Consider the following 41,558-nt stretch of genomic DNA (forward strand, 5'->3'; position numbering starts at 1 on the left):
CCGGATGGTCGGACATTTTATCTTTCTCCTGGGGCGCCAATCAGCCAAACAACATGAACGTCGGTGGCGGTGGCGGTGCCGGTAAAGTGTATTTTAACGATCTGCACGTGAATGCGCTGATCGACAAAGCGACGCCGAGCCTGATGAAATACTGTGCCAACGGTGAGCACATCCCAACCATTACATTGTCTGTTTGCAAGGCCGGTGGGACTCAGGTTGAGTACACCCAAATCGTTCTGACTCAGGTTTTGGTGACCGCAGTGCAATATATCGGTGCCCACACTGATGACACCGTCGGCATCAACTATTCATTCCAGGCCGCGTCGGTCAAGAGCGAATACTGGGTGCAGCTGGATACCGGTGGTCAGGGTGCTTCTACCGAATTCACTTGGGATATCAAACAGAACACCGGTTCTTAATCGCCTATCTTTTTGTAAAAACTTAACAAATCCCCTCTTTTTGGAGGGGATAGTTCCGCCTCAGGTGAACTCATTCAGGTTGCGACTATGCGATTTACCCTCGTAAAAAGTAAAAATGGCGTTCAGCCCCCCCAGACCAGCTGCGACTTCGCCCCGCCGGGTGGCACTATTGGCCGCAGTGAGGATAATAATTTCACCTTGCCAGATGAAAACCGCGCAATTTCACGGTTGCAGGCGCTGGTCCATATTTCTGCCGAGGGCGAATGCCGCCTGACCAATCGCGGCAATGTGATCAACGTTGAGTTCAATGGCATTCCACTGGAGCGCGGTCGTCAGGTTGAATTGCAGGATGGCGATCGGCTGGGTATCGGTGACTATCTGATTGAAGTGTCATCCCTGGCTCAAAGCGCACCAAAAACGGACGCGGCGCTGATGTCAAAATCGTTGAAAGCCGTGCCAGCCAGCTCTCGGCTCAGCCCGGCAGCCGCGATTCCCGGTGAAATATGGGACAGCCTTGCCGATGAATTTTCCACTGATAACCGTGCGCAAACCCAGGCTCAGGCCGCTGCCGATGTGCAAAAAGCTAAAAATAATCCGCTGACCGAGTTGCAGACCCAGGAATTGAATCCTGTTGATCCTATCCTGCAAATCGAAAACCCTGCCGAGCTGCACCAGCTCAATAAACGCGAGACTGACCCGACGCGCTTATTCACAGCCGACAGCCCGTTTGAGCAGGAACACATTCTTAAGAATCCGACGCCGAGCGCGCTTTTGGCACAGGAATCATCGTTAAAAAGGCCCGACTCGGCGCAGCAGGAACTGGATCCGCTGGCACTGTTTGGCGGTGCAGCAACCTCGTCCGATGGCAATGACCTGTTCGGCCTGATGGTCGATAGCGGCCAGCCTCTAACGCCGCCGGAGCATTTTCAGAGTATTGAGCCGCAGGCCGAACCGCCCAAACAGCCCTCTGTTCAGCACTCACAGCCGCTGCCGACAGAAGCTTTGACACGCCCCGATCCTCAGCCGCCATTGCCATCAGAGATGCGCCCTGAAATTCAGGCTCATCTTGCGCGACAGGCAGAGCAGGCAAGTCGTCAACGCTCTCCTGAGCCACAGCAGGCCTACGAGCCTCATTCAGCTCCTTTTACTGCCGAACAACCCTCGTCAGAAGCTCCCGTTAACCCAACGTTTGAGCCGGAAGAAAAACTTGCTCCGCAACCTTCGCTTTCAGCGGGCCGCATGGGTATCGATCCGGTTTCCTACCAGCGCCAACCGGCGCGGCAAAGTGATAACAGCCCGCACCTTGACGGCAACCTGTTGCAAGGCCTGCTGGAAGGCATCGGCCTGAGCGATATGCAAAATCAGCCGGATTTCGATGCAGAGAAGATGCGCCTGCTGGGTCAGGTTGTCAGCCTGTTTTCGCAAGGCACCGTCGCGCTGCTGTCTTCGCGCTCAATGCTGAAACGCGGGGTCAAAGCGGAGATGACGATGATCCTCGATGAAGCCAACAACCCGTTCAAACTGCTGCCTTCCGGGAAAACGGTACTGATGCAGATGTTTGGTACTCAGATGCCGGGTTTTATGCAGCCAGAACAGGCGGTGCGTGACGCGCTAATCGATTTGCAGGCCCACCAGCTCGGGATGATCGCCGGCATTCGCGCCATCATTGCTGCCATGTTGCAATCTTTCAATCCAGAACTGCTGGAAACTCAGGCGCGGGAGGCCGGACAGCTGCCGCGAATGGCGCTCTCCACCAAGCGCAAGGCTGCACTCTGGGACTATTTCATCAAGAACTATCAAAAGACGTCGGGAGAAATTGAGGATGATTTCCATACCCTGTTTGGCGAGGCTTTTCTGCATGCCTATGACGTTGAAGTTGAACAATACAAAGACCTGCAAACCAAACAGGGAAAATAATGAATATTACTTTTGCAACGACGTCTAATCAGGGAATTCGCGCCAGCAATCAGGACAGCATCGGGCAGATAGTGGGCAATCGCTCAGCCTGTTTTGTGGTGTGTGACGGCATTGCTGGCATTCCGGGCGGAGAAGTCGCCGCGCAAATCGCCAGCAACACTCTGCTCGAGAATTTCAACGGCGAAAACCATCTCGATGCCCAGCACATTGCGCAGCATATCAATCGTGCCAATCAGGCAATCCTGACCGGGCAGAAACAAAGTAGCGAACTGAAAAATATGGGCACCACCTTGGTCAGCCTGTTTGTCGATCGTGATTACAAACTGGCCTACTGGGCGCACGCCGGGGACAGCCGACTCTACGCTTTTCGCCGCGGCTATTTGATGCAGACCACTCGCGATCACAGCCTGGTACAGCAGATGAAAGATGCGGGTTATCAGACCCAGGGCGTTAACAGTAATCTGCTCTACTTCGCATTGGGGATGCACGAACAGCGCGAGGCCAGCTACAGCGACGTATTGCCACTGGAAGACGGTGACGTGTTTTTACTCTGTACCGACGGCTTTTGGCACGAGTTAAGTACTGACGATATGGAACAAACGTTGCGCATGGTCAATTCCCCCAATGAATGGCTGGTGCTGATGCTGGAAATCCTCAAACGCTCGGAGAAAAAAGATAACTTTTCTGCCATCGCGATTTGGGTCGGTAATCCGCAGGACACCACCCTGCTGCATTCGCTCGGCGACGCGCAAAGAATTTTGCTGGCTCCCAACAAGTAGCCGATTAACAGGTGAGAGACCTTATGAAAGCATGGATTTGGCCTTTGTGCCTGCTCACTCTGCCGGCACTGGCTCAGGCACAGGATTACCGTATTGCCTGGTCACCTGGCAGCAAACAGGCGGCGTATCTCGATGACGTAAAAAGTGCTCGTGCCAGCAGCTGGTGTGCGCCGACCTTGCCTTTGCGTATCGTCGCACAAAAGAAATTCAATGCCGATTCACTGGCAGAATTCCTTCCCGCCGTGGGTGCGTTAATGCATAAAGAGTGTAGCCAGTTGACCACTCTTAACTGGCAGGCGGTAGACAGTAAAGGGCAGCTACAGCAAAAAGGCACGGCAGTAAACAAAAACGGCTGGAAAGTCACCGCCGAACAAAGCGAGAGCGCGCAGCAGACCGCCACCGCAACAACGCCGTCACCCGCAACGTCTCTGCCCTCGCCCGAGGCGGCCGACACCGCACAGATCAGTAAATTCGAAACGCCCGACGCCTGCCATTTCAGAACCTTTTGGGGCCCTCAGTCGAGCGCGTTGTTCTTTCCCAGCGGGCAAAGCGGTCTGCATTGCGACCCGCAGGGATGGTTGAACGGTAGCGCCGAGAACCAGCCAGGCAACGGCGAAGCGCTAAATTATCTTAGCGGCTATCCGCTGCTGGGCCTGCCAGAAAATGCAGAAAAAACCGCACTCAGCGTGCTCAGCGCCAACAACCAGCGACTGATTCTGGCTAACGCCTCAGTGAAAGACAGCTGGCTAATCTTGCCCTATGACAGCAATGCACGCGCCTGGCGTTTTAAAGGAAAAATGGCGATTGAGGGCCAGCCGGGCAGTAAACAGCCCGCGCAGTTAAAAAATCTTAGCCAACAGTGGGGCCTGACCGGCAGCAACATCCCGCTAAATGCGGTTTTCATCGAGAAACTGCATCCTGAATGGCGCAATCCTGCCGCCGATACGCTGGCCAAAACCGACAACAAATAGCCAACCACACAGTGAGGCTCTGTATGACACTCCTTTCCGACATGCTGCGCAACGGCACACTGGCGCAGGCTATCGAAGCGCTACGCAGTGACATTGGCGTTCGTCCGGCAGATGCTGATCTGCGGGCATCGCTGGTGCAATTATTGTGTTTACGCGGTGACTGGCGCGGCGCACTGGCACAGCTCAAAGCCTGGAAAGTGCTGGCACCCATGGCGCTGCCGACGGTGACATTATTGAGTCAGGCGGTTGAAGGCGAACTGCAGCGTCAGCAGGTATTTAACCGCGAGGCGTCGCCAAGACTATTAAGTGATGACGCACCCTGGCTAAAGCTGATGGTGGAAGCCCTGCTCAACAACAATCTGGACGCCGATGAGAGTCGTTACCAGGCATTAGAGGCCGCGCCGCTAAATCCCGGCCAGCTGCGTCGTCAGCCGCGCCCCGGAGAAAGTGAAGCCGCTACGCTGGATTTTGCCTGGCTGACCGACGGGGACGATCGCCTCGGTCCGGTATGCGAAACGATTGTAAACGGTGTTTATCACTGGATTTCATTTAGCGCTATTGAACGAATTCAGTTTCAGCCGCCGGCCAGCGTCACTGATTTAGTATGGCGGCACTGTCTGGTCCAACTGCGTAACGGCAATGAACAGGTGTGCCAGTTGCCGGTCCGCTATCCGTTCGCCTTTTATGATGCCCTGAACACTCAAAGCGAAGAAGCACTGATGCTGGCACAAAAAACCGAATGGTCACAACCTGACGCCGCTCAGGACCTGTTTATCGGCCACGGCCAACGCGTTTGGCTAGACGACGATCGGGAATTTTCGCTACTGGAAATCGACTTATTGCAATTCAGCGAACCTGAATAATTTCTGATTTTACCTTAATCAGCCCTTCCCCTTCAGCCGGAGCCCACTTATGAAGCCCACTTCTTTGATGCCGGAAGGTGAAGACCTTTTCCGCACGGGCTATCAGGCGCGTGAAAATAATCCGCGCATGACCAGCCGTGACAAAGTGCAGCCCGGCCTGCTTGACCGATTGACCGACGACGAGCCGGAAAAGCGTGAGTTCAACCCGGCAAAAAACGTTATTACCCACAGCGAGCTGCGCCGACAGGTGTTGCGCGACTTACAGTGGCTGTTCAACTGTGTGAATAACGAAGAGCAACACGATCTCACCGCCTTTGCCGAGGTTCGTTCATCGGTGCTCAACTTTGGCGTATCTCCGCTGGCCGGTAAACGGATGTCGGATATCGAATGGAACGACGTGCAGCGCCGTTTGACGCAGGCAATTATCAATTTTGAGCCAAGAATTATCGCCCGCGACTTGCAGGTGAAATGTATTACCGACCCAAAATCGCTGGATACACACAATATTCTCTCGATCGAAATCAAGGGCAATCTGTGGTGCGTTCCCTGGCCGCTGGAATTCCTGTTTCGCACCGACATTGATTTAGAAATCGGGCACTTTGAACTTAAGGATCTCGGCTAATCATGAATCGCAAACTGCTTGAGTATTACAATCGCGAGCTTTCCTATCTGCGCGAAATGGGTGCCGAGTTTGCCGAACGCAATCCTAAAGTGGCTGGCAGGCTGGGCATGCACGGTATTGAAGTTGCCGACCCCTATGTAGAAAGATTAATGGAGGGATTTGCCTTCCTGACCTCGCGCGTACAGCTGAAAATGGACGCCGAGTTTCCACGCTTTTCCCAGCGCCTGCTGGAAATGATTTACCCCAATTATCTGGCCCCCACGCCTTCGATGGCGATCATTGAACTTCAGCCAGATAAAACCAAAGGCAACATTAACAGCGGATTTCTCATTCCTCGTGGCACGATGATTGAAAACCAGAGCATGAAACGCCGCGGCATTACCTGTAAATATCAGACGGCGCACGATGTCACGCTGCTGCCGCTGAAAATCAGCCAGGTGGAGCTGGGCGGTATTCCGGCCGATATTCCGCTGCCCTCGTCAGAGTTACAGAGTCGCGGCGCGGTGAGTGCCTTGCGTATCCGCGTCGAAAGCGAGGGCGACGTGCCGTTGAATCGCATGGCCTTCGACAAGCTGACCTTTCATCTCAGCGCGGCGGATGGTCCGGCGTTAGGTCTGCTGGAATTACTGATGCAGCACAGTGTCGGCGTGGTTTGCCAGACTTCGTCTCCCGACGGCAGCTATCGTTTATTGCCCGATAACGCGCTGCGTCAGGAAGGGTTTGACGCCGAGCAGGCGCTGTTGCCGGAAGATTTACGCAATTTCAGCGGGTATCGCCTGTTGCAGGAATATTTCGCCTTCCCGACTCGTTTTATGTTTTTCAGCATCGAAGGGATGAAACCGCTGATCGTAGAAAGTCGCGATAAACGCCAGTTCGATATTCTCATCCTGCTCGACAAGACACACAGCGAGCTGGAGCGTGTGGTTGATAACACACATTTATCCATGTTTTGCACTCCGGCGATTAACCTTTTCCCTCGCGTTGCCGAGCGCATCAACATCAGCGAAATGACCAACGAATATCATCTGGTTGTCGACAACGCCAGCCCGTTGGACTACGAGGTTTACTCGGTACAAAAGCTTTACGGCAGCGGTAAAGGGATGGAAAAAGAGCAGATCTTCCGCCCGTTCTGGAACACTTTCAGTGAGGATGAGCAAAACTACGGTGCCTATTTTTCCACCCGCCGCGAACAGCGCACGCTGTCGGAAAATGCCCGCAACTACGGCACGCGTACCGGTTATATCGGCTCAGAAGTGTTTATCTCGTTAATTGATGAACAGCAGTCACCGTGGTCGCCGGAACTGAAATATCTCCAGGCCGACGTGCTGTGTACCAACCGTGACCTGCCGCTGATTTTGATGCAGCAGGGGCAGGATGATTTTACCCTGCCGACCTCGGCACCCGTGCGCAAAGTCGTGATGCGTAAAGGCCCGACCGCGCCGCGCCCGGCATTGGCCGAAGGTGCTATCTCCTGGAAACTGATTAGCCAACTCCAGCTGGATTATCTCAGTCTGATGGATGTCGATGCAGCACAGGGCGCTGCGGCGCTGCGTCAACAGCTCGGCCTGTATGCCAATCTGGCCGAACCGGCTGTCGGCAAGCAGATTGAAGGTATTCGTCACTGTCGGCTGGAGTCGGTGTATCGCCGAGTACCGGAGCCGGGACCCATCGTGTTTGCTCGCGGGATTGCGATTAATCTCGAAGTCGACGAGCAGTCATTTTCCGGAATGAGCCCGTGGCTGCTCGGCAGTGTGCTGGAAAAGCTGTTCTCGCGCATGGTGTCAATCAACTCGTTTACCGAAATGACGCTGACCAGCCTGCAAAACGGTGAGATAGGCTATTGGCCGCCGCGCATGGGCCTGAGGACGCTGATATGAGTGAGACTCTCGCCGCGCCCGCACAATGGCGCGTGCTGGGCCGTTTGTCGGAGGATTTCTGGCAAAAACTGATGGCTTCGCCTTATCACTACGATCTGTTTCAACTGCTGCGACGGCTCGATGCTCAGGGCGGCCAGCGCTATCTACTGGGGCAGGCCCCTCATCCACACTATGAGCCGGTGCGCATCGGGCAACTGCCGTCGCTGGCCTTTGCGCCGTCAACCGTTGCCAGCGTCAAAATGCGTGCAGACTCATCGCTGCACGATATTTCGATTTACAGCTTTGGTCTGTTCGGCCCTAACGGCCCGCTGCCGCTACACATGACCGAATACGCACAGCAACGGGTCAGTCACTACGCCGACAGCAGCATGACGCAGTTTCTGGATATTTTTCATCACCGCCTGACGCTGCTGTTTTATCGCGCCTGGGCCGATGCGCAACCTACGGTTTCTCTGGATCGCGAAGACAACCGCCGCTTCAATCATTATCTGGCCAGCCTGACCGGTCGCGGTTTACCCGCTCAGCAGAACCGCGACAGCATCAGTGAACATGCACCCTTTGCGTTGGCCGGACACTTAACCCGCCAGCGTCGCACGCCGGAAGGTCTGGAAAAGGTGCTGGCTTTTTACTTCAACATCAAGGTCAGGGTGGTGCCCAACGTGCCGCAGTGGATGCACGTCGGCAGCAAAGAACAGGCCCGGCTGCGTGCCGGTCGTTCCATGCCGCGCCTGGGCCAGAGTATGTTTTTAGGCATCGCGGTGCGCGATATTCAGCACAAGTTTCGCATCGAGCTCGGCCCGCTCCGTCTTGAAGAGTATCAGCGTTTTCTTCCCGATCAGCCGTTTGCAACCCAGCTTCGCGATTGGGTGCGTCAGTATCTGGGCATCGAATTTGCCTGGGAGTTAAAGCTGGTATTGCGCAAGGAAGAGGTGTCGGGCGTCTGTATTGGTGGCCAGCAGCGGTTGGGTTACAGCAGCTGGCTGGGGCACCAGCCCGCCCCTGCAGATCGCGGCGAGCTGGTGTTTAGTCTGGATTTATAGCGCTTCTCCGGTGACAGGGAAGAAATGGAGTTGTTAATTTTCCGAGGAAAATCATGTCAGAAATCAGTCGTTCCGTCCTGTTTAACAAACTGAATGCGCCCCTGTTCTCCTCGCTCGAGAATGCCGCCGCCTTTTGCAAGCTGCGCGGTAATCCTTACGTTGAGCTGGCGCACTGGCTGCACCAGCTGATGCAGCTGCCGAACGGTGATTTGCAGGCCATTATTCGCCACTTTTCGCTGGATGAAGCCGCGCTGGCGCGTGATATTACCGCCGCGCTTGACCGCCTGCCGCGCGGCGCGAGCGCCATCTCCGACATCTCGGAACATATCGACAGCGCGGTAGAGCGCGCCTGGGTTTATAGTTCGTTAAAATTCGCAGCCGACAAGATCCGCAGCGGTGTCTTGCTGTTGGGAATTGTCAAAACCTTTAATTTACGCAGCGTGCTGACCTCTATTTCGCCACAGTTTCAGCGCCTTGGCGGCGATGAGCTGCTCAGCCAGTTCGAACTGATTTTCTCTGCCAGCGATGAGTCGAAACTGGCTCCGGCCACTCACCCTGTGGAAAACAGTTCCCCGGCGCTGGGCGCGGAAAAAACGCTGGAGAAGTACGGTCAGGATCTGACTCGCCAGGCGCGCGAGGGCAAAATCGATCCGGTCGCCGGTCGTGATGAAGAGATCCGCCAGATTGTCGATATTCTGATGCGTCGCCGTCAAAATAATCCGTTGTTAACCGGTGAGGCTGGAGTAGGTAAAACTGCCGTAGTCGAAGGATTGGCATTGCGTATCGCAGCCGGTGACGTGCCCCCGGCCCTTCGCGATGTGCAGCTCTGGTTGCTGGATATCGGCATGTTGCAAGCCGGTGCAGGAATGAAAGGTGAGTTTGAAGCACGATTGCAGGCGGTGATCAATGAGGTGCAGTCCAGCCCTACGCCTGTGGTGCTGTTTATCGACGAGATCCACCAGCTTATTGGTGCAGGCGGGCAACAGGGAACCGGTGATGCCGCCAATCTGCTCAAACCGGCACTGGCTCGTGGCCAACTGCGCACGGTTGGCGCGACCACCTGGGCAGAGTACAAGAAATACATCGAGAAAGATCCGGCGTTAACGCGCCGTTTTCAGGTGATTCAGGTAGCGGAGCCGAGTGAGGAAAAAGCGCGGCTGATGCTGCGTAATATCGCGGCCTCTCTCGAGGCACATCATCAGGTTTTGCTGTTGGATGAGGCAGTAGAAGCCGCCGTTCGGCTGTCGCACCGCTATATTCCCGCGCGCCAACTGCCGGACAAAGCCGTGGCGCTGCTCGATACCGCCTGCGCGCGCGTTGCGGTGAGTCAGCATAATCCGCCGCCACAGCTTGAAGACTGCCGCCACCGTATCGAGGCGCTGAAAATCGAGCAAGGCATAGTCGAGCGTGAAATCCGACTCGGTTTAGCTTCGCCGCAGCGGGCCGAAGCGCTGCAACAACAATTGATTGAACAGCAACAGCAGCAAGAACTGCTGGAAGCTCGCTGGCAGAATGAATTGAAATTAACCCGGCAGATTGGCGAAAAACGTAAACTATTGGGTGATGCCGAAACCATAAACGCTGATAGTCTGCGCGAAACGTTGCAGAGTCTTCAGCATCAGCTTCAGGTATTGCAAGGAGAGTCGCCGCTGATATATCCGGCGGTCGATGCCAACGTAGTGGCCGCCGTGGTGGCCGATTGGACCGGCATTCCACTGGGCAGAATGATCAAAGATGAAATCAACGCAGTATTGCAGCTCGCCGACACTCTTAACAAGCGCGTGGTAGGCCAGCAGCACGCCCTCGACGCCATCGCCCGCCGTATTCGCACTTCACGGGCGCAGTTGGACGATCCCAATAAGCCGGTCGGCGTGTTTCTACTCTGCGGCCCTTCCGGTGTGGGTAAAACCGAGAGCGCGCTGGCGCTGGCGGAAAGCCTGTACGGCGGCGAGCAAAACGTCATCACCATTAATATGAGCGAATTTCAGGAAGCGCACACCGTTTCGACTCTCAAGGGTGCGCCTCCGGGTTATATCGGCTATGGCGAAGGCGGCGTATTGACTGAAGCCGTGCGGCGTCGCCCTTACAGCGTGGTGCTGCTTGACGAGATCGAGAAGGCCCACCCGGACGTGCACGAAATCTTTTTCCAGGTGTTTGATAAAGGCTGGATGGAGGACGGCGAAGGTCGGCACATTGATTTTCGCAATACGGTGATCATCCTGACCTCTAACGTCGGCACCGAGCTGATTGAAGGCATGTGTGCCGACCCTTCCCTGCTGCCACAGCCCGAAGCGCTGATCGGCATGCTGCGCCAACCGCTGTTGCAGATTTTCCCGGCGGCGCTGCTGGGTCGCCTGATGGTAGTGCCATACTATCCGCTAAGCGACGACATGCTGGTCCGCATTGTTAATCTGCAACTTGCACGCGTGCAACGACGGCTGCTCGATAATCACGGCATCACTGCGCATTTCGCCGCAAGCGTTGCCGAACAGGTGGTACGCCGCTGTACCGAAACCGAGTCGGGAGGCAGAATGGTCGATGCGATTCTGACCCAAACCCTGCTTCCGCAAATCAGTCAGCTTTTGCTTTCTGCCAGCAGTGAGAACCAACGCTATCAGCAGCTAGAAGTGAGTTACCAGCAAAATGAATTTCAATATCAGTTCACAGCATAATCTCAGCATCGCGGAGTGGAATCATGTCGGGATCTAATAATAATAAAATTACGCTTGCAGCATTGCCCGTCGGATACCAATTTAACGAGTTTGAAATCAAAGAGGTGATTGGCGGCGGTGGCTTTGGCATCGTCTATCAGGTTTGGGATCATCAGCTGGAAAGGATGATTGCAATCAAAGAATATATGCCGGGGTCAATGGCTGTGCGCAATGAGGACATGACCCTCGGCCTGCGCAGCGAGCGATTCAGTAAAATTTTCCATGCCGGTTTGAACAGTTTTATTCAGGAAGCGCGGCTGCTGGCGAACTTTAATCACCCCTGCCTGCTGCACGTGCTGCGATTTTGGCAGAACAACGGCACGGCTTATATGGCGACCCTGTTGTATAGCGGCCAGACGCTGAAGGAATTGCAGCAAAAAACGCCGGAAATCATCGATGAGCAGTTTATTCGTCAACTGCTGCCGCCGCTGTTTAGCGCGTTGAAAACGCTGCACAATGCTGGTTACCTGCATCGCGATATCTCATTGGATAATATCCAGATTCAGGATAATGAGCTGCCAGTGTTACTGGATTTTGGCTCGGCGCGCAAAGAGATTGGCAACCTGTCAGATGAAACAGAAATCATGCTCAAACCGGGCTACGCGCCAATTGAACAATACACTGACGATGGTGATGGCGATCAGGGTCCCTGGACTGATATCTACGCGCTGGGAGCGGTGCTTTACACTCTGATTGTTGGGGAAGCGCCGCCAGTGAGCGTGGTGCGCAGTATTGAAGACACGCTGCAACCGCTGGCCCAGCGACAGTTGGAAGGTTATTCACTCAGCCTGTTATCGGCGATTGATCGCGCGTTGGCGTTGGCGCCCGCCGACCGACCGCAAACTGTCGATGAGCTCGCTACTTTGATGACGCTGCCGATTGCCACTACCCGTGACGTGTTGGATACCCTGCATCCGCAGCCGTTGGCAACCACAGACAGCAAAGAACAGGAGAGAATTGACAGGCCAGGCGTGGCACCCGTCGAGACTACGGGCGCAGCGAACGTAACGCCTGTTCCGCGCAGTTTGAACAAAAGACTTGTCCTGCCGCTGGGCGCGCTGGCAATCGTGCTGATAGTCGCGTTGTTGATTCATCATCATTCTGCCGCCGACCCGCAGGTAAAAAATGCAGCAGTAAATGAACAGCTCACTACCAATAAACCGTTGGAGCCTGCGACTCAGCCACCCGTGAGCGCCGCACCAAAGGCAGCGGTAACGGCCCCGGCTACGGTAGCGTCTTCCGAGACTGCGGCCCCGGCTGTCGATGCCCAAGCCAGCCAGGCATCAGCAACCGCCGCCAAGACTACAGACCCAACGCCGACGCCAGTTGATCACTCTCGGCAAAAAGCCTCGACTCCGGCGGCAGCGGTCGCCAACGTGTATCTGCAACTCACCGCTGGCGATGGACTAACGCTTGACGGCACCAGGCAGCAGGTGACACCCGATGCTCAGGGGCAGGTGAAGCTACAGCTTGCGGCTGGCGAACACCATCTGGTCGTTGAGCGTCAGGGCAAGCAGTATCCTCAGTCTCTGACTATCGACAAGCCCGGAGTCTGGTTTATTGCTGCGGTTCCCGCGACGTCGTAAAACCGCTATCGATTAACAGACTAACAAAAAGCCGAGTGCATTGATTTGCGCTCGGCTTTTTTATTTTAATTTCTGTAATAACGAATCAGCCTATGAGATTACAGAGTGCCGGTCAGATATTGGGCTTCGCCGAAGCCAAAACTCCAGTCGCCTTTGCTGTTGGTAATAAAACTTATAAACAAATCCTCGCCGCCGATACCACAATGTTTCTGGAATTCTTCAGCCAGAATCTTCATAAAATAGGTCTTTTGCTCTTCACTGCGCGGGCTGGTAAATACCCGCACTACCACCAGCTTGTCGGAGCGTGCAAAACCTAAACCGGTATCCTGGAATACCATATAGTGACTCTGATTTTCGTGAACAATCTGGTAGCGATCCCGCTCTGGGACTTCGAAAGCAGTCAATACGGCCCGGTGGGCGACATCCAAAAGTGTTTTAACCTCAGAAGCCGTGCGGCCCTTGATGATGTCAAACTGAAGTAATGGCATAAATTCCCCTGATTATTATTTGATAACAGCTCACAGGGTTACTCTGACATTTTATTGCCGGTTGAAAAAGCGCTATAGTTGAATTCATTATTCGCTATAGTGAACAATCAGCATGGCTAATCTTAAATCCGATGCTCTTTGGCATCATCTTTACTGGTTAACGGTGTTGGCCGAGCAAAAAAGTTTTACCCGTGCCGCAGAACGGCTTGAGGTAAGCAAGGCCGCATTTAGTCAAAAGATTAAAGAGCTTGAAACCGAGGTTGGGATTGCACTGGTATCGCGAACAACGCGTAGTGTCCGTCTGACCTCTGCGGGGGAAAAACTTGTGGCAGAATTGCAACAGCCATTCGCCGATATCCAGAAAAGCTTTTTTGCCATCCGAGATATGAAAGAATCGGTGCAGGGGTTAATTCGTATTACCGCGCCGGTCGCCTTCGCCAGACAGCAATTATTGCCCTGCCTTAATGAGTTCCTTAAAAGCTATCCCCAAGTTCGTATTCAGCTTGAGGTCGAGGACAGAATTGTGCCGATGGTAAACGAAGGATTTGATATTGCCATTCGCCATACTAATAATCTGCCTGAAACCAGTATTGCCCTGCCGCTATGCAGCACCAGAACTTTACTGGTCGCCTCCAAAGCCTATTTAGCCGCCCATGGCGTGCCCCGCCACCCTAACGACTTATCTGCGCACGACTGTCTTTATTATCCACGAGGTACTGAACTTCCACGCTGGATATTCGAGGAAATAGCCAACCCGATGAGTCAGCTTAAGGTCAATGTTAAAGGCCCTTTGGCGACCAATAACAGTGAGTCAATCCGTGATGCCGCTTTATCAGGAATGGGGATCGCTATGCTGCCGGACTTTAGCGCCAGAGTGGCTATTGAGGAAGGTCAATTAGAAGAGGTGCTGATGGACTGGCGAATAATAGAAGCGTTTGCCGATAAAATATGGATTTTGCGGCCTTATACTATTCATCCGCCACGCGCGGTGCTGGTATTTAGTCGGTGGCTACAGGGGCGTTTTGGCATTACAGAATAAAGGCCGCCTCTTGAGGCTCAGAGACGGCTTGGTAGCTTTTATATAAGCGCTTAAGGCAAGAATTTAATATCGGTTGGCGTGCCAATCTGCAACGTTACACCGGTCGGTGTCAAAGCCCCGCTATTGGCATCGCGATGCAACTCGACAATATTATTGGAGAAAACGTTAGCGACAAAAAGATACTGCCCGGTTTTGTCGAAAGCAAAGGCGCGCGGTTCAATACCACCGGCAGAAAAGCGATTGCTCACCGTTAATTTCCCGGTACTGGCATCGGCTTTATAGACCACGATTTCATTGGTCCTGCGGCGGTTGCCGACATAAAGGAATTTACCGTCCGGGCTAAACATAATACCCGCACCGCCTTTGTCATTTGGATCGGTGCTTTCAGTCAGGTTAGTCACCTGAATTTCAGTGAGCTTGTCGTTTTGAACCGCATAGACGTGCACCTGAGCTGACATCTCAGTGCTGGCATAGGCAAACTTGCCGTCGGCAGAGAAGGTCATGTGGCGTGGACCCTCACCCGGTTTGAAGTGCAGGTCATGCGAAGGCTCGGCGGTAAACGGTTCTTTTTTGTCGGCGTGATAGCTAAAGGCGTGAATGGTGTCTGCGCCCAAATCTGCCACAAACAGCATCTTACCGTCAGGAGTGATATTCACCGAGTGCGCATGGCCGCTGTCTTGCCTGTCGGCGACAACATGGGAGCCAGTATTGAATGGAACGTGCTGAATAGCTTTACCCAGCGAACCATCGCTATTAATAGGGAAAACACTAAATCCGGCATGATTCGGTGCTACAGAATAATTGGCGGCGAGCAGATATTTACCGTCATGGGTAATCGTCGCGTGGGTAGGCTGCTGGCCGAGGCTCTCGACCTGATTGATAATATGCAGCTTGCCATCTTTATCAACTTTCAACGCAGTAACAGAACCTGCATCATCTTCATTGGTGGTGTAAGCGAATTTGTCATCGTGGCTGTAAACAATCCATGATGGGTTGGAAATTTTAAGCACATCCAAAGGCAGCAGTGTGCCGTCTTTGTTTAAACGTACACTATAAATGCCCTGACTAGGGTAAATCGGTTTCTGCACCCCTTCGCCCTTGGTTTCACCCGTCCAACTCCCTATCAGCAGCGTTTGCTCAGGAAGATTCTTCGCTAGCGGAGCCATTGGAACACTTTCTGTGGCATAAGACATATTTGCACCTAGAAATAATGAGAATGTAGCAATTTTTAACGCCTGAACCAGTAAGGTACGTTTAAATTTTCTTTTTATCATAAAAACCTCAATAAATTGGCTGGTACAACTGCTGCTCTGACAACCCTTTCATTAACAGCAGTGCGATCTTTTCTGCCTAGAGTGGCACTGACAAAAGTCCAGTCTAAAACAGAGCTAACGCCTTCGTTACTCTGTATAAGCCGTTAACAAAAATTTTACAAGCAAACAACCTGATACGTTAAAGGACTGGCTTACAATTGGCCAAAATCTGCTTAAAAAATGTAAAAGTTGTCCAATGACGCAAAACCCTCAAAAGTTTCTCATAATGTGTAAGTGTGAGTTTGCATAATTCAATTTGTTATATTACGTTTAACGATGTAAAAACGGTGCAATTTTTAGCCGTCGATAAACTCACCACTCTTAGCGCTCAAAAAACAGGGGTTTTTATGAAAAAGTTGTTATTAACCGCAGTGTTACTGGCTACCTCTTATTCCGCAGTTTCGGCTGATATGATTTCTTCTGACGAAGCCAAACACTTCAAGCTGGTATCAGTTGGAAACATTTCGGTAAGCAGCTCAGGCGGCCAGATTAGTTCTCCAAGTGATTTACATGCTGCACTGTCCAAGCTGGCTGATGAGAAAGGCGCTAAGTATTACAGGATCATTTCGGCAAGAGAGCATGGCAACAATTTCGAAGCCGTGGCTAAAACCTATAAATAATGCCAAGTCATTGCTGAGCTTTCGCGCTCGGTAACACCGCCATTAGAAACCTATTCAGCCTGTGCGTTTTCTAACGCGCGGGCTTTTTATTCATTGAAAAGTATTCACGCCACAATATGTTAATACTCGTTAACATATCCCCTCTACAATCCCTGCTGTTGATCATCAAAACGTAACAAACAGAACTTTGCCTTGTTCGCCAAACTGATTATCAAACGATATTTTGCAATGTATTCAGGGGTAGTTATGAAGGAAGTACAGAGCTTAAGAGAAAATGTTGTTAATGAGCTGGTGCATTGGATAGAGGACAATCTTGAAGGCGATTTGAGTCTGGACAATATTTCAAAGCGCGTCGGTTATTCAAAATGGCATTTGCAAAGAGTATTCAAAAAATCAACCGGGACTGCTTTGGGAGAATATTGCCGCCGCCGCCGCTTGTCTAAAACGGCATTACTATTGCGCCTGACTAAAAAAGATATCTATGAAATTGCAATGCAATACGGTTTTGACTCTCAGCAAACTTTCACTCGCGCTTTTCGGCAAAATTTTAAACTGACACCCCACGCCTATAGAAGGGCGGAATATTTTGATATGTACGGCCTGTTACCGCCCTATTATTATACAGAACAAGAAAGTAGCGACTTAAGCATCATCAATCTTGAACCTTTGGCATTGACCGGTCATCCACATTTAACCCAATGCTCTGTCGAGAATGGGGAATGTTTTTCTCACGAGTTTCGCACAAAAACAATTACCAGCAGGCTGTCATCACTGGCAGTGGCACCCTCAAGATTCTATGGCCTGGTCGATTATACCCGCTTCAACGAGGTAGATTCTCATTACAAAGTGAGCTACACGGTGGCACTTGAGCGCGACATGAACCGCTCATTTGCTCTGGAGAGTGAAAAAATCAACATTGAGGCTGGTCGCTATGCTCGTTTTACTTTCAATGGCGATGTAAGTGGGTTCAGGGACTTCGTCTCTAAAATTTATCTCAAGGATTTGCCCGAGAAAAATTTATTGCGACGTAAGGGTTTTGATATCGAAATCCATACTCCTATCTTCGATAAAATCGATGTCGAGTATTTTAGCTGTCAATATTTAGTCCCCATCGAATAAACCTTAAGCAATTTAAGATCCGCACTTCATAATTAAAACTTATATTATATGGCCCCATCATATATTTGGGGCATACTTCTCACTTCAAAATCAAACCTCTTGTAATCTATAGGAATTTATTAGGCTATTTATTAAACGCTGATTAAAAGACGGTCTATAATTAATTATTCGCACAATAATAGTGAACAGTGTGGATTATTTGATTTACGTTCATTAGCAGATTAAGATTGTAATTAAATATTTCTAAAGTGAACTTATTCGAATGACCGACTCGGTTAATAAATAATCACTTTTATCTAAAAATGCCTCAATTGAATTCAAAAGTTTCCTCATCTTACATTTGAAAACATTTAAAGGCGAAAAACCTGCACGCATTTTCATTCCGCTCATAACCTTCTTCACACTTAATGCTTTCCCCCCAAACTTTGTCATGTTAAATATTTATCCGCGGTGCTACTGAATATTTCAAAAAAATAAAAACATTATGATTGGAGACAGGGAAAAATGCGTAATTTGAAGCGGCCAGTAATCTTGGGCGGAGTAATATTATCGGTGATTTCGGCGAGCGCTCATGCTGAAATAACCGTTTTGGATAAAAACACTACAAGTAACTCGCTGTTGGCTCCTCTTTCTATTCAAATTGGCGGTAGTATTCGTCCAGAATTTGAGTGGGAAAATACCGAGAACAAAACTCACGGCGCATCTAGCGGCCATGACGGCGGTACTCGTTTCCGCTTCAGCGGTGACTACGCGTTAGACAGCCATACATCCATTATTGGTATGTATGAGCTGGGCGTGAACATGTATCACGTACTGGGTATTGACTCTGGTTATACCAAAGGCACTGACGAGCTGAAAAAACGTAAGTTATATTACGGTTTCAAAGACGATCGCTACGGTACTTTCACCTTCGGTAAACAGTATGGCGTTTATTACGATATCGTCGGTTCAAAAAGTGACGTGTGGGACAACGATGGTCAGGCAGCTGGCGAAGGCGTAGGTCTTGCTGGTGACTTTGACGGCGGTAACCGCCCTTACGACACCTTTAAATACAAAAATACCTGGGGCAAGTTCACGGTTGAAGCGCATTACATGCTGCCGTATACCCAGACTGCTGCAACCAGCGACCTCGACTATCGTCGCCGCGGCGGCCAAGGCATCGGTGTTGATTATGCAATAACTCCGACCCTGACCTGGAGTGGCGTCTATACCAATACTCAAGCCACCGTCAAGCAAAGCCAGAATGCCAGTGAAAGCAAGTTGTATCATCAGCAAACTACCGCGACCGCTTTAACCTGGCAGCCAGGCAGCTGGTATTTGGTAGGTACAGCCAACTACTATGCCAACTATATTCCTAGCCACAAAGATAACGTGAACCAGAGTGATTTCTTCGCAGGCAGCGGCTATGGCCTGGAAGCGTTTGCGGGTTACACCTTTACCTTCAACAAGCCTTGGTTCAAGTCAATCCAGCCTTACGTTGCGGCGGATACGCTTAAGCTGAAAGGCGGCGAAGACTATGAGTCCAACCACATCTACCTGGGTACCGCGTTTGACTTCAACCATCGCATTTCCCTGTATGTTGAGCGCACTATTGCGACCTCACCAGGCGAAGATGACAAGACTTACGCTTCGTTCTACTACAACTTCTAATACCTTCCTCAGTATTTAAAGTCGTCAAGAATTTTAAAAACCGGTTCAGTGATGAGCCGGTTTTTTTATTATTGAATAAATATCGCCCAGCCTCACAAAACGAGAAGATAAGCCGGCTACATGATTGCGCCTGAGTGCATATCCACTATAAGTTACATTTTATAACGATATGTTACTAAGGATTAATAATAATGTTAAATAAATTCAAACTATCTGTCATTGCGATAACCGCCGTTTTTTCCACTCCTGTTCTGGCCGATTTCCCGCAAGGCTATCCCGCTGATTATCAAAAAATAGTGGACGGGGCAAAAAAAGAAGGCAAGGTCGTGGTGTATTCCACCACTGATACCAAAGCGGCAGGCCCGCTGATTCAAGGCTTTGAGGCGACTTACCCCGGCGTCAAAGTTGAATATAACGATATGAACAGCACCGAATTGTATAACCGCTATATCAGCGAACAGGCAGCCGGAGGCACCAGTGGTGACGTAGTGTGGAGTTCATCGATGGACACAGCTTTGAAGCTGGCTACCGATTACGCCGCTGAGTATGCCTCCCCCGAGCAAGGCCAATTGCCGAAATGGGCAGTATGGAAAAATAAAGCCTACGGCACCACCTATGAGCCGGTGGTATTTATCTATAACAAACGTCTTATCCCTGCCGCAGATGTCCCAGACTCGCATGAAGCACTGGCAAAACTCATTGCCAGCCAAACCGATAAATTCAAAAAGAAAGTCACTACCTACGATATCGAGAAATCCGGTCTTGGCTTTATGCTTTCAGTACAAGACTTCAAGGCCGATCCTGATTACTTCAAACGCCTGACTGATATCGCCAAAGGTGGCCTGACGGTGCAATCCTCCACCGGCACAATGATGGAAAGGGTCTCGTCGGGTGAAAACCTGATCGGTTTTAATATCCTTGGCTCCTACGCCGAAGCACGCGCCAAAACCGATCCGACACTGGGCATTTCGTATCCGAAAGATTATACGCTGGTGCTGTCACGGGTGAGTTTTATCACCAAAGACACCGCTAACAGCAACGCCGCCAAGCTGTGGCTCGACTATGTGCTGTCTGAAAAGGGCCAAAGCATTCTGGCAAATCAGGCCGATATTCCCTCTATCCGCAATGATATTGAAGGCAAAAATGATATTGACGGCATGACTAAAATGCTCGGCAACGCCCTGAAGCCGATTCCGGTAGACGAAACGCTGCTGGAATATTTGCAGCAGAAAAAGCGTCTGGACTATATCAAACAGTGGCGCGCCGCTGCGGCCAAATAGCCGTCGTTAAACTTCGATGCAATTCAGGGGATCCCGATGATCTGGCTCTGGTCAGTGATTCGGGTTAGTAAGAGTAGGCAAAGATGCTGCGGCGTCAAGAGCGAAGGGTTGAGTATGACTCGTTTTTCCCGGAAGTGGCAAAGCCTGCCGCGCGGCCTGGTGGTGGTGATCACAGCGCTGGCAATCTATGTACCGCTGGCGTTTATCGTGGTACAGAGTTTCCTTTCTGCGCCTTTTTTCTCACCTTCGAAAGAGTTTAGCCTGGAGTCGTTCGGCTTTATCTTTACCGATCCAGATTTCTATAAGGCATTAAAAAGCGGATTTATTCTGGCCTTTGGATTGGTGGTTATTGCCATCCCTCTTGGCGGCATCCTGGCCTTTTTAATGGTCAGAACCGACCTTCCGGGACGTCGTTTTATTGAACCGCTCATTCTGGTCCCGATTTTCGTCTCGCCGATGGTACTAGGATTCGGTTACGTGGTGGCTGCCGGACCCGTCGGCTTTTTCTCGCTGTGGGCCGAGTCGTTGTTCGGGTTTGTGCCGTGGAATATCTACTCCATGTCGAGCATCGTGGTGATCGCCGGTTTAACTCACGTGCCGCACGCTTATCTTTATATTTCCTCAGCCTTGCGCAGCGTGGGTTCTGACGTTGAAGAAGCAGCAAGGATCGCGGGCGCTTCCCCGCTTCAGGTAATGACGGCAGTCAGCCTGCCAATGGTGCGCCCGTCGATACTCTACGCCTGTGTGCTGCTGTTCTTCCTTGGGCTAGAGGTATTCGGGCTGATGCTGGTATTGGGCGATCCCGAAGGCAACCTGGTGCTTGCGACCTACCTCTATCAGCTGACCAACAAACTCGGTACCCCTTCGTATCACCTGATGGCCGCAGTAGCGGTGGTGCTTATCTGTATCACTATCCCACTGGTGATGCTGCAACGCCGCCTGATGCGCACCGCCAATCGTTTCGTCACCATGAAAGGTAAAGCCTCTCAGGCCCGTGCTTTACCGTTGGGCAAGTGGCGCTGGGTGGCTGGCGCGGTGGTCGTTCTGTGGCTAACCGTGACTATTGGTGTGCCTTTAGTCGGCGTAGTGCTGCGGGCGTTTATCTCCAACTGGGGCGTAGGCGTCTCGATTTGGGACGAAATGTCGCTCAACACTTTCCGCACAATCTGGCAGCAACCGAATCTGCTCAGAGCGATTGTCAACTCGATGGCGATAGGGGTGATCGGCGGCGCGCTGGCGGTGGTGTGCTATCTGTTCATCGGCATCGCGATGCACCGCAAACCCGACAGCGCAACGCGTTTCCTTGACTATAGCGTGCTGGTTCCTCGTGCCGTGCCGGGCTTATTGGCCGGTCTGGCCTTTTTATGGGTATTTCTGTTTCTGCCAATGTGGCTCGATCGTTCGCTCAAGGATGGACTGCTTTCTGCACTGCCGATGGCCGACTGGCTACGTGAGCACTTCATCGTTTGGCTAAGGTCACTGCGCAGCACTATTTTTAGCGTTTGGCTGGCCTATACCGTGGTATGGATGGCCTACGGCCTGCGACTTATCTCTTCAACCCTGCTGCAAGTCGCTCCTGAGCTGGAAGAGGCGGCACGCAGCACCGGTGCGTCTCGCGGCCAGATTACCCGCCATGTGACTATTCCCCTCTCCCGCTACGGCCTGATCGGCTCATGGCTGTTGATGTTCCTGATTTTCGAAAGAGAATATTCCACCGGGGTATATCTGCTGTCGCCGGGAACAGAAACCATCGGCTCGATGCTGGTTTCGCTGTGGGCGGCGGGCGCGATAGATATCGTCGCTGCGCTGTCGTTTATCAACATTCTGCTGGTGGTGGTCGGTCTGGGGATTGCCCTGCGCTTTGGAGTCAAATTACATGATTGAACTAACGGTAGATAACTTGCACTTAACCTATGGCGACAACCCGGTGCTTAAAGGGGTGTCGATGAATCTCAGGCGCGGCGAGGTCGTTTCCCTGCTGGGGCCTTCCGGCAGTGGAAAAACCACCCTGCTACGAGCGGTCGCCGGGTTGGAAAAGCCCACGCAGGGCAAAATAGTGATCGGCAAGAATACCGTTTATGACGGTACCTCGCGTTCGGAAATTCCTGCCGAGGAGCGCAATCTCGGGCTGGTGTTTCAATCCTATGCTTTGTGGCCGCATAAAACGGTGTTCGAAAATGTCGCCTATCCGCTTAAATTGCGTAAAACCTCTTCCTCAGAAACAAAGCAGCGAGTGCAAGACGTGCTCGACCAACTGGGGCTGGGGCATCTGGGTAATCGCCATCCGCATCAGCTTTCTGGTGGCCAGCAACAGCGCGTGGCAATTGGTCGTGCGCTGGTTTATAACCCGCCAGTTATCCTGTTGGACGAACCGTTATCCAACCTCGATGCCAAGCTTCGTGAAGAGGCGCGAGTTTTTCTGCGCGAACTGATTATCAAGCTGGGTCTGTCGGCGCTGATGGTAACTCACGATCAAAACGAGGCAATGGCTATTTCCGACCGCATCCTGTTGCTTAATAACGGAAAAATTGAGCAACAAGGCACGCCGCAGGAAATGTATGGCTCCCCTGCCACACTATTTACCGCCGAGTTTATGGGCAGCAACAATCGGCTGCATGGCAAGGTGACCGAAGTCAGAGACGGTCGGGCGCGAATTGAAGGCAAAGACTGGGTACTTTGGGGGCAGGCAGGCCAAGGTGTACAGGCCGGATCAGAAGGCACGGCGGTGATCCGCGTCGAACGCGTGAAAATAGCTGACGAACCAGAAGAAAATCAGCTCGAGCTGGCCTTGCTTACCAGCATGTATCTCGGCGATCGCTGGGAGTATCTGTTCCGCACTCAGGCTGATGATTTTGTGATCCGCGCCTATGGAAACGATGTCAGAGATGCCGCGCTTTGCCGCCTGTCGTTTCCCGCCAAGGACGTGTGGGTGTTCCCGAAAGCTTAAAAAACAAAGGCATAGTAAGCAGTTTGCTAGCTTATTATGCCTTAACATGTCTGTTCAGCCCTTCATCACGATAAGATAACGTTAAAGCACTTCAAGAACATTTAGGCTTAAAGCCAGCGCCAGATCACATTGTCATACAATGTGACAACTTGTTGAGCTATGCCTTCTTTCTTCTATTTCAAAGCACTGCTATAACTTTCAATAGAATTTACTCCATCCCACCTTCGTCTCAAATTCAGGGAAATGGTTATGACTTTGCGCTGCATTATTCTCGATGATTATCAAAATGTCGCCCTGACCCAGGCCGACTGGTCGATTCTAAAGCCAGCAGTGGAAATCACCGCGCTTCATAATCCAATTGTGCAGCAAGATCGCCTGGTCGAGTTGCTGGTCGACGCAGATATTTTAGTGATTATGCGCGAACGCACGCCAATCACCGCAGCATTGCTGAGCCGCCTGCCGAAGCTAAAATTGCTGGTGACTTCGGGAATGCGTAATGCTGCGGTGGATTTGCCAGCGGCGAAGGCGCAAGGCGTGACGGTGTGCGGCACGGGCAGCGGTTCAGATGCGCCGGTTGAGCTGACCTGGGCGCTGATTCTTGGTCTGGCGCGGCATCTTACTGTCGAAAATCGCTCAATTCGCAACAGTGGCCCGTGGCAGAGCACGCTGGGAATTGGGCTAAAGGGAAAAACACTCGGTCTGATCGGGCTGGGGAAGATTGGTCAGCGCATGGCGTTGATTGCTCAGGCTTTTGGGATGAAGGTTACCGCATGGAGCCAGAATCTCACCGCCGAGCGCGCGGCAGAATTTAACGTCGAGTTGGCTGAGTCAAAACAGGCACTATTGAACAACAGTGATTTTGTATCGCTGCATCTGGTGCTCAGCGATCGCAGTCGCGGCATTATCTCCGCACAGGATCTGGCGGCGATGAAATCCACAGCTTTCTTGATCAATACTTCACGTTCGGGGCTGGTGGATCAGGCCGCGTTAGTCGAGGCGCTAAACCATCGGCAGATTGCGGGGGCTGGTCTGGACGTGTTTGACAACGAGCCGCTGCCGGATAATCATCCTTATCGCCATCTGCCCAACGTATTGGCGACACCGCATTTGGGCTATGTAACCGACGACAATTACGGTATTTACTTTAATGAAGCGATTGAAGATATTCAGGCGTTTATCGCCGGCCAGCCGGTGCGGGAGCTTTAATTTATTTGCAGACGCCGGTTGCCCGTAACCCATTCAGTAAATCGAGTGCGCTGGCCGGGCAGAAAAACAGAATGTTTAGGGCGGAGATAACAGTTACTCGTTCCCTCTCCCCATTCATCAAAATTTTTTGAGCTCGATACAAATTTTATTCGCTTTTCATCACACTTTTTGTGGGTAAAAATTGCTGTACAAGCAGTTAATCGCTAACCCATGAGACTCTGATGAATTCTGCGCATCCTGAACGAAAACTGGCTTCCCGACTGGCCTCGGTTACCCCTTCTGTGACACTGGTTATTTCCCAGCTGGCGCGCCGTCTGGCCGCAGAAGGTCGCGATATCATCAACATGAGCTCCGGTGAGCTGGATTTTGATACCCCACAACATATTCAGGACGGCGCTGTTGTCGCAATGCAGGCCGGTCAGACCCGTTATACCGATGTCGGTGGCACCGCAGAGCTTAAAGCTGCAATTATCAAAAAGTTTAAACGTGATAATCAGCTCGACTATTCTGCCAAACAAATTATTGCCAGCACCGGTGCGAAACAGATCATCTTCAACGCCTTTTTAGCGACGTTGGACGCCGGTGATGAGGTTATCCTCAACGCGCCTTATTGGGTGTCTTATCCGGATATGATTCGCCTGACCGGTGCAGAACCCGTTGCGATAGTTCCAGCCGCCGACGAAGGCTTTAAACTCACCCCGGCCAGTCTTGCGGCAGCGTTGACCCCAAATACTCGTTGGCTATTGCTTAACTCGCCGGGCAATCCCAGCGGCGCGCTGTATTCGGCTGAAGAATTACAGGCGTTGGCCGCCGTATTGGCAGATTTCCCGCGCGTGCTGGTGATGTCCGATGACATTTACGAACACATTGTTTATGAAGGCCAGTTTGTTTCCTTCGCGACTGCGGTTCCAGCCATGGCTGACCGCACACTGACCATCAACGGCGTGTCCAAAACCTATGCCATGACCGGCTGGCGTCTTGGCTTCGCCAGTGGCCCCGAGTGGTTAATCAGCGCACTCGCAATGCTGCAATCTCAAAGCACCTCTTGCCCGAACGCCATCGCTCAAGCGGCAGCGATTGCTGCTTTGGAAGGCCCACAGAATTTACTGGCTGAATGGTGCGATCGTCTGCGCACTCGTCGCGACAGCGCTCTGGCTATCCTGCGCCAGTCGCCGGATCTTTGGGTTGAAACCCCGCCTTCGGCCTTCTACCTGTTTGTCGGCTGTGAAAAGCTGCTCGGGAAAACCACGCCCGCAGGCAAAACGCTGGGCAGTGACCTCGACGTCGCAGAATATTTCCTTGAACAAGCCGGCGTAGCCGTAGTTCCCGGCACCGCTTTTGGCATGGCGCCGTATTTTCGCCTGGCTTACAGCATTGCTGATGAAGACGTGGATCGCGCCTGTGAATTAATGGTTAAAGCCTGTGGGGAGCTGGTTTGATCCTCGAACTTGTCGAACCCGATCTGCAACTGGCCGCTGATTTATTCGACCAATTGCAGAAGATGAGCTTTGACGGCGTCGGCATAACTCGCGACACCTACGGCGCAGGCGAGCAGCGGGCGCACGATCTGCTGGCGCAGACCGCCGAAGCTCTAGGATTGCAAGTCAGCCGCGATGCTGCCCTTAACCTTTATATGACCCTGCCGGGCCGCAATACTTTTGCCCCGCAGGTGATCACCGGTTCGCACCTCGATTCAGTGCCGCGCGGCGGCAACTATGACGGCGCTGCGGGTGTATTGGCGGGTATTGCGGTTTTGGCAGGATGGGTCAAGGCGGGCTATCAACCAGAAATCAGTGTCACAGTCATGGCCGTTCGCGCCGAAGAAAGTGCCTGGTTTCCGCTTTCGTATTTAGGCAGTAAAGCAGCCTTTGGCCTGTTGAATGACGATTCGCTTGAGGTAAGGCGTTTCGATAACCAGCTAACGCTGAAACATCATCTCGCCGCATTGGGCGGTGACTGCAAAGGTTTGATTTCAGGCGTGCCGCATCTCTCGCCCGCAAATGTAAACTGTTTTATCGAATTGCACATTGAACAAGGCCCGATCCTTGAAAATGCCGGACAACCGTTAGGAATCGTCAGCGGTATTTGCGGTAGCCTGCGCTATCGTCAGGCCAGCGTCAGCGGGCATTATGCTCATTCGGGCGCTACGCCGCGCCTGCATCGGAAAGACGCCGTGCTGGCGGCTGCAGAATTGGTCACCGGGCTTTATCAGGACTGGATTGAATTAGAAGCACAAGGCCACCAGCTCACCGTCACTAACGGACAGCTGGCAACCGATGCATTACAGGCTGACTTTAGCAAAGTCAGCGGTGAAGTGAAATTCTGTGTCGATTTCCGTTCACGCAGCCTGGAAACGCTGGAACTGATCGACCAACGTCTTTCACACCGCATAACCACCATTGCCGCCTGTCACGGCGTGACTTTTACTCTCGGCGCACAAACGCGCAGCGCACCGGGCGTAATGGATGAAGCATTGCTCTCCCTGCTGCAAAGTGCAGCCGACGAGCAAAATATTCCAGCGATGTCACTGCAAAGCGGCGCTGGACATGATGCCGCGCTGTTCGCTGCACAGGGCGTGCCGAGCGCGATGCTGTTTGTCCGTAACGCCAACGGCAGTCACAATCCGCACGAAAGCATGGATCTAGACGATTTTGCCGCCGCCACGCGCGTACTTGGCGAAGCGCTAAAAATTCGCAGCGCCGGTGGCGGGCAATGAATGCCGGATCACTTGCCGCCGTTCTTCAAAACAACCGATTACAGCTGACTCAATCGACGAACGATACTTTCACGCACGTTGTCGATATGTTTTGCCGCTGCGGCGCGGGCTGCTTCTCCATCACCGCTGCGCAAGGCGGCGATAATTTCCAGATGCTCATGATGACCGCTAACAAAACGCTCAGGCACCTGACGAAGGTTAAACATCCGCGTTTTAAGGCGCAGACTTTCAATATATTGCATGAGCAACAGATTACCGCTGTACTGTGCCACGGCGGTATGCAGGCGGCTATCGACCTCCCAATCCTCTTGCGGACTCGGCGTTTCGTCGGCCAGCAGTTTGCGAATTCCTGCCTCGAGAGCATCTAGCTCAGCCAGCGGAACACGACCGGCTGCCAGACTGGCGGCTTCCGATTCCAGCGTGCGCCGAACGTGTAACGTTTCTACCAGCTCGCGAATTGAAAACTCTTTAACCACTGGCGTACGGCCCCCGGTGCGAATAATAAACCCTTCATTTTCTAATCGGTTAAGAGCATCGCGTACCGGCGTACGTGAAATATTCAGCAGCTCGGCCAGCCGTCTTTCCTGCAGCACAGTGTTGACCGGCAGTTCCCGGTTAATCAGCATATTCAGCAGCACTTCATAGGCTTTACTGCTGAGATTCTGCTCGCGCTCACCAATCAAATCAGACGTACTTTTGATGGAGTCCATGGTGTTATTTCACATTGACAAGACTGATAAAAAAGGCAGACACGGGTGCCTGCCCTACGTTAATTCACGCCCGTTTGCGCCCTGTCACCAGAGCGCTGAACCAGACTGTGTCACGCCATGGGTGATGACACAGTTTACTGAGGTAACGTGCGTACCGGATCTTTCGGTGCCGGATCGAAGCCCACGATTGGGGTCACGAGTTTAGCATAAGTGCCATCGGCCTTCATATCCGCCAGCGCCTTGTTCACTGCCGCCACCAGATTTGGTTTTCCTTTTTTGAAGGCGAAACCTTTCTGAATAACGCTAACGTAGTCAGGTGTTTGCGTCAGTGGCAGGTGCATGTCTTTAATCAGATAGGCGTTACCGATCGAGTCATTGATGACCCCATCGATGTTACCGTTCGCCAGGTCCTGAACCGCCGCAGTCACGTCGATATAATTTTTCAACGTTGCGCCGTGATCCACCGCCAACTGGGCATAAGTTGAAGAAACCTGTGCACCAATGCGTTTACCTTTCAAATCTTTAGCCGATTTGATGTCAGATTTCAGAGGAATAATGATACGACCGCCCGATTCAATCCAGCCATCCGAAAACACGATTGCTTTCTGACGCGCGGGGGTGATATCCATCGCGGCGCTGCTCATATCAAACTGATTGGCCTGCAAACCGACCAGAATCGAGTCCCACTTGGTGATAACCGGGGTGTATTCAAGATGCAGACGGCGCGCCACTTCTTTCATTACGCGGATCTCAAGGCCATCGAGCTGACCATTGGCGCTGCGCATGCTGAACGGGGGATCGGTACCTTCAGTGGCTACAGAAAGTTTGCCCGGAGTTAACAGCTCGAGCTGACCCGCGGTATCAGCTGCAGAAGCGAAGAAAGGCGTGGTCATCGCAGCGAGAACGGTGGCAATGCTTAGAAAATGCTTAATTTTCATGATGTCACTCTCAAGTAAGTTGGAGAAAATAAACCCTGTGTGTCGATAAAGCGTCTTCAAAACTCACGTTAAAAACCGCGCTTATGCCGCGCGTTCACTGGCCAGTAACGCCAACAGCTCGGCCATTACCGTCGCACCGAGCAAAGAGGTAATTTGCCCTGGTCCGTCGTACATCGGGCTGATTTCAGTTACGTCACAGCCCACCATGTTGATGCCCTTCAATGCGCGCAGCAGCTGCAAGGCTTCGCGCGAACTTGGCCCACCCGCCTCGGGAGTTTGCACACCCGGCGCGAATGCAGGATCGACGAAATCCATATCGAAGGTAATAAATGTTGGGCGACCGGCAGTGCGTTCGGCGATGCGCTGCGCCATCTCTTTGATACCCAAGTCAAACATCTGATCGGTGGTAAATACTTCGTAACCCAGGTCTATCGACTGAGTGATATCTGAGGTACGGAACAACGAGCCACGCAGCCCGACCTGAATAGAATGCGACGGGTCGACAATGTTTTCCTCAACCGCACGACGGAAAGGCGTACCTGCGCTGTAACGTTTATCGGCAAAGTATTTGTCCCAGGTATCGCTGTGCGAATCGAATTGCACCAGGGCGACGGGTCCGTGAACTTTAGCCACCGCGCGCAGCTCGGCCAGAGTAATCGAGTGATCACCGCCAATACCGCACGGCACGACGCCAGCGCTTGAAAGGGCATAAACCGCCTGCTCGATACGTTCCAGACACTCTTCTTCATAGCCCGGAACGACTGCCGCATCACCGGCATCGGCACAGCGCAAAGTGTCGAATACGTTGATATCATTACGGTATGGGTTGATTGGGCGCAGCATAATCGACATCGCCCTGACCGCATTTGGCCCAAAGCGTGCGCCGGTACGAAACGGCGCACCCGAATCGGATGGCAGACCAATAATCGCCGCATCGAGCTGGCTGAGATCGGTGGCCATCGGCAGGCGCATAAAGGTTGGCACGCCGCAAAAACGTGGAGTTTCCAGTGAATCAGTGGGTAAAACGCTCATTTAAAACCTCGTAATAATCAGCTAAAGCGGGCCTGACGACGTTCGAGCCAGTCAGAAAGCTCGGTCAACAGCGTGGTCAGCACCAGATAAATCAGCGCCGCGGCGATGTAGAACTGGAACGGGCGGAACGTCGCGGAAATAATGGTCTGGGCATACAGCGTGATATCAACCACGGTGATGGTTGACAGCAGCGAAGTGTTTTTCAGCGTCGAAATCGCCTCGTTGGTCAGCGGAGGCAGCACGATACGAAACACCTGCGGCAGCACGATACGGCGCATGATCTCGCCCTTGCTCATGCCCAGCGCCGAGGCTGATTCCACCTGGCTGCGCGGAATAGCTTTCAGGCCGGAGCGGATAATTTCGGCCACATAGGCGCCGCTGTTCATGGCCAGCGCCAGCACGCCCGCCACAAACGGCGACAGATGAATGCCAATTTGCGGGAAACCGAAATAGACCACGAACACCTGAATCAGCGCCGGCGTACCGCGAATAAACCAGATGTAAAAACGGCCCATGCCGCGAAACAGTTTGACCTTCGAGGTCTTGGCGCTTACCGCCATAAAGCCGAATACCCAGCTCAGTACGATGGTGCAAATGGTGATGAGCAAAACGGTCCACGAAGCCTCGAGGAATCCCATGCCATAGGTGTTGATGTCGTCCCAAAGTTGGTTCATGGCTGGATCCCCTGCTTACCTTTATTAGTAATCTGTGAAACATCTTCATGCAAAATACGGCTTAAGAACTGACGTAAGCGCGGGCTTTCCGGATTGTGTAGCACCTGATTGGGCGGACCGTCTTCGGCCATCACGCCCTGGTCGAAAAACACCACGCGAGAAGAAACATCTCGGGCGAAAGCAATCTCATGAGTCACCAGCAGCATGGTCATGCCATCATCGGCCAGCGAAGCCATTAGCGACAGCACTTCCCCTACCAGTTCAGGGTCCAGCGCCGACGTTACCTCATCAAACAACATCAGCTGTGGCTGCATTGCCAACGCGCGGGCAATCGCCACGCGTTGCTGCTGTCCGCCGGAAAGTTTCGCCGGATACTGAAAACGTTTTTCGTACAACCCAACGCGGCTAAGCAGGCTTTCGGCCAGTTCAATCGCCTGTTTGCGCGGCATTTTTTTTACCCGCAGAGGTGCTTCGATAACGTTTTCCAGCACCGTCATGTGCGGCCAGAGGTTATAGCTTTGGAACACCATGCCGATGCGGGCGCGCAGCAGTCGCAGCTGATCGTCCGTTGGCTGGGCGCGTGCCCCGTCGCGAAAATCAAACGCGAACTCGTCGAAATTCATAAAACCGCTTTGCGGCATTTCCATCACGTTAAGGCAGCGCAGGAAGGTACTTTTACCAGAACCACTGGCGCCGATAATCGACACCACTTCGCCTTTATGCACGTCGAGCGCAACATTTTTCAGCACGTGTAGATCGCCGTAGCTCTTGTTCAGCTCTTTAACCGTTAATAAAGGGGTAGATACTTCGCTCATTTGGCCTCCTCCGGCACGCTTTTCGCATTGTCGTATGAGACGCTCAAACCAATATCTGCCGGCTGACGAGATGCGCCATTAATCGGGGTGATGTCCTGCGGGCAGGCTGACAGCACGACATAGATATCCGCTTCGGCGCGCAGTTGTAATACGTCGCCCGCAACAGAACGCGGGGGTACGCGGTCTAGTTCACCGGCTTCGGTAATCGGCACATTCATAAAAAGATTCAACGAGGCGGGGGTAAACGGCAGTTTGATTGCCTTTTCTGCCAGCGCTTCATGGAAGTTATCGGTACAGCTGCGGTGATACTCACTACAGCCCAGCTCGCGATAAATGGCTGCATTGCACGGGCACAGCAAAGTATCGTGACGGCCCGGGGTGGTATCGCCGACCAGAGTAAACATCGCGCGGCGGTAAATACTCACTACCGGCATGCCCAACTGATAAAAAAGATTGCTGTTAATTGAACGAGTGTGCTCCATGGAGGAGTACTCAAAAGGGTCAGACTGCATCACAGCCCAAGCGTCAACAACTTGATTTCCCTGGAGATTGGTAATACTCAGCACCTGACCTTTCTGTAATGCTACAGCGGTCCCGCGCGTTGCATCCAATACAAAGTCAGACAGAGATGAGTCGTTTTTGGCGGTCATACAATTCCTCTCGCTATACAAAAAAACTGCTGCTATTTTCTTGGCATTCCTAATTGGAATTCCTTTGGTATACACAAGAAATGCAATTAAAATGCCAAGCGCACTTTATCCACTAAAAAAGAGTGAAAAAATGAACAAATTTTGTCTGATCCCGCAGCCCATCCATCAAAGCGGCTTACAACAACTCAGGGATAACGGCATTGAGCCGCTGGTTGGCGAAGAAGCTTGTGCCAATGCGCCAGTGGATCAGGTCGTCGCGGCTATCTATCGCAGTGGTCAATTTCCGCGCACCAGAATGGTGCAGTTGCCTGCTTTGCGCGCAATCGCCGTACACGGTGTCGGCATCGACGGTATCGATTTGGAAGGTGCCAATGAATTAGGTGTTGCGGTATTTAACACGCCGGGAGCCAATAACCGGTCGGTAGCCGAGCACGCGCTTGGACTAATGTTTGCTTTAACCAAACGCCTTCCCGAATCGGATCAGGCTGTGCGTCGGGGCGAGTTTTCATTCCGCTTCAAGGGGGGTTTACGTGAACTATTTGGCGCCACGCTCGGCATAGTCGGCTATGGCGCTATCGGCCAAATGACCGCTCAAATGGCCCAGGCGATGGGCATGCGCGTGCAGGTGTTAACCCGCCGCAGCGCCGAAGAACTCGCTGATTTGGGGCTTGAAAAAGCGTCAAGTCTGGAGAGTCTGCTGACCAGCAGTGACATCGTTTCTTTACATGCGCCTTCGCTGCCTGAGACACAGCATCTGATTGGCGCAGAGCAGCTGAAAATAATGAAACCATCGGCGTACCTGATTAACACCAGCCGGGGTGCGCTGGTGGATGAAGACGCGCTGATTGCCGCATTGCAGCAGGGGGAAATCGCCGGAGCTGGACTCGACGTATTTGCCGTTGAACCTTTGCCCGCCTCCAGCCCGCTGACCCAACTGCCAAACGTGGTGCTGACCCCGCACGCCGCCGCCTCGGCCGAGCAGGCGTTGATACGCATGGCGAGCGCGGCGGTAACCGGCGTGCTTGAGGTTTTAAACGACCGCTGCCCGCCTTCGATGATTAACCCACAAATTTGGGAGCTGCGCCGTCGTTGAGCCTAGTGTCAGCCAATGACTTGCGCCATCGGTGCCAGGGTCAGGCCATTGCTTTCCAGCAGCGATCGCAGCTGGCGCGCCATTGCAACGGCTCCCGGAGTATCACCGTGCACACAAATACTGTCGATGCGGGTCGGCAGTTTTTTACCATCCAGAGTGAGGATCGCCCCACTCTCCAGCATCTGCATGACCCGCGTGGCGGCCTGCTGCGCGTCGTGGATCACCGCGCCCGGCAGCTTGCGTGATACCAGCGTGCCGGTTTCCGTATAGGCGCGATCGGCATAAATCTCGCGTACCATTCTTAGCCCCAGTTTTTCGGCGGCTTTTTCTGTCTCCATGCCAGGCATCACGACCATAATCAAATCTGCATCAACCAGTTGAATAGCACGCGCCACCGCCATCGCCAGCTCAGGATCTTCCGCCGCCATATTGCCCATCGCGCCGTGAGTTTTTACATGCTGAAGCGGGAAGCCCATACTTTCAGCCAACGCCTTTAATGCACCAATTTGATAAATAATCTGTCGTTGAATTTGTGCGGGCGTTTCCCCAAGGATCTGACGACGACCAAACCCTTGAATATCCAGAAAACTTGGATGCGCCCCCGCCCCGACACCGTTGGCCTTGGCGGCCGTCAGCGTATTGAACATCACATCCGGATCGCCGGCGTGAAAGCCGCAGGCAATATTTGCCGAGGTCACAATGCTGAGCATCTCCTCGTCTTCGCCCATTTTCCAGGCTCCAAAACTCTCGCCCATGTCGCTGTTCAGATCGATCAACATCTTCTTTCTCCCGATGAGTAAATGATTGGCACTGTTTTTGCGTGCTGTTGTAGGTCATTGGAATAAGCACGCGCTTGCATTGGCTAATGCAAAACCACTGCCAGATGTTCACGGCGTATTGACAGCACACCAGTGGTATGCCAAAAGTATTCCGATATTTGTTTAAGTTAAAAGCATCTTTAAATTAAAAGCAATGAACTGTTTTTTTATCGTCGTTCTTCACGTTGAACTCCCTGCGCGGGAATGCGATTTTTTTCCAGAGGAAATATCAGTGACTGAAAATTCTGCCCCGTGGCGGATCCTGCCGATTGCCGATCAGGCAGTTTACGTCGATTTCGGTGAAGTAATTGATGAAGCGATCAACAGTCGAGTGACCGCCCTGGCCGCACGCGTGCGCAAGGCAGAAGTGCCCGGCGTAACCTCGTTGGTGCCAACCTATCGCGCGCTGACCGTGGGCTATGACTCGACTCAAACCCGACAGGCTAAACTGGTTGAAACCTTGACCGAGCTGCTTTCACAGCCAGATGCCGGTGCTGAACGAGTGAAAATCTGGACCATTCCTGTCAATTATGGCGGTGATCAGGGGGTTGATCTGGCGTGGTTGGCGCAGAGCCATGGATTACGCGAGCAAGAAGTGATAGATCGCCACATCGCGGCCTCGTATCGTGTTTATATGATTGGGTTTATGCCGGGTTTTGCCTACCTCGGCGGCCTCGACCCGCAGCTGCATACCTCGCGCCGTGAGTCTCCCCGACTGAAAGTTCCGGCAGGCAGCATCAGCATTGGCGGTATGCAAACTGCCGTCGGATCGGTGGAAGCTCCCAGCGGCTGGCATCTGATAGGCCGCACACCGGTGCGCAGCTTTGCGCCCGAACGCGGCCAGCCTTTTTTGTTCAGCGCTGGGGATAGAGTAAAATTCACCCCGATTGGCGAAGCGGAATATCACGATTTAGCGGCCAAGGCCGACTTTTTACCCGAGTGGAGTTGGCAATGATCGACGGTTTTGAAGTGTTATCTCCCGGCCTGTTCACCACCCTGCAAGATGCCGGAAGATTTGGTTTTGAAGACTACGGAGTGCCGCCGTCGGGCGCGATGGATGAAATGAGTTTTGCCATTGCCAACGCGCTGGTGGGTAATCAGGCTGATACCGGTGCGCTGGAATTTACCCTGACGGGCGCCACATTACGCCTGACCGGCAGCGAACCTTGCATTTTTGCAGTCACCGGCGATATGGCGCTGAGCATCGACGGCGTCGCGGCCGAGCCTTACCATCGGCTAACGTTATTACCGGGCCACACTTTACGCATTGCCCGCACGCTCAGCGGCGCGCGAGGTTATCTGGCGGTCGCAGGAGGCTTCAAAGTCAAGCCAGTAATGGGCAGTGTTTCGACGCTGATGCGCGCGGGTTTGGGCGGATTTAGCGGCAGGCAGCTGCAAAAAGGCGACTGGTTGCCGCTTAATCCTTCACTGCATCGAGTGAAAAAAAGTCATTGGATGCCCACTCCACACGGCGCTCATTTTACGGACAAAGCACGCGGCGTTCCCGAGCAACGGCTGATGCCACAGCGCGAACGACGCCCGATCCGAGTGATCCCGGGACCACAGGACGATCACTTTGATCAGACCGCGATAAGCCAGTTTTTGAGTACCGCTTATCGAGTCAGCGAACAAAGCGACCGCATGGGTTACCGGCTGAGTGGTAATCCAATCTCCCACACCAAGGGTTTTAACATTGTTTCCGACGGTATTTCACGCGGCAGTATTCAGATCCCTGGCAGCGGCGAGCCGATTATTGCCATGAACGATCGGCAAACTACCGGGGGCTATCCCAAAATCGCCACCGTGATCCGCGCCGATCTGGCTCGTCTCGGTCAGGCCAAACCCGGCGATATGATCAGTTTCGAGACTGTCAGCGTCGAGAAAGCGGAATCGTTGTGGGTTGGCCGACAGATGCAGCTTGATAACTGGCTCAACAAAGTGCGACGAAACGCTCAGCCGGCTTAAAAGAATGGGATTAAAGGTAGGCATTAATCTCTCCCCTGCCTGAGGGGAGAGCTTGGGGCGGCAAAACGTGGGATTATTTAATTTCGCTGGCTTTGGTCTCGTTAGCTTTGATTTCGCCCATCGCTTTCAGCGTTTTTGACATCTCACGACGCTCTTTGGACAGGTCAGCGTTTTTGATGATGTAGTCATCAACGCGATCTTCGTAGTCGCCACGCATGTTGGCAATAATACCCTGTACGTCATCAATGCTCATTCCCTGCTTGATATAATCGCTCAGGTTATCGAGCAGCAATACACGTTTCTGGTTATCGCGGATTTTCTTTTCGTTATCGACTATTTCACGCTGAAGTTTGTTTTTACGACGGAAAATTCGTACAAACTCCAGAACATCCTGGAAACTTGGCTTAATAGTATTATCCATTTTTACACCTTCGATTAAGTTACACAGATTCATTTACTCGCTGCCCGCAATAGCGAACAGACTATCAGGATTCGGAGTGCGCGACCATAACCGGCTCTTGCTTATCCATCGCTAGCGTGATCAGATCACCTAAAGATTTAAGCTGATCGGTAACTTGCATGCTGAGCCAAACATAACCATAAATTTGCGCTTCATTGTTCTTGCCACGATTCATGGACTGCATCAACTCCTGCAACTCTTGGGCAGATTCCGCCAATTGATTGCTGATTTTCAGCTCGTCGCCTATCGAACCATTGCGCATTAAAAGGCTGAGTTTTTCCAGGCAATCCAGAATCGAGCGCTGAGTATGGCGCAGCGTGCGGGCATTGAGCATGATGAAATGGCTTTCTCGCGAACTCCAGTAGGCATCGGCCAACAGTTCGAGAGTACAAAGCAGATTGCGGCACAGCGTTTGGGTAGCGTCGAAAACTTCACGCGGAATATGTGACTCTTTACTGGAAGCCGCGTGCAGTGCGCGCATTTTTATCATCTGCGACATTGCCAGTTTAAGCTTATTCTGCAATCTCGGTCGCTCGAGCATATTTGGCGACAGCCAGGCACTGTGCAGCTTGTTCAGCGACATCAGGTAATCCGACATCTGCATGCGCCAGTGAATAAACGCCCGCTGCGGGTAAATACTGGAAAACAGCAGTGCCAGTAATGAACCAATCAACACGTCGCCACTTCGCCATAGCGCAGTTTCCATATCACCCGGACCAGCACCAATGATTACCGCCAGCGTAACGCCGAGCAACAGTCCGGCGTAGGCGCGTCGACCCAAGGCCAGATAACCGCTGGCAAACACCGTTAACCCACACCAGGCCAGCATGACAGGCAAGGAATAAAGCTCAAGCCATAGCGCGATCATCCCGGCGATAGACCCGCCAATGGTGCCAATAATCCTTTCGGAAACGCGTTGCACAACGTTTCCCCAAAAAGAAATCGGCCCCATCACCACCACCAGCGTGATCAACGGCCAAGTTGCCTCGGGAAGATGAGTCAAACGAACAAACATAAAGGTGAGAACAAACGCCAGCCCCATTCGCAGCCCGTGCGTAACGCGATAGTTGCTGTAAATGAGATTATCTAGCGAAGATATTTTCTTGTCTAAACGCACAACCGGTACCGCCTGATTCAACCCGGATAATAGTATTCTTATATGTTATCCGACTTACCACGGCCGATCACCTCGCTTTTATCAAATAAACCAAAGCTTTTTAGACATAAAAAATATAAAAAATCTGATTAATCAAAAGATTGTCATTGCAATGATCGATAAGTTACCATTTTGAATAAGATGCTAATAATACAAGTACGGAATGTGAAAATATTGAGAAGGCGTTCATAGACCCGCTATCGCGGGTTTATGATTTTGGCCGAGTTGAATCAACTCTTAATTCGATGGTTTGCAGTCTGAATAGACATACCCTTCTTTGGCATTTCTGATGACATAACTACCGTCAATTTTTGCAAACATCATTCCATCAAGTGTCTTGGCCGTAAAAATCTGCCCACCATCTGGCGTTGTCGAGGTTTTGAGTGTCGGACTGATCTTTTGACCTTTGTCTTCTGGAGAAGCACTAAAGGTGTTACCGTTATCGACTAAAACTGCATTTTTACTGACCTGCTCTGAATGAACATTGCCGTTACTGTCTTCAGTACTATGAGTAACAACGCAGGTGAAGGTTTGTGTCGCAGAGGCGACTACTGGCAAGGAAAGCAGCAAAATTAGCGATAGTAATGGCTTAATTGGCATAATGCCCCCGATAAAAGTGATATATCAAAGGATAACATTCGCCGAGTGTCGCGGAAAAGCCCCCTGCAACCTTTTAAAACAGTCATCTTCTAATTTAATTCATCATGGCATTTTCTATGATTCAAATAATGGTTCCCTTTCATCAGGTGACTCAATAACATAGAAAATAGCGGGGTGACAAACGCAACGTACGAGCTGTCGATCCCGTAGGGGTTACCCAGCAGGTACCAACTAATAGTCAATATCACCGACAGGATAATGCCGTAAAACGCACCTTTATGAGTTCCAAACTTGGGAGCGTAAAAAGCCAATAATATAAATATCGCCAGCGATGCGCGCAGAGATTTTCCTAAAAAAGCAATTTTAAGAATCTTATCAGCGTGAAGGGCCAGTATTAGAGGAAGCAAACCAAAAAATGCCGTTGCCAGTCGCACGCAGATTAAAGATTTTTTCTCATCATTCTCTTTATTAAAAAAGGGAATATAAAAGTCATTCAATAATAAGGTAGCGTTCGACATAATCGCAGCGGATATTCCACCAAACAGTGCACCTGCCAAGCCGATAAACACAATACTGGTCGCAAATGCTGGCATATTGGCAATTATGCTCGGGAATGCATCGATTGATTTTCCGGCTGGATAAAGAACGGCGCTGCACATCCCAATTAAAGCTACCATTAATCCAAAAGGCACCATGAGAATAAATGTGTAGCTACAGGATTTTCTGGCATCTTTATCCGATTTGGTAATTGCTATGCCTTGAATAACATACTGAGTGGCAAATATAGACCCGATACCACTAAACATCCATGCCCCGATCTGGCCCCATCCGACAGCGGTAAAATCGAACATGCCTGGAGCTAATGATTTTTTGAGCCCCTCAATCCCACCCACAAATTTTAAAGCAAACCAGAGTGTTACCATTACACCTATAAATTTTATAATCACATTAAGCGTATTTGAATAGACCACGGACCTCATTCCACCGATGATCACAAAAAATATTGCCACCGCACCGCAGGCTAAGATTGCCTGCCATTTTTCGATTCCCACGACTTTTGACAGGACGGCTCCACCGCTGGCATAAAGAGCGATCGCCACAATACTCAACGATATCATGGTAAGAATTGATGAGGCATAACGCATATTTCGGCCATAGTAGCCGTCAAGGACGCCTGAGATAGTTAAGTTTTTTGTTGCTCTAAATTTCTTGACTAAAAAAACACCGAGCAATAAAAATCCGAACCCCAACGCTATAAGATTCCACGCCGCTGATATGCCTATTTCGAATCCTGTTTGAGCAGTCCCTATACTCACTGAGGTCCCGATATATTCTGAGACTATCAGGGCCGCGATTAAAATCGAAGGAAATGGCTTACCACCACTGGTAAAGCTTGAACCACCAGAAGCAGATTTTTTGTTTAAATATCCAATCCCTATTACAGCTGTAAAGTAAATAGCGGTAATGAGCAGTATAACGACGGTCCTGTTATTCATTATCGAATCCTTAGTAATAACATTAAAATTTCAAGTCGTCGAATAGGTGCCACTGAATCAAAAATATTTATCACCGTACTCAAAATACATAGCCAGAGCGGAGATATTCTCATTGAGGCTGTAATTAATATCTTAGCCTTATAGCGAGGATACGCATTGTGCATTTGCCTTGTTCTTAAAGCAGTTCTGAGGAAAAACCTTGTGAGGATGCCTTAAGCATTGCTATTTAATTCACAAAAAAACAACAAAACATCATTGAAAAGAAATAATGATTTTTTATGTGACTCAGTTAATGTTTTTTTTCAATCATCTGTGAGCACGTGAAGTTTTTGGATTTTCATCCATACTCATTAATGAACTAAAAATAGCGTGGATTTGTTAAATCACTAAATTTTATATAGAAGGTTAAAAATAATGCTACACATCAATTCATTCCTGTCTGCGCCACACGGTCTTTTTCGAAACGGCAATAGTAGCGTTTCCCTGACCTCAGGCTTGCTAATGCTCGCTTCATCTTTGTTGACTTGCAGCACTTCTCAGGCAGCGGATAACCCTATATTTCGCTCTTTGACGCCTGAGACCGCCAACCTGGATCGGTATCAATGGCATTACCGCCCGGTATTAATCTTTGCGCCTTCAAAGACAGATGCTAATTATGTTCAACAGATGGCGATATTGGAAAAGTCAAAAGTCGAGTTAGTTGAACGCGATATTATTGTACTGAGTGATACCTCTCCGGCTTCAAAGGGATATCTTCGCTCTCAACTTAATCCTCACGGATTTGAAGTTATGCTAGTAGGTAAAGATGGAGGGGTTAAATTACGACAACAAAAACCATTAAGCTCAGAGATGTTGCTCTCCACCATCGACAAAATGCCAATGCGTAAAGCTAATCTGTGATACAGAAACGGTCAAATTCCGTTTCTGTATCACGTGAATATCGCAAAAGTATTAGAAGGTAAAGTTTAACTGAGCCACTGCACCTAGAGTCCGATCATTGCCTTTCATGGCAGCAAGATCCAGATGCACTCTATCAAACGGTGAAATGCCTAAACCAGCGGTGTATACATTGGTGTCGTTCGACTTCATATCGGCTCGATAACCGGCCCGCAACTGCAGCCAACTTAGCAAGGAATACTCGACACCTACCCCAGCGTACTGACTTTCATCCTCAGTTTTGAAGCGTTTGGTTGGAGTAACGTCGACATCAAGCGCAGCCGTCAGCCGTTCAGTATGAAAAGATATACCGGGCGTCACGACAGGGCTTATCTGATAAACGTCTTTGACACCGTTGACCTCTATAGTATTAATATTACGCGATATAAGGTTCTGCGCGCTAACACCCAGCGTCCAATTGTCGCCAATATCAGTTGCCGCACCGGCATCAATGTTGAAGCCAGTGTCAGTGCTTCGATCATGATGGCTAAGGACGTCAGACTTGTTGAAGCTATAAATTGAGGAATTGTAGTTGTATAGATAGGTTTCTTGCAGCTTAGGGGTGATACCGAAAGATACTGCGTGTCCGGCAATGCTAAACTCATGCGCTACGGCCACACCGTAATCATAAACGATCGCCGCGCGCGCCAAGGCAGTGGAGGTCAATTTATTTTGATCTCCGGGCAGAGGGATCACCGTACCATCAGCAATACCTTGAAGGTAGTCAATATCGCTCTGAGTGATATCGGCATTACCGTGCCCCGTTCCATAAGCCTTCGCCACAAATGCAAACGGCAGTGTTTCATTGGGTATGGTAACTGCAAAAGCAGCTCCTGCGGTGCCAGATGCCTGACTGCCCTTAATATCACGTAATTGACCAGCGACATCACCGGCCGCCGCCTGTATTTTTGGATATTCTGCAAAACTGGTAATATTGTTGACCATCTCCTTATAGCTATCGACACTGTCACCCAGGTCATCAACCTTATTTACCAGCTTATTCTTGTCGGTCACTTGTATACCGGCAGCTGGAAAAATAATGCTGGCCGTAT

38 protein-coding genes (1 of these 38 only partly in view) are annotated in these 41,558 nt (G+C 51.5%); 24 read left to right on the top strand and 14 right to left on the bottom strand.

Translation table 11 applies throughout. From position 1 onward, the window contains the following. The 10 genes from SPM24T3_RS13300 to SPM24T3_RS13345 form a co-directional block, all read left to right on the top strand. Positions 1-419, top strand: the 3' portion of a protein-coding gene (locus SPM24T3_RS13300) for a type VI secretion system tube protein Hcp (RefSeq protein WP_009637287.1). Its footprint begins 64 nt before the window's first position; 419 of the gene's 483 nt are visible here — the last part of the coding sequence; the start codon falls outside the window, past its left edge; the stop codon is at positions 417-419. An 87-nt stretch (positions 420-506) separates the two neighbouring features. Further along, the gene (gene tagH, locus SPM24T3_RS13305; RefSeq protein ID WP_009637288.1) at positions 507-2,336 is read left to right on the top strand and encodes a type VI secretion system-associated FHA domain protein TagH; all 1,830 of its coding nucleotides are present in this window, start codon (positions 507-509) and stop codon (positions 2,334-2,336) included. Beyond that, positions 2,336-3,115 (top strand): PP2C family serine/threonine-protein phosphatase, encoded by a 780-nt coding sequence (locus SPM24T3_RS13310; RefSeq protein ID WP_009637289.1) that lies wholly within the window; start codon positions 2,336-2,338, stop codon positions 3,113-3,115. The genes tagH and SPM24T3_RS13310 overlap by 1 nt, the downstream gene beginning before the upstream one ends. A 23-nt stretch (positions 3,116-3,138) precedes the next feature. After that, complete coding sequence (locus tag SPM24T3_RS13315) at positions 3,139-4,086, top strand: hypothetical protein (protein WP_009637290.1); 948 nt, start codon at positions 3,139-3,141, stop codon at positions 4,084-4,086. A 23-nt stretch (positions 4,087-4,109) separates the two neighbouring features. Continuing rightward, positions 4,110-4,949, top strand: coding sequence for a type VI secretion system accessory protein TagJ (locus tag SPM24T3_RS13320; RefSeq protein WP_009637291.1), 840 nt, complete (start codon positions 4,110-4,112; stop codon positions 4,947-4,949). A gap of 49 nt (positions 4,950-4,998) precedes the next feature. After that, complete coding sequence (tssE, locus tag SPM24T3_RS13325) at positions 4,999-5,571, top strand: type VI secretion system baseplate subunit TssE (RefSeq protein ID WP_009637292.1); 573 nt, start codon at positions 4,999-5,001, stop codon at positions 5,569-5,571. A 2-nt stretch (positions 5,572-5,573) separates the two neighbouring features. Next, positions 5,574-7,448: a type VI secretion system baseplate subunit TssF gene (gene tssF / locus SPM24T3_RS13330; RefSeq protein ID WP_009637293.1), complete on the top strand. Its 1,875-nt coding sequence runs from the start codon at positions 5,574-5,576 to the stop codon at positions 7,446-7,448. After that, positions 7,445-8,488 carry a type VI secretion system baseplate subunit TssG gene (tssG, locus tag SPM24T3_RS13335; protein WP_009637294.1) on the top strand — a complete coding sequence of 348 codons (1,044 nt, stop codon included), beginning with the start codon at positions 7,445-7,447 and terminating at the stop codon, positions 8,486-8,488. Before tssF ends, tssG begins: the two co-directional genes overlap by 4 nt. A gap of 53 nt (positions 8,489-8,541) precedes the next feature. Beyond that, complete coding sequence (gene tssH / locus SPM24T3_RS13340; RefSeq protein WP_009637295.1) at positions 8,542-11,160, top strand: type VI secretion system ATPase TssH; 2,619 nt, start codon at positions 8,542-8,544, stop codon at positions 11,158-11,160. A 23-nt stretch (positions 11,161-11,183) separates the two neighbouring features. After that, the gene (locus tag SPM24T3_RS13345) at positions 11,184-12,785 is read left to right on the top strand and encodes a serine/threonine-protein kinase (RefSeq protein ID WP_009637296.1); all 1,602 of its coding nucleotides are present in this window, start codon (positions 11,184-11,186) and stop codon (positions 12,783-12,785) included. Between the two features lie 98 nt (positions 12,786-12,883). Here the strand turns inward: SPM24T3_RS13345 and SPM24T3_RS13350 are convergent, their stop codons facing one another. After that, positions 12,884-13,273 (bottom strand): tautomerase family protein, encoded by a 390-nt coding sequence (locus SPM24T3_RS13350; RefSeq protein WP_009637297.1) that lies wholly within the window; start codon positions 13,271-13,273, stop codon positions 12,884-12,886. Between the two features lie 112 nt (positions 13,274-13,385). Here SPM24T3_RS13350 and SPM24T3_RS13355 point away from each other — a divergent pair, with 112 nt between their 5' ends. Then, positions 13,386-14,312: a LysR family transcriptional regulator gene (locus SPM24T3_RS13355; RefSeq protein WP_009637298.1), complete on the top strand. Its 927-nt coding sequence runs from the start codon at positions 13,386-13,388 to the stop codon at positions 14,310-14,312. A 50-nt stretch (positions 14,313-14,362) separates the two neighbouring features. Here SPM24T3_RS13355 and SPM24T3_RS13360 read toward each other — a convergent pair whose 3' ends face one another. Continuing rightward, positions 14,363-15,505 (bottom strand): lactonase family protein, encoded by a 1,143-nt coding sequence (locus tag SPM24T3_RS13360; protein ID WP_237713053.1) that lies wholly within the window; start codon positions 15,503-15,505, stop codon positions 14,363-14,365. A gap of 467 nt (positions 15,506-15,972) precedes the next feature. Here SPM24T3_RS13360 and SPM24T3_RS13365 point away from each other — a divergent pair, with 467 nt between their 5' ends. The 9 genes from SPM24T3_RS13365 (at position 15,973) to SPM24T3_RS13405 (ending at position 27,163) form a co-directional block, all read left to right on the top strand. Then, positions 15,973-16,245 (top strand): DUF1471 domain-containing protein, encoded by a 273-nt coding sequence (locus SPM24T3_RS13365; RefSeq protein ID WP_009637300.1) that lies wholly within the window; start codon positions 15,973-15,975, stop codon positions 16,243-16,245. Positions 16,246-16,491: 246 nt separating this feature from the next. Then, entirely contained in the window at positions 16,492-17,364 is an 873-nt protein-coding gene (locus SPM24T3_RS13370) for a helix-turn-helix domain-containing protein (RefSeq protein ID WP_009637301.1), read from the top strand. 504 nt (positions 17,365-17,868) lie between these two features. Then, entirely contained in the window at positions 17,869-19,014 is a 1,146-nt protein-coding gene (locus SPM24T3_RS13375; RefSeq protein ID WP_009637302.1) for a porin, read from the top strand. Between the two features lie 191 nt (positions 19,015-19,205). Beyond that, positions 19,206-20,294, top strand: a complete 1,089-nt coding sequence (locus tag SPM24T3_RS13380; protein ID WP_009637303.1) for an ABC transporter substrate-binding protein — start codon at positions 19,206-19,208, stop codon at positions 20,292-20,294. Between the two features lie 114 nt (positions 20,295-20,408). Continuing rightward, a complete protein-coding gene (locus SPM24T3_RS13385; protein ID WP_009637304.1) occupies positions 20,409-22,178 on the top strand; it encodes an iron ABC transporter permease in 1,770 nt (589 codons plus the stop codon). After that, on the top strand, positions 22,171-23,241 hold the full coding sequence (locus SPM24T3_RS13390) for an ABC transporter ATP-binding protein (RefSeq protein ID WP_009637305.1): 1,071 nt from the start codon (positions 22,171-22,173) through the stop codon (positions 23,239-23,241). Before SPM24T3_RS13385 ends, SPM24T3_RS13390 begins: the two co-directional genes overlap by 8 nt. A gap of 249 nt (positions 23,242-23,490) precedes the next feature. Next, positions 23,491-24,447, top strand: coding sequence for a D-2-hydroxyacid dehydrogenase family protein (locus SPM24T3_RS13395; RefSeq protein ID WP_009637306.1), 957 nt, complete (start codon positions 23,491-23,493; stop codon positions 24,445-24,447). 221 nt (positions 24,448-24,668) lie between these two features. Further along, positions 24,669-25,886 carry a pyridoxal phosphate-dependent aminotransferase gene (locus SPM24T3_RS13400; RefSeq protein ID WP_009637307.1) on the top strand — a complete coding sequence of 406 codons (1,218 nt, stop codon included), beginning with the start codon at positions 24,669-24,671 and terminating at the stop codon, positions 25,884-25,886. Continuing rightward, a complete protein-coding gene (locus SPM24T3_RS13405) occupies positions 25,883-27,163 on the top strand; it encodes a Zn-dependent hydrolase (RefSeq protein WP_009637308.1) in 1,281 nt (426 codons plus the stop codon). The genes SPM24T3_RS13400 and SPM24T3_RS13405 overlap by 4 nt, the downstream gene beginning before the upstream one ends. Positions 27,164-27,201: 38 nt before the next feature. On the opposite strand, the gene SPM24T3_RS13410 is transcribed toward SPM24T3_RS13405, so the two are convergent. From SPM24T3_RS13410 to SPM24T3_RS13435, 6 genes are all read right to left on the bottom strand, one after another. Beyond that, positions 27,202-27,873, bottom strand: coding sequence for a GntR family transcriptional regulator (locus SPM24T3_RS13410; protein ID WP_009637309.1), 672 nt, complete (start codon positions 27,871-27,873; stop codon positions 27,202-27,204). Between the two features lie 134 nt (positions 27,874-28,007). Beyond that, positions 28,008-28,811 carry a transporter substrate-binding domain-containing protein gene (locus tag SPM24T3_RS13415; RefSeq protein WP_009637310.1) on the bottom strand — a complete coding sequence of 268 codons (804 nt, stop codon included), beginning with the start codon at positions 28,809-28,811 and terminating at the stop codon, positions 28,008-28,010. An 81-nt stretch (positions 28,812-28,892) separates the two neighbouring features. Next, positions 28,893-29,843 (bottom strand): agmatinase, encoded by a 951-nt coding sequence (gene speB / locus SPM24T3_RS13420; protein ID WP_009637311.1) that lies wholly within the window; start codon positions 29,841-29,843, stop codon positions 28,893-28,895. A 17-nt stretch (positions 29,844-29,860) separates the two neighbouring features. Then, positions 29,861-30,517: an amino acid ABC transporter permease gene (locus SPM24T3_RS13425; protein WP_009637312.1), complete on the bottom strand. Its 657-nt coding sequence runs from the start codon at positions 30,515-30,517 to the stop codon at positions 29,861-29,863. After that, positions 30,514-31,332 carry an amino acid ABC transporter ATP-binding protein gene (locus SPM24T3_RS13430; protein ID WP_009637313.1) on the bottom strand — a complete coding sequence of 273 codons (819 nt, stop codon included), beginning with the start codon at positions 31,330-31,332 and terminating at the stop codon, positions 30,514-30,516. The genes SPM24T3_RS13425 and SPM24T3_RS13430 overlap by 4 nt, the downstream gene beginning before the upstream one ends. Next, positions 31,329-31,982 (bottom strand): DUF1989 domain-containing protein, encoded by a 654-nt coding sequence (locus tag SPM24T3_RS13435; RefSeq protein ID WP_009637314.1) that lies wholly within the window; start codon positions 31,980-31,982, stop codon positions 31,329-31,331. The genes SPM24T3_RS13430 and SPM24T3_RS13435 overlap by 4 nt, the downstream gene beginning before the upstream one ends. A gap of 130 nt (positions 31,983-32,112) precedes the next feature. Here SPM24T3_RS13435 and SPM24T3_RS13440 point away from each other — a divergent pair, with 130 nt between their 5' ends. After that, complete coding sequence (locus SPM24T3_RS13440; protein WP_009637315.1) at positions 32,113-33,075, top strand: hydroxyacid dehydrogenase; 963 nt, start codon at positions 32,113-32,115, stop codon at positions 33,073-33,075. 8 nt (positions 33,076-33,083) lie between these two features. Here the strand turns inward: SPM24T3_RS13440 and SPM24T3_RS13445 are convergent, their stop codons facing one another. Next, positions 33,084-33,854, bottom strand: coding sequence for a LamB/YcsF family protein (locus SPM24T3_RS13445; protein ID WP_009637316.1), 771 nt, complete (start codon positions 33,852-33,854; stop codon positions 33,084-33,086). Between the two features lie 271 nt (positions 33,855-34,125). Here SPM24T3_RS13445 and pxpB point away from each other — a divergent pair, with 271 nt between their 5' ends. Beyond that, on the top strand, positions 34,126-34,848 hold the full coding sequence (gene pxpB, locus SPM24T3_RS13450; RefSeq protein ID WP_009637317.1) for a 5-oxoprolinase subunit PxpB: 723 nt from the start codon (positions 34,126-34,128) through the stop codon (positions 34,846-34,848). Next, positions 34,845-35,858 (top strand): biotin-dependent carboxyltransferase family protein, encoded by a 1,014-nt coding sequence (locus SPM24T3_RS13455; protein WP_009637318.1) that lies wholly within the window; start codon positions 34,845-34,847, stop codon positions 35,856-35,858. Before pxpB ends, SPM24T3_RS13455 begins: the two co-directional genes overlap by 4 nt. Before the next feature lie 73 nt (positions 35,859-35,931). On the opposite strand, the gene tmaR is transcribed toward SPM24T3_RS13455, so the two are convergent. The 4 genes from tmaR to SPM24T3_RS13475 all read right to left on the bottom strand — a co-directional run bounded on the left by tmaR (position 35,932) and on the right by SPM24T3_RS13475 (position 39,570). After that, complete coding sequence (tmaR, locus tag SPM24T3_RS13460) at positions 35,932-36,279, bottom strand: PTS system regulator TmaR (RefSeq protein WP_009637319.1); 348 nt, start codon at positions 36,277-36,279, stop codon at positions 35,932-35,934. Between the two features lie 64 nt (positions 36,280-36,343). Beyond that, positions 36,344-37,435 (bottom strand): FUSC family protein, encoded by a 1,092-nt coding sequence (locus SPM24T3_RS13465; RefSeq protein ID WP_037378510.1) that lies wholly within the window; start codon positions 37,433-37,435, stop codon positions 36,344-36,346. A 276-nt stretch (positions 37,436-37,711) separates the two neighbouring features. Then, positions 37,712-38,074 (bottom strand): hypothetical protein, encoded by a 363-nt coding sequence (locus tag SPM24T3_RS13470; protein ID WP_009637321.1) that lies wholly within the window; start codon positions 38,072-38,074, stop codon positions 37,712-37,714. An 89-nt stretch (positions 38,075-38,163) separates the two neighbouring features. Continuing rightward, a complete protein-coding gene (locus SPM24T3_RS13475; protein ID WP_009637322.1) occupies positions 38,164-39,570 on the bottom strand; it encodes a sodium:solute symporter family protein in 1,407 nt (468 codons plus the stop codon). Between the two features lie 414 nt (positions 39,571-39,984). Here SPM24T3_RS13475 and SPM24T3_RS13480 point away from each other — a divergent pair, with 414 nt between their 5' ends. Further along, positions 39,985-40,470, top strand: coding sequence for a DUF4174 domain-containing protein (locus tag SPM24T3_RS13480; RefSeq protein ID WP_009637323.1), 486 nt, complete (start codon positions 39,985-39,987; stop codon positions 40,468-40,470). A gap of 51 nt (positions 40,471-40,521) precedes the next feature. Here the strand turns inward: SPM24T3_RS13480 and traF are convergent. Continuing rightward, on the bottom strand, positions 40,522-41,558 hold a 1,037-nt coding region (traF, locus tag SPM24T3_RS13485; protein ID WP_009637324.1), incomplete at its 5' end, for a conjugal transfer protein TraF.

Origin of the sequence: Serratia sp. M24T3, assembly GCF_000257645.1 — a bacterium.
Taxonomy (GTDB): domain Bacteria; phylum Pseudomonadota; class Gammaproteobacteria; order Enterobacterales; family Enterobacteriaceae; genus Rouxiella.

What these genes read in the sequence shown, in the direction of transcription:
- tagH (WP_009637288.1), top strand. Translation starts at nt 507, where the DNA reads ATGCGATTTACCCTCGTAAAAAGTAAAAATGGCGTTCAGCCCCCCCAG.
- SPM24T3_RS13310 (WP_009637289.1), top strand. Translation starts at nt 2,336, where the DNA reads ATGAATATTACTTTTGCAACGACGTCTAATCAGGGAATTCGCGCCAGC.
- SPM24T3_RS13315 (WP_009637290.1), top strand. Translation starts at nt 3,139, where the DNA reads ATGAAAGCATGGATTTGGCCTTTGTGCCTGCTCACTCTGCCGGCACTG.
- SPM24T3_RS13320 (WP_009637291.1), top strand. Translation starts at nt 4,110, where the DNA reads ATGACACTCCTTTCCGACATGCTGCGCAACGGCACACTGGCGCAGGCT.
- tssE (WP_009637292.1), top strand. Translation starts at nt 4,999, where the DNA reads ATGAAGCCCACTTCTTTGATGCCGGAAGGTGAAGACCTTTTCCGCACG.
- tssF (WP_009637293.1), top strand. Translation starts at nt 5,574, where the DNA reads ATGAATCGCAAACTGCTTGAGTATTACAATCGCGAGCTTTCCTATCTG.
- tssG (WP_009637294.1), top strand. Translation starts at nt 7,445, where the DNA reads ATGAGTGAGACTCTCGCCGCGCCCGCACAATGGCGCGTGCTGGGCCGT.
- tssH (WP_009637295.1), top strand. Translation starts at nt 8,542, where the DNA reads ATGTCAGAAATCAGTCGTTCCGTCCTGTTTAACAAACTGAATGCGCCC.
- SPM24T3_RS13345 (WP_009637296.1), top strand. Translation starts at nt 11,184, where the DNA reads ATGTCGGGATCTAATAATAATAAAATTACGCTTGCAGCATTGCCCGTC.
- SPM24T3_RS13350 (WP_009637297.1), bottom strand. Translation starts at nt 13,273, where the DNA reads ATGCCATTACTTCAGTTTGACATCATCAAGGGCCGCACGGCTTCTGAG.
- SPM24T3_RS13355 (WP_009637298.1), top strand. Translation starts at nt 13,386, where the DNA reads ATGGCTAATCTTAAATCCGATGCTCTTTGGCATCATCTTTACTGGTTA.
- SPM24T3_RS13360 (WP_237713053.1), bottom strand. Translation starts at nt 15,505, where the DNA reads ATGTCTTATGCCACAGAAAGTGTTCCAATGGCTCCGCTAGCGAAGAAT.
- SPM24T3_RS13365 (WP_009637300.1), top strand. Translation starts at nt 15,973, where the DNA reads ATGAAAAAGTTGTTATTAACCGCAGTGTTACTGGCTACCTCTTATTCC.
- SPM24T3_RS13370 (WP_009637301.1), top strand. Translation starts at nt 16,492, where the DNA reads ATGAAGGAAGTACAGAGCTTAAGAGAAAATGTTGTTAATGAGCTGGTG.
- SPM24T3_RS13375 (WP_009637302.1), top strand. Translation starts at nt 17,869, where the DNA reads ATGCGTAATTTGAAGCGGCCAGTAATCTTGGGCGGAGTAATATTATCG.
- SPM24T3_RS13380 (WP_009637303.1), top strand. Translation starts at nt 19,206, where the DNA reads ATGTTAAATAAATTCAAACTATCTGTCATTGCGATAACCGCCGTTTTT.
- SPM24T3_RS13385 (WP_009637304.1), top strand. Translation starts at nt 20,409, where the DNA reads ATGACTCGTTTTTCCCGGAAGTGGCAAAGCCTGCCGCGCGGCCTGGTG.
- SPM24T3_RS13390 (WP_009637305.1), top strand. Translation starts at nt 22,171, where the DNA reads ATGATTGAACTAACGGTAGATAACTTGCACTTAACCTATGGCGACAAC.
- SPM24T3_RS13395 (WP_009637306.1), top strand. Translation starts at nt 23,491, where the DNA reads ATGACTTTGCGCTGCATTATTCTCGATGATTATCAAAATGTCGCCCTG.
- SPM24T3_RS13400 (WP_009637307.1), top strand. Translation starts at nt 24,669, where the DNA reads ATGAATTCTGCGCATCCTGAACGAAAACTGGCTTCCCGACTGGCCTCG.
- SPM24T3_RS13410 (WP_009637309.1), bottom strand. Translation starts at nt 27,873, where the DNA reads ATGGACTCCATCAAAAGTACGTCTGATTTGATTGGTGAGCGCGAGCAG.
- SPM24T3_RS13415 (WP_009637310.1), bottom strand. Translation starts at nt 28,811, where the DNA reads ATGAAAATTAAGCATTTTCTAAGCATTGCCACCGTTCTCGCTGCGATG.
- speB (WP_009637311.1), bottom strand. Translation starts at nt 29,843, where the DNA reads ATGAGCGTTTTACCCACTGATTCACTGGAAACTCCACGTTTTTGCGGC.
- SPM24T3_RS13425 (WP_009637312.1), bottom strand. Translation starts at nt 30,517, where the DNA reads ATGAACCAACTTTGGGACGACATCAACACCTATGGCATGGGATTCCTC.
- SPM24T3_RS13430 (WP_009637313.1), bottom strand. Translation starts at nt 31,332, where the DNA reads ATGAGCGAAGTATCTACCCCTTTATTAACGGTTAAAGAGCTGAACAAG.
- SPM24T3_RS13435 (WP_009637314.1), bottom strand. Translation starts at nt 31,982, where the DNA reads ATGACCGCCAAAAACGACTCATCTCTGTCTGACTTTGTATTGGATGCA.
- SPM24T3_RS13440 (WP_009637315.1), top strand. Translation starts at nt 32,113, where the DNA reads ATGAACAAATTTTGTCTGATCCCGCAGCCCATCCATCAAAGCGGCTTA.
- SPM24T3_RS13445 (WP_009637316.1), bottom strand. Translation starts at nt 33,854, where the DNA reads ATGTTGATCGATCTGAACAGCGACATGGGCGAGAGTTTTGGAGCCTGG.
- SPM24T3_RS13455 (WP_009637318.1), top strand. Translation starts at nt 34,845, where the DNA reads ATGATCGACGGTTTTGAAGTGTTATCTCCCGGCCTGTTCACCACCCTG.
- tmaR (WP_009637319.1), bottom strand. Translation starts at nt 36,279, where the DNA reads ATGGATAATACTATTAAGCCAAGTTTCCAGGATGTTCTGGAGTTTGTA.
- SPM24T3_RS13470 (WP_009637321.1), bottom strand. Translation starts at nt 38,074, where the DNA reads ATGCCAATTAAGCCATTACTATCGCTAATTTTGCTGCTTTCCTTGCCA.
- SPM24T3_RS13475 (WP_009637322.1), bottom strand. Translation starts at nt 39,570, where the DNA reads ATGAATAACAGGACCGTCGTTATACTGCTCATTACCGCTATTTACTTT.
- SPM24T3_RS13480 (WP_009637323.1), top strand. Translation starts at nt 39,985, where the DNA reads ATGCTACACATCAATTCATTCCTGTCTGCGCCACACGGTCTTTTTCGA.